Below are 56795 nucleotides of genomic sequence, written 5' to 3' on the forward strand. Positions count from 1 at the left end.
CTTAAACGCCAGCCGGAAAATAGCTGACTAAAAAATGTCCGACCCTCACACGGGGGGTGAAGATCGGAACCAAAATAAATATTTGGCACTGACATTCATCGACACACTATTGAGTTCTCAAAGAACACACGCACCAGCAATCTCGCGGGAAACTTCCCGGTCGATCGGTTGGGCAACTTTTACAGCTTAGCTCAGCCAGAAGCTCCCGACCAAATCGGGGTTCTTCCTACCGAACCAGTGTGATTGTCAGGCGCTCCTCGTCCGACCTCGTTGTCCCGGGCCTTTCGGCTCCGGGTCGGTGTCCGTGTCGCTCTGACCTGGAATAAGTTACGTGCCAACCGCATTCGAAGTCAAATCGCCTGGTCATCCGGCATAACGACGCACATCGGATGCGATCGCAACGGCTTTCACAACATCCGTTCCGAAATGCCGGAAGCCGGCCCGCTGTGGGTGCGGGACCGGCTTCCGATCGCAATTCGGGATACGCGTCGGGATACGCGACGAATTCGGCTTCGGGTCAGCCGTTGCAGCGGGAGACGGAGATGACCGCGGGTCCCGAGCCGTCCGAACTCAGGGTCGGCGGACGCCCGGGGCCGAGGGCGGCGATCGCATTGCGCTCGGCGTCTTGGAGGCTGGCCCCGGTGCCGCCGGTGTGGATGTCGTCGCGCCGGGCGATGGCACCGCAACCGTCGACGAAGCGCACGATGGTCGCGCACCCCTGCTCACCGTGCGAGGAGCACTGCTCCAGGGCGCCTGCGTCGGCTGTCGCCTGGTCGGGAGCATTGAGGGCGATTCCGATGGTCCAGCCGTCGTCGTTCGCGTCGGAAATGGCCATCGCGCCGTAGTAGTGGCCGTCCGCTCCACGCTCCGCGGCCGCGGAACCGGTCCCGGCGACGACGAAGACCGCCGCGGACGCCGCAACGAAACTCAGGGCAAGCTTGCCCGTTGAGAACATTCCTGTTTCCCCTATCGAAGGCTTCCGGATGAAGCCAACCGAAAAGAATGCGTTCCAGAATGCTGGTTGTCCAGCCCCGAGCATCGAAAGCCCTTGCGGCGGCGAGGGTTAGGGGAAATGTGACCGAAAAGCGCCAGCTGCATCGTGGCGCGTGACCGAGTTCCGACGACGGCAGGTCCGCCGAAAACGCCGGTAGCCGGCCCGCTCGAAGGCGGACCGGCTACCGGTTCGAAAGGTGTTGCCGGAAGGCAGGACTCAGAAGTCCATGCCGCCCATGCCACCGGTCGGGTCGCCGACGGGAGCGGCGGCCTTCTCCGGCTTGTCGGCCACGACGGCCTCGGTGGTGAGGAACAGCGCGGCGATCGACGCGGCGTTCTGCAGCGCCGAGCGGGTGACCTTGACCGGGTCGGCGACACCGGCGGCCAGCAGGTCCTCGTACTCGCCGGAGTCGGCGTTGAGGCCCTGGCCGGTCGGCAGGTTGGCGACCTTCTCGGCGACCACGCCGGGCTCGAGGCCGGCGTTGAAGGCGATCTGCTTCAGCGGCGCGGCCAGCGCCACCTTCACGATGTTCGCACCGGTGGCCTCGTCACCGGTCAGCTTCAGGTCGTCCAGCGCCGGGCCGGCCTGCAGCAGCGCCACACCACCACCAGGGACGATGCCCTCTTCGACGGCGGCCTTGGCGTTGCGCACCGCGTCCTCGATGCGGTGCTTGCGCTCCTTCAGCTCCACCTCGGTGGCGGCGCCGGCCTTGATCACCGCAACACCGCCGGCCAGCTTGGCCAGGCGCTCCTGCAGCTTCTCACGGTCGTAATCCGAGTCCGAGTTCTCGATCTCGGTGCGGATCTGGGCAACGCGACCCGCGATGGCGTCGGCATCACCGGCACCGTCGACGATGGTGGTCTCGTCCTTGGTCACCACGACCTTGCGGGCGGTGCCCAGCAGGTCGACGGTGGCGGTCTCCAGGTTCAGGCCGACCTCTTCGCTGATGACCTCGCCACCGGTCAGGATGGCGATGTCGGCCAGCTGCGCCTTGCGGCGGTCGCCGAAGCCCGGGGCCTTGACGGCGACGGACTTGAAGGTGCCGCGGATCTTGTTCACGACCAGGGTCGACAGGGCCTCGCCCTCGACGTCCTCGGCGATGATCAGCAGCGGCTTACCGGCCTGGATGACCTTCTCCAGCAGCGGCAGCAGGTCCTTGACGGTCGAGACCTTCGAACCGACGAGCAGGATGTACGGGTCCTCGAGGACCGCTTCCTGACGCTCGGCGTCGGTGACGAAGTAGCCCGAGATGTAGCCCTTGTCGAAGCGCATACCCTCGGTCAGCTCCAGCTGGAGGCCGAAGGTGTTGCTCTCCTCGACGGTGATGACGCCTTCCTTGCCGACCTTGTCCATGGCCTCGGCGATCAGCTCACCGATGGACGCGTCGCCGGCGGAGATGGCCGCGGTGGCAGCGATCTGCTCCTTGGTCTCGACCTCCTTGGCGGTGTCGAGCAGCTTGGCGGTGACGGCCTCGACGGCCTTCTCGATGCCGCGCTTCAGGCCCAGCGGGTTCGCACCGGCCGCGACGTTGCGCAGGCCCTCGCGCACCAGCGCCTGGGCGAGCACGGTTGCGGTGGTGGTGCCGTCACCGGCGACATCGTCGGTCTTCTTGGCGACCTCTTTGACCAGCTCGGCGCCGATCTTCTCGTAGGGGTCCTCCAGCTCGATCTCCTTGGCGATGGACACACCATCGTTGGTGATCGTGGGGGCGCCCCACTTCTTCTCCAGGACAACGTTGCGACCCTTGGGGCCCAGCGTCACCTTGACCGCGTCGGCGAGGCTGTTCAGTCCCCGCTCGAGACCGCGACGGGCCTCTTCGTCGTACGCAATTGTCTTGGCCATTGCGTTGAGATCCTCCACATGTATATGGGGCTGACACACAGAGCGACCGCAGGTTGGATCGCCCCATTACGCTGGCCAGGTACGGTGCCCGCGACGGACGACCGAGGGTGTCTGGGAACCCGGTCTCACCTGCCCGACCTAGCACTCACTGGTCGAGAGTGCCAGGACCTTTCTAGCACTCGACGGTACCGAGTGCAAGGTTACGGATCCGACGGCCGCCTCGTTCGCAATCGGCGATATCGGCTGGACGGCGCGGTATCGGGGTCGGCGCGCTCACGTATCGTCGGTGACTCTCAGCGCCAGGGCGACGAAGGCGTCGGTGCGCCGCTCCTCCGGACTGCGCGGCTCGCCGCGTTCCACGGTCACCTGTTCGGCGTCGTGAAGCAGCAGTTCCGCCTCGATTCGCATGATCGCCCGGATGAACGGGGGCGCCACCTCGGGCGGCAGATCGCCGTTGACGATGTAGCTGCCGTCCGGGCCGTCCTCGGTTTCGACATAGGACAGCGCGCGCAGCAGGTCTGCGCGTAGTTCCCCCGCGATCAGGTCGGAATCCGATCCATCCGCCATAGCAATATCGTATCCGGACCACCGATCACCTCATCAGCCCCACAACTACACATCTGTATCGGCGAGTGATCATGTCCGCCGCGACCGGCGCCCGAACCGGGCGCGGCCTGGGCGGATCGGCGAAACCGGCGAACCGGTCCGACACGACGAATCGTGTCGGACCCGTCTCCGACAACCGCGCCGGCGTGCCGAATCCGGATGCCGGCGAGCACCGATCAGGCAATCGGCGCGGCGGGCGGCTGCGGCGGAGCGGGCGGGCTCGGCGGAGTGGGTGGCGTGGGCGGCGTCGACGCGGCCGGCGGCTGCGGCGGAGCGGGCGGGCTCGGCGGCATGAACTGGGAGAGCTGGGCGACGAGATCGCGTTCGATATCCGCCTTGGTCAAGCCCAGCCCCGACAGCACACCGTTTCCGTCCTCCTGCTCGAGCAGTGCGAGCAGCAGATGTTCGGTGCCGATGTAGTTGTGGCCGAGCCGGAGCGCCTCCCGGAAGGTCAACTCCAGCGTCTTGCGGGCGGTCGCGGTGTACGGGATAAGGGCGGGGACCTCGTCCACCGCCGCCGGCAGCGCCGCCGTCGCGACCCGGCGCACCGCGTCCAGCGAGACCCCCTTGGCGACGATGGCATGCGCCGCCAGGCCGTCCGGCTCACTGAGCAGTCCCAGCACCAGGTGTTCGGGCTGAATCTCCGGATTGCCCGCGCGTCGGGCCTCCTCCATGGACGCCATCACGACATTGCGCGCGCGGGGCGTGAAGCGTGCGAATCCGGCATTCGGATCCATCGCGGGATCACCCGGCTTCGGCACGAAACGCTTCTGCGCGGCCTGTTTGGAGACGCCCATGCTCTGGCCGATATCGGTCCAGGAGGCGCCCGAACGGCGGGCCTGGTCGACGAAGTGGCCGATCAGGTGATCGGCCACCTCGCTCATGTGCCCGGCGACCAGCACGGCGTCGGAGAGTTGTTCCAGGACGTCGTCGGGCCGGGCGAGTTTGATGCCGTCGATCAGATCATCGAGACGGATACGTTCGGTCATGCGTCAACTTTAGGTTGACCCATTCGTTCTGGTCAACCATAAGTTGACGACATGTCATGGACGCGCCTGCATCGCCGCACCGCGCACGATCATCTCCTTCACCACCGCCGCCGGGCGGCCGGTCAGGGCGCGCGGGGTCGGGGCGTCGTCGGCGCGGACGAACTGCACCACCGCGTCGCGACGCCCGAGGCTGATGCATTGCAGGACGTAGCGGAAACGCAGCTCGTCCGGTTCCGCACCGCGCATCCGGGCCAGTGCCGACCGCGCGGCATGAGATCCGGTCGGCAGTGCCGTCGCACAGGCCATCCGCAGTTCGCGGCCGCCCGGTCCGGCGATCGCGGCGCAGTCGCCGGCGGCGTACACGTGCGGATCGGAGGTGCGCAGCGTGGCGTCCACCAGGACCCGGCCCCGTGCATCGATTGCCAAGCCGGCGCGAGCGGCAAGGTCGCTGGTGGTGAAACCCGTTGTCCACAAGACGGTTTCGGCCTCGATGCGCCCGCCACCGGCGAGCCGCACGCCGTCCGCCGCGACCTCGACCACCTTGGCGCCCGCGTGTACCTCGACACCGAGCCGCTCCAGGGTGGCGGCGATATGCCGCTGCGCGCGCTCGGAGAGCCAGAAGCCGGGCTGTTCCGAACTCACCAGCGCCACCGACAATTCCGGATGCGATTCGGCGAGTTCGGCCGCGGTCTCGATACCGGTCGCCCCGGCGCCGACCACCGCGACGCGGCCACGCAGCGGCGGCAGCGCGGCGATGTCCTCCAGGGTCGCCACCGGATGGGCGTAATCCCGCACGCCGGCAACGCTGTCGACATCCGCGGCACTGCCGAGCGTGTACACCAGCGTGTCGTAACCGAGCACCGAACCGTCGGACAGCGAAACCTCCTGTGCCGCAGTATCTATCGTCGTGACCCAGCCGCGGACGAAGTGGGCGCCCTTGCGTTCCAGCATGGTTCGCAGATCCCGGCGCGCGATCGTCTGCCCGGCGGCGAGCTGATGCAGTCGCACCCGCTCGACCATTTCCGCACGGCTGTCGACGACCGTGATCTGCGCGCCGCGGGACTTGCAGAGTCTGCCCGCCGCGGCCAGGCCGGCATAGCCGGCACCCAGCACGAGGATTCGATGGGATGCGGTGTGATGTGCGCTCATGGGTGACTCCTTCTCGAGGCCGACACCCTTCAGACCGGACAGCCCGCCGATCCCTGACAACGATCGGCCGTGTTCCGCGTCACTACCCCAGGCGTTCTGCTTCCGCCGGCGCCGGGAAGCGACCGAAGTACGCGAGTTTGTCGGGATTGACCAGGATCCGGATCGCCGAGATCCGCTCGTCGGCCACATCGGCCGCGCCGATCAACAGCAGCTCGCCGTGGACCCGGGCCACGGCGGCCGGTGCGCCGTTGACCTCCTCGATGCTCAGTTCGAGATCCTCGACCTCGCGGTGGAACAGACCGGCCAGATAGCGCGCCACCCGGCCCGCGCCGACGACGGGCCGGCGAGCCGCGCTCATCTTGCCGCCACCGTCGGCGACCGACACGATATCGGCGGTGAACATCTGTTCCAGGGCGGCGATATCGCCCGCCCGGGCGGCGACGAGGAAACGCTGGAACAGTTCCCGGGCACGGGCGGGTTCGGCGTCGAACCGGGTGTGTTCGCTACGGACGTGCAGGCGGGCGCGGCGATACAGCTGCTGCGAATTCGCCTCGGACAGCTCGAGCATGTCGGCGATCTCGCGATGCGAGTAACCGAACGCCTCGCGCAGGACGAAAACGGCGCGTTCGGCGGGCGACAACCGTTCCAGCAGCGTCAACACCGCCAGCGAGACCAGTTCACGCTGCTCCGCGGATTCCATCGGACCGAGTTCGCCGCCGCCGGTGGGCACCGGCTCCGGCAGCCACGGGCCGACATAGGTCTCACGGCGTGTGCGCGCGGACTCCAGCCAGCTCCGGCACAGATTCACCACGACCGTGGTCAGCCAGGCCTCGGCGGACCGGATCCCGGCACGCTCGGTGGCCTCCCAGCGCAGATAGGTCTCCTGGACGGCGTCCTCGGCCTCGCTCGCCGAGCCGAGCATGCGGTAGGCGAGTGCGAACAGGCGGGAGCGATGGCGTTGGAATTCGGCCAGACCCGTATCGTCCATCCGCTGCGCCCTCCAGTACAGGACCGGTAGTCGGGGGCGAGATTACTCGCCGCCGGCACCCGGGTCGCGTTTCGGCCAGGTGATGTGCGGCAGGGTGATGTGCGGCCGCGCAGACTCGCTGGTCGGCGGCGCCGCCGGACTCGGCGACGTATTGCGGCGCAGACCCGAGCCGTCGTCGGAGGGCGCCGGAGTCGCGGTGGCCGAACTCGTGGGCGCGGCACAGCAGGTCTTCTCCTGGTCGTGGGCGCAGGCCGTCAGGGCGACGGTGAGGGCGGCCGACGACAACGCGGCGACGACGAATTTCTTCACGAGATCTCCCCGGCTCGAGCGCCGCATCTGCCGCGGCGCATGCGAACACGCTGCGCCACAGCACTTGCCGATCTCGTATGGATCACCTAAAAGCCCAGCACACGCCGGGCGCGGGTGTTATTCCGTGACCATTCCGATGGCGACCGCGACCGGCTTGTCGGCCTCACTCTTGGACAGGCACACCAGCTTCGCGGTTCCCAGCGCCACATTCGGGCTGCCGTCGAACTTCGAGCCGGGGTTCTCCGCGAGAATGCGATCCATCAGGGACTTCTCACCCTCGATATCGAGTTTGCGGAACTCGTCGCAGGTGGTCGCCGAGGCCGGGCCCAGGCCGGAATTCTCCGGATGCGCCGTGGTGCCGGGCGCCTCGGTGGGCGGCGCCGGTGCGGGGGTCGTCGACGCGGGGGCGGGGGCCGAGGTCGCGACGGCCGAACCGTTTCTGCGCAGGCCGTTGGCATCGGCGGACGAATGGTCGTCGCCGCCGCAGCCGGTGAGGGCAACGGTCAGCGCGCCCAGGGCGACGGCCGTCACGGTCAGTCGTTTCATCTCGTGCGTAACCCCCGAGTGGTCCGGCAACGCCGAATCTCCTCCGGCGCGCGCCGGATGCCTCCGGCGCGGCTCGCAGCGTACCGGCCACATCGGCGATTGAAAACCCCGGCCTTACCGTGGAGTTCGGATCGAATTGCGGCCCTTACGATTCGGCGGCAGCGGTGGCCGAACCACGTCCGGAGGCCGCCTCCAGCGGCAACCGGACGATGAATCGGGTGTCGCCCGGCGTGGACTCGACCCGGATATCGCCGCCGTGTTTGTTCACCACGATGCGGAACGAGATGTCGAGGCCGAGTCCGGTGCCCTCACCGACGGGTTTCGTGGTGAAGAAGGGCTCGAAGATCCGATCCCGCAACGCTTCCGGGACACCCGGCCCGGTATCGCCGATCTCCACTGCGGCACAGTCGTTTTCGCGATAGGTCCGCACCGTGAGCGTGCCGGATCCGTTCATCGCCGCCACCGCGTTGTCGATGAGGTTGGTCCACACCTGGTTCAGTTCCGCTGCGTAGCAAGGGACTTCGGGCAGCGCCCGGTCGTACTCCTTGACCACGGCGATGTCGTCGCCGATCTTGCGGGCCAGCATCACCAGCGTGCTGTCGAGCAGTTCGTGGATGTCGACCACCTGGAACGGCGCCCGATCCATCTGCGAATACTGCTTGGCCGCATGCACGAGCGAGGAGATGCGCCCGGTCGAATCGGTGATCTCGTTCATCAGCAGTTCGGTTTCGACGGTGTAGTTCAACCACCGGATCGCACCTTCGAACACTCCGTCGTCGCAATGTTCGAGAGTGCCCGCGACCTTCTCCAGCCAATCGATGTCGAAGCCGGCCTGGACGAAATTCGGGGCCAGATCCCATCCGTTGGCGATGTTGTGATCGGCGAGCCAGTCGCCGAGTTCGTCCTCGCGGTCGGCGGCCTCCATCGCGGTCAGGGTCGGCGCCTTGGCCACCTGGGTGGCCGCCTCCTCCTGGAGCTGCACCAGCGCCTCGAGCGCGGCGGAGTCGAACTTGCCGTGCGCCATCATCTTCAGCTTGTGCCGCATTCCGGCGACCCGATCCCGCAGCGAGGAGGTGGCCCGCACCGCGGCGGCCGCGGGATTGTTCAACTCGTGGGTGAGTCCGGCCGACAGCGAACCCAAGGCCAGCAGTCGCTCCCGCCGGCCGATGATCTCGTTGGTATTGCGGTTGCCGAAGAACACGCCCTCCAGCAGATGCAGGGCCATCGGGAACCATTCCTGCATCATCCGGGCGAAGGTCCCGGCGTCCAGGACGAAGAATTTCGACGGCTTCGTCACCGTCAGCGAGCCGGTGTAGTTCTGGTCGGCCCGCTCGCCCATATACGCCGTCCACGCGCCGGCATACGAGCCGCGGTGATCGGTGCGAACGAGTTCGAGATCCTCGCCCGCGGACAGTTTCGAGAGCACCACCTCACCGTCCATCAGGACGTAGAAGCAGGTCGCGGGCTCACCCTCGCGATAGACCGGCCCCGGCTCGAAGTATTCGACCCGGCCCTCCCGGCAGAGCCAGGCCAGTTGCTCGTCGTCGAGCTTCTCGAACAGGAACAGGGTGCGCAATTCCGCCGGATCACACAGGGTCCGGGAGCCGGTGACGGCACGGCCGCTGTCGCTCACGGCGCCGTTCTGATCGCTGTCGCTCACGGTGCGCCTCCTATTGTTTCGCGAGGTATCGGTGGACCAGCATGACCGCCATCGCGCCCTCACCGACCGCGGACGCGACCCGCTTCGCCGATTCGGAACGCACATCGCCGGCGACGAAGACGCCCGGGATGCTGGTTTCGAGATGATGGGGCGGACGGGGCAGCTCCCAGCCCGCCGGCCGGGACCCCTCGACCATCAGGTCCGGTCCGGCCAGGACGTAGCCGAATTCGTCGCGGACGACCAGTCCGTCCAGCCAGTCCGTTTCGGGCGCCGCGCCGATGAACAAAAACAGCCGTTCGGCGTCGACCTTGTCCTCGGCGCCGGTCGCGTTGTTGCGCAACACGATTCGTTCCAGATGATCGCTGCCGTCGGCGGCCACCACCTCGGTGTTGGTGTGCACCTTGATATTCGGGACGGCCTCGATCTGCTGGATCAGATAGTGCGACATCGACTGGTCCAGCGAACTGCCGCGCACCAGGATGTGCACCGTGCAGGCGTGCCGGGACAGGAATACCGCCGCCTGCCCGGCCGAATTCGCCCCGCCGACGATGTAGACCTCGCGTTCGGCGCAGTCGGCCGCCTCGGTCATCGCGGAGCCGTAGTAGACGCCGCGGCCGGTGAAGTCGTCCACTCCGGGAGCGGGGTGGTGGCGGTAGTTGACGCCGGTGGCGATCAGCACGGAGTGGGCGCTGACGCAGGAGCCGTCGGAGAAGAGCACGCGCCGCGCGGAACCACACGCCTCGAGACCGACCACTTCCCGGGCGGTGATCAGTTCGGCGCCGAATTTCACCGCCTGCCGCCGCGCGCGATCGGCCAGCTGGGCGCCCGAAAGCCCGTCGGGGAAGCCCAGGTAGTTCTCGATCCGGGAACTCTGCCCGGCCTGCCCGCCGGTCGCGGTCCGCTCCACCAGCACCGTGCGCAGACCTTCGGAGGCGCCGTACACGGCCGCACCGAGCCCGGCGGGGCCGCCGCCGACCACGATCAGGTCGTAGAACTCACCACTCGGATCGGTACTCAGGCCCACGCAGCCGGCGAGTTCGCTGTCCGACGGGGACAGCAGCACGTTGCCGCTCGGATCGATCACCACCGGGCACTGCTCGGCGTCGGCCCCGGCGGCCTCGAGCAGGCGTTGGCCCTCGGGATCGTCGGCCAGATACCAGCGATACGGCAGCTGATTGCGGGCGAGGAATTCGCGCACCTCGGAACTGCGAGCCGACCAGCGGTGCCCGATCACCTTCGTCTCGTGCACCGGGCGGCGGTCGTCGCCACGCCACGATTCCAGCAGCGCGTCGACCACCGGATACAACTTCTCCTCCGGCGGATCCCACGGTTTGAGCAGATAGTGGTCGAGGTCGACCACATTGATGGCGTCGATGGCGGCGTTGGTGTCGGCATACGCGGTGAGCAGCACCCGGCGTGCATAGGGGTGCAGATCGATCGCGTGCTCCAGGAATTGGATGCCGTCCATTCCCGGCATTCGATAATCGGCGATCAGTACCGCGACCGGCTGGCCGCGCAATTTCAGTTCGCGCAGGACGTCCAGTGCCGAGGCACCGGATTCCGCGCGCATGATGCGATAGTCGGCTCCGTACCGCCGCCGCAGGTCGCGCACCACGGCCCGGGAGACGCCGGGGTCGTCGTCGACACTGAGGATTACCGGTTTGACGGCAGCTGGTGAAGTCACATCGAAAAGTATGAGCGCCCGGCGGGCGCATTGCCCAGAATGTTCGCTACGGGCACCACATCGATCACACCAGGCGGTGTTCGACGAGGTCGAGTTCGCTCGGCGTCAGCAAACGTTCGAGCCTTTCCTCCCGCTCGGCCAGGTTGCGGCGCGATCGCCGGCCGTGGTTGCGAAAGGCCGCGCCCAGCGGCCCGGATTCCGAATCGGGGAGTAACGGAACCGATTCCGCCTGCCGACGATGGAGGATGGTTCGAATATTCACGGCCGATCACCTCACAGGGACGTAGAAGCGTGCGCTCCGGTCTGTTGCTTCGTTGCCTGCCGTAGTTGTCTATCCGCCATTGTGCGTCGGTCATTACGGCCGGCGAAACGGATCACATCAGAATGTGACCTAGTTGATCTTCAACGGAAAAGTGGCCTCCCTCACAGGGTCGCGTGTCCGGTTGCCGTGTCTAGGATTACCGTTACCGACCGTCATAACCACGCCCGTCACGATCTCGGAGGCAGCGTTGCCGAACACCCTGGAAGCCACCATCGACATCTCCGCCACACCGGACAAGGTGTGGGCGGTCGTCTCCGATCTGGGACGGATGCCGGAATTCAGCCCCACCACGCTGAAGATGATTCCGCTGGGCACGCCCCGCGCCGGCACGTGGACGGTGAACCTCAACAAGGTCGGCCGCAAGTACTACCCGACCACCTCGCGCATCGTGCGGTACGAGCCCAATCAGGCCTTCGCGTTCCGGATGAACGAGAACGCCACCGTGTGGAGCTACACCCTCGAACCCACTGCGGCGGGCACCCGCGTGACCGAGCGTCGCGACGTTCCGAACGGGGTGCGCAAACCGGTGCGGCTGATGATCGACGCACTTCTCGGCGGCGAGCAGCAGTTCGAGGCCGATCTGGTCGCGGGGATGAACGAAACCCTCGGCAAGATCAAGGTCGCGGCCGAGCGCTGATTCGGCGCGCCCGCGAGCGGGGCCGGGTTCGGCCGCGTAGTTTGCCCGGTATGCGACGGGTTGCGAGCGTAATGGCGGTGCTCGCGGGGACCACCGTGCTGCTGAGTGGTTGTGGCAGTTCGGATTCGGGGACCTCGCGCGAGGTGACGGTGGTCGGCACCGGTCAGGTGCGCGGAGCGCCGGACACCCTGAACGCCGACGTGGGTGTCGAAGTCACCGCCCCCGACGTGTCCACCGCCATCGCGAACGCGAACGGCAAGGCGAAGGCGATCACCGACGCGATGGTGAACGCGGGCGCGAAACGCGAGGACATCCGCACGACCGATGTGTCGGTGCAGCCGCAGTACGGGCCCGACCACAACGTCACCGGCTACACCGCGACCAACACCGTGCACGTCGTGGTCCGCGATCTGCCCAAGGCCTCGGCCGTCCTGTCGTCCGCAGTGCAGGCCGGCGGTAACGACACCCGGATCCGCGGCGTCTCGTTCGCGCTCGACGACAATTCGAAACTGCTCGCCGACGCGCGAGCCGGCGCCTTCGCCGACGCCAAGGCCCGCGCCGACCAGTACGCGGTGCTGTCGGGCCTGAAGTTGAAGGACGTGAAGACCATCAACGAGACCAGCAGCGGGGAATCGACCCCGCCGCAGGCCAAGGCCCAATTCGCCAGTCCCGACGTACCTTTGGAACCCGGTCAGCAGACGGTGACCTTCACCGTGACGGTCACCTGGACCATGGGCTGACCCGCGCGGGCCGGACGCCTACTGCCAGTTGGGCAGTTTCGCCACCTGCGCGGCGTAGGACAGGCCCGCGCCGAAGGCGACCAGCAGCGCCGCCGCACCGGGTTTGCTCTCACCCGAACGCAGCATCGCCTCCATGGCCAGCGGAACCGAGGCGGCCGAGGTGTTGCCGGTCTCCTCGATGTCGTTGGCCAGTGCGCAATTGGCCGACAGCTTCAGCTCACGCGCCATGATCTCGATGATGCGGCCGTTGGCCTGGTGCGGAACCATCGCGTCGATATCGCCGGGGGTCAGGCCCGCGCGCTCGATCGCGTCCAGGCAGACCTTCTTCAGCGAGTGGGCGGCCCAGCGGAAGACCGCGGTGCCCTCCATCGCCAGATACGGGCGGACCGCGTCGGTGCCCTTCTCGTCGATCTCCCGGAAGAACTCCATCCAGTCCTTGTCCTGGCGGATGGCGTGATGCTGTTCGCCGTCGGAACCCCAGACGGTCGGGCCGATGCCGGGTTCGTCGGACGGGCCCACGATCACCGCGCCCGCGCCGTCGGCGAACAGGAAGGCGGTGCCGCGATCGGCCGGGTTGAACGTGTCCGTGAGCCGTTCGACGCCGATCACCAGCACATGGCCCGCGGTGCCGCCCTTGACCAGATCCGAGGCCAGGCCCAGCGCATGACAGAAGCCCGCGCACCCGGCGGAGATGTCGAAGGCGGCCGGATTGTTCATCCCGAGCTCGGTGGCGATCTGCGGAGCGGCCGCCGGAGTGAGCAGTAGCCAGGTCGAGGTCGCGACGATGACGCAGTCGACCTGCTCGGCGGTGATTCCCGCGGCTGCGATGGCATCGCGCGCCGCGGCGGCGCTCATGGCGATGATGGTTTCGGATTCGGAGGCGAACCGCCGGGTCCGGATGCCCGAGCGGGTGCGAATCCATTCGTCGCTGGACTCGATCGGTCCGGCGACTTCGTCGTTGGTCACGACCCGGGCGGGGCGGTACACACCGAGCCCGAGCATCGCCGTGTGCTCCACCCCGGTGACTTGGGCGAGTCGAGCAGCCATCGCGCATCTCCTATGTACCTGCCGGCGGGCCGGAGAACCGGAAGACGGTTCCGGTCCGGGCGCCACCCGCGTATCGAACATTCCTTCATCGGGCCCCGGGGCCGACGCGCTCGTGGTTCGTGAACCGACGCGTAGACATGAGGCCCCCTCATATTAGTAGGAATGCTAATCCCCAGGGTGGGTATTGTCACAATCGATTCGTGTAGAACCGGCTCGCAGACTGGTTCCGATACCGAACCGTGGCGAGGCGGAGACAGCAATTTCCGACGAGTTTCCCTGGAGGACATGATGCTCGGTCTCGGAATCATCGGCTGGATCATCATCGGCGGCCTGGCGGGCTGGATCGCCAGCAAGATCATGGGCACCGACGCCCAGCAGGGCATCCTGCTCAATATCGTCGTGGGCGTCGTCGGCGGCCTGATCGGTGGCTTCATCCTGCGACTGTTCGGCGTCGACGTGCACAGCGGCGGATTCTTTTTCAGTTTCCTCACCTGCCTGGCGGGAGCGGTCATCCTGTTGTGGCTGGTGCGACTGGTCACGGGTCGCAGAGCCGCCCACTGAGCCGCCCGCGGCGGCGGGTGCGCCCGATCGGGGCCACGCCACGGTGATGCAGTGTCCCGTAAGGTGTGAGCGCGGTCCCGGAGACTCTGCGGACCGAATGTCACCCGCGCACGAAAGAGGAGTCCGTGGCCCGCCGCCCCACCCCGCCCGGTACGCCCGAACGTACCGGGCTCGGTCATGTCGCCGACCTGGTCAAAGCAGCGATTCCGCCGCTGCATCCCGCCGGCCTGCCCTTCGTGGCCGCGCCGCTGGCGGTGGCGGTCCTCGGCGGGCGGCGCCGGCGCTGGCTGCGCCGCACCGGACTCACCGCGGCCGCGGCGTCGGCGGCCTTCTTCCGGCATCCGCACCGGGTGCCGCCGAATCGGGCGAATATCGTCGTCGCCCCGGCCGACGGTGAGATCGCGCTCGTCGACACCGCGGTGCCGCCGGCCGAACTGAATCTCGGCGACACCCCGCTGCCCCGGGTGAGCATCTTCCTGTCGGTGCTCGACGTGCACGTGCAGCGCACCCCGGTCTCGGGCACCGTGCGCACCATCGCCTACCAGCGCGGTCAGTTCCGCTCGGCGGATCTGCCGGAGGCCAGTTCGGTGAACGAGCGCAACAGCATGGTGCTCGAGACCGCCTCGGGTCAGCTGGTGACGGTCGTGCAGATCGCCGGACTGCTGGCCCGCCGCATCGTCTGCGACGCCAAGGTCGGCGACGCGTTGAGCATCGGCGAAACCTACGGTCTGATCCGGTTCGGCTCGCGGGTCGACACCTACTTCCCGGTCGGCACCCGGCTGCTGGTCGAGCCCGGGCAGCGCACGATCGGCGCGGAAACGGTGCTGGCCGAACTGCTGCCATGATCGAGAACACCGTGACCGAACCGGGTCGCCGCCGCCGCACGATCCGTCTGCTGCCGAGCATCGTGACGATCCTGGCGCTGTGTGCCGGACTGTCGGCGGTGAAATTCGCACTCGACGGCTCGCTCGACATCGCCCTGGCGATGATCGGCGCGGCCGCCGTCCTCGACACCCTCGACGGCCGGCTGGCCCGGATGCTGTCGGCCACCACCAAGATCGGCGCCGAACTGGATTCGCTGGCCGATGCCATCTCCTTCGGCGTCGCCCCGGCCTTGGTGCTGTATGTGACCTTCCTGCGCCAGGACAGCGCGGGCTGGATCATCGCGCTGATCTATACGGTGAGCCTCGTGCTGCGCCTGGCCCGGTTCAACACGATCATGGACGACGACACCCGGCCCGACTGGGAGCGCGAATACTTCACCGGCGTCCCCGCGCCGGCGGCGGCGTTGATCGCGCTGCTGCCGATCGCGCTGCACAGCCAGTTCGGCGAGGGATGGTGGAACAACTTCCCGGTGGTGGCGGCGTGGACTGTCTTCGCGGCCCTGCTCGCCGTCAGCACGATCCCGACGCTGGCGATGAAGTCGGTGTCGGTGGCGCCGCAGGCGGCGGCACTGCTGCTGGTGCTGGTCGCGCTGGCCGGGGCCGCGCTGATCACCTATCCGCTGATCCTGCTGATGGTGCTGGTCGGGCTGTACCTCGTGCACATTCCGTTCGCGTGGCGCTCGCAGCGCTGGGTGGCGGCCCGGCCGGAGACCTGGCATCACAAGCCGGCCGAACGCCGCGCACAGCGGCGTGCGGCCCGGCGGATTCCGCCGGTCGGCGAGGGCGCCCGGTTGCGGCTGCGGCGACCGCCGGGCATTCGCGAATCGTCGGCGCGGTTGCGGCTGCGCCGGCCGGGCGGACGCTGATCCGGCGAGCTCGATCCCTACGGCCGCTGCCGGGACCACGGGCACAGACGACTGCCGCCCGCCACGGGCAGAATGGCAGGCGTGCCTGAATTGTCGTTGACCGCCCGACTCAACCGCTCGGCCGCCGATGCCCGCCGGGGCGTGGTCCGCTTGCATTCCGAAGCGCTTGCGGCGCTCGGATTGCGGGAGTGGGACGGGATCAGCGTGATCGGTTCCCGGCGCACGGCCGCGGTGGTCGGGCGGGCTCCCGACGAGACACCCGCCGGAGTCGCCCTGCTCGACGATGTGACGCTGTCCAATGCCGGGGTGCGCGAGGACAGCGCGGTCGTCGTGGCCCCCGTGACGGTGTACGGGGCCCGGCACATCTCGGTGACCGGCTCGGCCGCGGCGATGGGCGCGATCGCGGAATCCACGCTGCGGCAGGCGCTGCTCGGCAAGGTCGTCACCGTGGGTGACGCGGTCTCGCTGCTGCCCCGCGATCTGGGTCCGGGAACCAGTTCCGCCGCTGCGACACAAGCGCTTTCGCGCACCTTCGCGATCGCGTGGACCTCCGAACTGCTGACCGTGACCACCACCGATCCCACCGGCGGGCCGGTCAGTGTGCAGCCCAACAGCGCGGTGGTGTGGGGCGCGGCGGCCCCGGCGGCGGATGCCTCGCACGATCCCCGGGGCGCGCTGGCGCCGAATCGTCCCGGCAGCCGGATGCTGGTACGGGAGCGTCCGTCGGCCGTTCCCGTCGCGGATCTGGCGGGGGTGCGCGCGCCGGCGGCGAAACTGTCGGAATGGCTGAGCCTGGCGCTCGACGAACCGGAACTCCTGCGGACCCTCGGGGCCCCGCCGCATCTGGGCGTGCTCATCACCGGGCCCGCGGGCGCCGGTAAGGCGACTCTGGCACGGGCGGTGTCGACACCGCGGCGCATCGTGGAACTGGACGGCCCTACGGTCGGCGCGTCCGAGAGTGGCACCCGGTTGCGCGAGGTCGGGCTCGCGGTTTCGGAAATATGTTCCGGCGCAGGCGGAGTCCTGTTGATCACCGATATCGACGCACTGCTTCCGGAGCAGCCGGAGCCGGTGGCGACGCTCATTCTCGATCAGTTGCGTGCCGCGGTGGCCACCGCCGGCGTGGCCTTCCTGGCCACCAGCTCCCGGCCCGCAGCGGTCGACAGCCGGCTGCGCGCACCGGATCTCTGCGACCGTGAGGTGGCGCTGACACTGCCGACCGCGGCGGTCCGGGCGGAACTGCTCCAGCAACTGCTGCGCAAGGTACCCACCGAAGATCTCGATCTCGACGTGATCGCTTCTCGCACACCGGGTTTCGTCGTCTCCGACCTCGCGGCGCTGTGCCGGGAGGCGGCATTGCGAGCGGCCTCACGGGCCAGCCACGATCACACCGACCCCGTGCTGACCCAGGCGGATCTGGTCGGCGCGCTGAAGGTGATCCGGCCGCTCTCACGGTCGGGGACCGAAGAACTCGCGATCGGCAGCCTGAGCCTCGACGACGTCGGCGACATGACCGAAACCAAACAGGCGCTCACCGAGGCGGTGCTGTGGCCGCTGCGGCATCCGGATTCGTTCGCGCGCCTGGGCATCGACCCGCCGCGCGGAGTGCTGCTGTACGGACCACCCGGCTGCGGTAAGACCTTCCTGGTGCGCGCGCTGGCCGGAAGTGGGCAGCTCAGCGTGCATGCGGTGAAGGGCGCCGAATTGATGGACAAATGGGTCGGCTCCTCCGAACGCGCGGTGCGCGAACTGTTCCAGCGGGCCCGCGACTCCGCCCCTTCGCTGATCTTCCTCGACGAGATCGACGCCCTCGCCCCGCGGCGCGGGCAGAGCACCGACTCCGGCGTCGGCGACCGCGTGGTCGCGGCCCTGCTCACCGAGCTGGACGGCGTGGAGCCGCTGCGCGATGTGGTGGTCGTCGGCGCCACCAACCGGCCCGAGTTGATCGACCCCGCGCTGCTGCGGCCGGGACGGCTGGAGCGGTTGGTCTTCGTCCCGCCGCCGGACGCCGCCGCGCGCACCGACATCCTGCGCACCGCGAGTCGCTCGGTACCGCTGGGCGACGACGTGGATCTCGCCGCGTTGGCCGCCGACCTGGACGGCTATTCCGCGGCCGACTGCGCGGCACTGCTGCGCGAGGCCGCGATGGCCGCGATGCGCCGCGATGTCGATGCCGCCGCCATCGGCGCGGAGGATCTGGCGACCGCCCGCGGCAGTGTGCGGCCCTCACTCGACGCCGATCAGGTCGAATCACTGCGGCAGTACGCCGGCAAGCGCGCGACCACCTGATCCGTCGCGCGCCGGTCTGCCCACCGGCGCGCCCGATCCGGCAGGTCTGCCCCGGTTCGACCCGGTTCGCAGGTATTTTCGGCTGGTGCGCACGCACCACGCGGTTCTGGAGATGATCACGGCGGCCCTGGCCACCCTGGTCGCCGGGCTGTCGTTGATGCTCCCCAACGGCTTTCGCTGGGCCTCGCAGACCTCGGTGCTGCAACTGGATATGCTCGCCGCCAGCCAGCCGCGGGCGATCGCCGTCGGCGCCATCGTGGCGCTGATCGTGGCGGTCTTCGCCACCACCGTCAACCACGCCCTGGTCGCCTGGGGCACGGCGCTGTGCGGCGTGGTGACCATGTTCCTCGCCCACCTGCTGGCCGAAACCGGCGATCAGAGCATCGCACCGGCCACATTGAATTATCTGGAAGCGCTCGCGGGCGGAATTCTGCTCGGCGGTATCGCGGTGGCGGTGCTGCGCGGCTGGTTCCAGGTGTTCGGCTGGACCCTGGGCGCGCTCGCCGCGGTGGTCTTCGGCCAGCTGGGCTCGACCTCGACGGGCACCGTGCGGCGCGGGGCGATGACCGCGCCGGGCTGGTCGACGCGGACGCTGCCGCCTATGTGGCTGATCGTGGTCACGCTCGTGCTCGTGATCGTCGGCATGGTCGTCAATCGCAAGCAGGACACGGTCGAGCGCCGCTCGGTCGAATTGCCCATGGCGCCGATCATCGCGGGACTGATCTTCGTGATCGGCCGGCTGTTCAGCGCGGAATGGCTTTCCCGGCATGCCGACAGCGCCGGAGGTGTCGCCTTCGCCGCGACACTGACGGTGGCCGCGGCCGTGCTGGCGGCGGTGCTGCTGCCACGGCGCGACGGTGTGTTGATCTTGCTGGCGGTCGCATTGTCGGCGGTCGGCGGAGCGCTGATACCGGCCCGGCTGCCGATGTGGTCGGTGGCCCCGCTGGTGGCGTTGATCGCACTGGGGCTGGTCGCGGGATTCCGGCGACCGATGCCGATGCTCGCCATGTCGACGTTGGCGGCGATGGCGCTGTACTGCGCGCTGGTCTCCGGGCATCGGATCCACGGTGGCGTGCAGGCCGCGGTGCTGAGCGGGCTGCTGGCGGCGGTGGCCGGCTACAGCTTCGGCAGTGCCGCACCGCGATACAATCCGACCCGGGTGCTCGGTGTGTCGATCATCTTCGTGCCGTCGGTGGTCACCGCCCTGCGCGATCACCTCGACCGGCCGCAATGCGTCTCCGATCCCGGGCAGTGGTACCTGTGCCCGGCCCCGGCGATGAGTTCGGCAGCGCCCTATTGGACCGCGCTGGGAATCACCGTCGTCTGCGCGGCAGGCCTGGCGGCGTTGCGCTCGTGGCGCAAACCGACCACCACGGAATCGGTAGCCGATATATAGCCATCGTCTCTGGAAGGTGGCGTTCCGGGCCGCGTCGGATCCGGCCGTGGCCACTGAAGTCCGGAGTCAGCAGTAGGATCGGGGCGCCACCACCCCGCCGCCGACCGACGGAGTGACGTTTGCTCGCCATCCTGCTAGCCCATGCTTCGGCCGCCCTGCTCGCACCGCCCGCTGTGCGCGTATGGGGAAGGCGCGGGTTCTACCCGATCGCGCTGGCGCCGCTCGCCGGGCTGGTGTGGGTGATCGCGAACTGGAACAGCGAAGCCGAGGTCCGGATCGCCTGGGCCCCGGAGATCCACATGAATTGGGATCTGCGGCTGGACAGCCTCGCCTCCATCATGTCGGTGCTGGTCCTCGGCGTGGGCGCGCTGGTATTGGCCTATTGCGCCGAATATTTCGACGACGACGACCGATCGCGCCTGGGTATCTTCGCCGCCTATCTGGTGGCCTTCGCCGGGGCCATGTTCGGGCTGGTGATCAGCGACAACATGCTGGTGCTGTTCACCTTCTGGGAACTCACCACGGTGCTGTCGTTCCTGCTGGTGGGCCATCACGCCGAGCAGAGCACCGGCCGCCGCGCGGCATTGCAGGCGCTGCTGGTCACGGCCGCGGGCGGGTTGGCGATGCTGGTCGGCCTGGTGCTGCTCGCACAGCGCTGTGACAGCTATCTGCTGTCCGATGTGGTGGCGCGGGCCGATCCGCACGACTGGTCGACCAATGTCGCGGTGGTGCTGATCCTGATCGGCGCGTTGAGCAAATCGGCGATCGTGCCGCTGCACTTCTGGCTGCCCGGCGCGATGATCGCGCCCACCCCGGTGAGCGCCTATCTGCACGCCGCCGCGATGGTGAAGGCCGGTATCTACCTGGTCGCGCGTCTCGCCCCGGGTCTGTCCGAGGCCCCGGTGTGGCATCCGATCGTGCTCACGCTCGGCATCCTGTCGATGCTGCTGGCCGGTCTCCGATCACTGCAGGTCTACGACCTGAAACTGGTGCTCGCGTTCGGCACGGTGAGCCAGCTCGGATTCCTGCTGGTCCTGGTCGGCACCGGAACCCCGGAGGCGGCGCTGGCCGGTGCGGCGTTGCTGGTCGCGCATGCGCTGTTCAAGGGTTGTCTGTTCATGGTGGTCGGCATCATCGATCACAGCGCGGGCACCCGTGATCTGCGCCGGCTCTCCGGCGTCGGCCGGCGCGCGCCGGTTCTGTGCGCGGTCGCGACGGTCGCCGCGCTGAGTATGGCCGCGATTCCGCCGCTGTTCGGCTTCGTCGGCAAGGAAAGCGCCTTCGCCGCGGAACTGGACGCGGGCAATCTGAGCGCGCCGGTTCGGATCGCCGTCGCGATCGGCATCGTGCTCGGCTCGATGTTCACCGTCGGCTACAGCGCGCGCATGGTCTGGGGTGCGTTCGGTACGAAACGCGCCGTCGAGGGCGTGCCCGAGCCGGAGCGCTCCTGGCATCGCCCGAGTGCGCTGTTCGTCGTGCCACCGGCCGTACTGGCCGCGGCCTCGCTGGCCGCGGGTCTCGCCTCGCCCTGGATGGACCGGCTGCTCTCGCCTTATGCCCGCACACTCGGACCGCTGGAGGCGCATCTGGCGCTGTGGCACGGCTGGGGCACCCCGCTGACCCTCACCCTGATCGCCATCGCCTGCGGTCTGGTGCTGTTCGAGATCCGCGACCGGATCGGCGAATCGGTGAATCCGCGCCTCGGCAATGCCGACCGGGTCTACGACGCCGTGCTGCGCGCGATGGATCAACTGTCCCTGCGCATGACCGGTGCCACCCAGCGTGGTTCGCTGCCGCTGAATCAGGGGCTGATCCTCACCACGGTCGTGGCGCTGCCGTTGGCCGTGTTGTTCATCGGCGCGCGTTCGCGCATCTCGGTGCGGGCGTGGGATTCGTCACTGCAGCTGGTGATCGCGTTGGTGATGGCGGCAATGGCTCTGGGCGCCACCGTGATGCGCAACCGGCTTGCCAGCGTGCTGCTCGTCGGTGTCACCGGCTACGGCTGCGGTGTGATCTTCGCCCTGCACGGCGCGCCGGACCTCGCCCTCACCCAATTCCTGGTCGAGACACTGACTTTGGTGATCTTCGTGCTGGTGCTGCGGAAGTTCTCCGCCGAGATCGAACCCAGCCGCACCGCCGCGTTCAAAGTGCGCCGCGCCATCCTGTCCGTCGCCGTCGGAGCCGCGGTGGTGACCGTGGCGGCGTTCGCCACCGCGGCCCGCAGCACCGAACCGATCTGGCATCGAATCCCTTCCGCGGCATACAGTTTCGGCGGCGGAAAGAACGCGGTGAACGTTCTGCTGGTCGACATCCGGGCGTGGGACACCCTCGGGGAGATCTCGGTACTGGTGGTCGCGGCCACCGGTGTCGCCTCGCTGATGTTCCGCAGCCGCCGGTTCGGCACCCTGCCGCGCGTCTCCGAGGCACCCGGCTACACCCCCGATCCGGAGCGGTCCTACTGGTTGCGGGCCAGTCCGCTGGTCGCGCCGCGGGACCGGTCGATGGTGATGGCGATGACCACCCGGATGCTGTTCCCGACCATCATGGTGCTGTCGGCGTATTTCTTCTTCGCCGGGCACAACGCCCCGGGCGGCGGTTTCGCGGGCGGTCTCACCGCCGGATTGGCGCTGGTCCTGCGGTATCTGGCCGGCGGCCGCTACGAACTGGCCGAGGCGCTGCCCGTCGACGCCGGACATGTGCTGGGCGCCGGGCTGGTGCTGTCGGCCGGCACCGCGACCGGATCGCTGCTGCTGGGCGCGCCACCGCTGTCCTCGGCCATCATCGAGGTCACGCTGCCGGTACTCGGGCACATCAAATTCGTCACCGCGATGCTGTTCGACCTGGGCGTGTATCTGATCGTGGTGGGTCTGGTGCTGGATGTGCTGCGCAGTCTGGGCGCGCGCCTCGATATCGAATTCCTGGACGGCACGACGTCTTCGACGAAGGGAGGGATGCGATGAGCGCGAACATCACCATGCTGGCCCTGATCGGGATCATGGTCGCCTGCGGGGTGTATCTGGTGCTCGAACGCGCGGTGTCGAAGATGCTGCTGGGATTGATCCTGTTCGGCAATGCGGTGAACCTGCTGATCCTCACCATGAGCGGTGCGGACGGGCGGCCACCGATACTCGGCGAATCGGATCGGCGACATCACGATCCGGCCGATCCGCTCGCGCAGGCGATGATCCTCACTTCGATCGTCATCACCATGGGTTTGGCGGCATTCGTTCTCGCCCTGGCCTATCGGGCCTTCGCGCTGACCACCACGGAACAGGTCGAGGACGACCCCGAGGACGTGAAGGTCGCGGCGAAGCGCGAGGGCGAGGACCCCGAGCGATGAGCCCGTCTCCCGGTCTGCTCCCCGCGCTCTGCCCCCTCCCAGTGCTTATTCCGCTGCTCACCGCGGCCGCGACCCTGATCGTGGGCCGTAAAGCGCGCGTGCAGCAGGCGATTTCGGTGGCGGCGCTGACGACGATGGTCGCGATCTCCGGGGTGCTGCTGTACCTGGCCGACCGCGACGGCATGGGCGCGGTGCAGGTCGGCGGCTGGGAGACGCCGATCGGCATCACGCTGGTGGTCGACCGGCTGTCGGCGGGCATGCTGCTGGTGTCGTCGATCGTGCTGCTCGCGGTGTTGATCTTCGCGGTCGGGCAGGGTATCAGCGACGGCACCGAACGCCAGCCGACCTCGATCTTCCAGCCGACGTATCTGATTCTGAGCGCGGGCGTTTCGCTCGCCTTCCTGGCCGGTGACCTGTTCAATCTGTTCGTCGGATTCGAGGTGCTGCTGGCCGCCTCGTTCGTTCTGCTCACGCTGGGCGCGAGCGCCGACCGGGTCCGCGCCGGGGTGTCGTATGTGATGGTGTCGATGGTGTCGTCGCTGATCTTCCTCACCGGCATCGCAGTGGCGTACGCGGCGACGGGCACGCTGAATCTGGCCGATATGTCGGTGCGGATGGGCACGGTGCCGCTGGGTGTGCGCGGCGCGATCTGCGCGGTGCTGCTGGTGGCTTTCGGCATCAAGGCCGCGGTGTTCCCGCTGTCGAACTGGTTGCCGGATTCGTATCCGACCGCGCCCGCACCCGTGACGGCGGTCTTCGCGGGTCTGCTGACGAAAGTCGGTGTGTACGCGATCATCCGGGTGCATTCGCTGTTGCTGCCGGCCGGCACCTTCGACAATGTGCTGCTGGTGTGCGGTCTGCTCACCATGGTGATCGGCATCCTGGGCGCGATCGCGCAGAGCGATATCAAGCGTCTGCTCTCGTTCACCCTGGTCAGCCATATCGGCTATCTGATGTTCGGGGTGGGGCTGAATTCCGTCGGCGGCACCACCGGCACGGTGTTCTACGTGGTGCATCACATTCTGGTCCAGACCACGCTGTTCCTCGTGGTGGGCCTGATCGAGCGGCAGGCCGGATCGGCGTCGCTGAGCCGGTTGGGCGGTTTGCTGGCGGCGAGCCCGGCGCTGGCCCTGCTGTTCGGTATTCCGGCGCTGAATCTCGGTGGTATTCCGCCGTTTTCCGGATATATCGGCAAGGTGCGGCTGTTGCAGGCGGGAGCCGCCGACGGGAGCGTGCTGGCCTGGATGCTGATCGCCGGCGCGGTGACGACCAGCCTGCTCACGCTGTACGTCATGGCGCGGGTGTGGAGCAAGGCGTTCTGGCGGCCGCGCGTCCAGGCCCCGGAGGGTGAGCTGGCCGATGCCGCTCCCTCGGCGCTCATCGACGAATCCACCGATGTGCTGTTCGACGACCGCGTCGACCCCGGTCGCATGCCCCGGCTGATGGTGGCTCCGACGGCGGCGTTGATCGTGGTCGCGCTCGCGCTCACGGTGTTCGCCGGGCCGATCCTGGGCATCTGCCGGCGCGCGGCCGAGGATCTCAACGATCCGCACCGGTATCTGGGCACCGTGCTCGGCCCTCCGGAGACGTGGCAGTCGGGAGGAACCCGATGACGCGGGATCGACTGGTTCGCATCGGCGTGCTGATCTGGCTGGCCGTCGTCTACACCGCGCTGTGGGGTAATGCCAGCGTCGCCAATCTGCTCGCCGGGCTGGTGGTCGGCATCCTGATCATGGTGCTGCTGCCGCTGCCACGGGTTCCGGTGACCGGCGGGCTGCGGGTGCTGCCGCTGCTCGAATTGGTCACGCTCACCGCCTATTACGCGATCGAATCCAGTTTGCAGATCGCGTGGTTCGCGGTGCGCCCCGCCGGTGCGCCGGTTTCGGGCGTGCTGCGGGTGCGGCTCGCGATCGACTCGGATCTGGTGCTGGTGCTGTGCGCCGACGTACTCAATCTGATCCCCGGCACGATGGTGCTCGAGCTGGACCGGGTGGCCGGGGTCGCGTGGGTGCACGTACTCGATGTCGGCAGCGACGACGCGGTCGAGAAGTTCTACTACATCACCCGCCGGTTGGAAGGCCTGCTGATCAGGGCCTTCGAAGGCAGACCACAGGAGGCAAATCCATGACCTTTGTCGCGATCGTGGCGGGCATACTCCTGGCGACCGCCGCGGCTTTCACGTCCTTCCGGGTGCTGGCCGGTCCCGGCACCCTGGACCGGGTCGTCGGCATCGATTCGCTGGTCGGCATCGCCGCGGCCGGATTGGCGGTGTGGGCCGCCTACAGCGACGACACCACAGTGGTGCCGGGCATCGTCGCGCTGTCGCTGGTCGGCTTCCTGGGATCGGCCGCGGTCACGCGTTTCCGGGTGCGGGACGACAAATGAGCGGCATGTTCCATACCGCGCTGATCTGGTTGTCGTACGCGACCATCCTGCTCGGGGCGTTCCTCGCCGCCACCGCGGCGATCGCCATCGTGCGCTTCCCCGACACCCTCTCGCGCATGCACGCCGCGACGAAACCTCAAGTCGTCGGCCTGGTTCTGATGCTGATCGGTTCGGCGATCCAGTTGCGCGGCCATCCCAACGTCTGGATGTTGGTGCTCGTCGGCCTGTTCACCCTCGTCACCGCACCGGCCATCGCCCACCTGGTCGGCCGGACGGCCTATCGGGAGCAACGTCATCGCGACGGGCTGCTGCTGATCAACGAGATGGGCGACGAGGACCTGCCCGACGACTGAATCCCCTACGCCGAGTCCCTATGCCGCGACCGGTTCTGCCACATCCGCGGTCGTGCGCGCGAACCAGGTGCGGTAGAACGCCGCCACGAATCCAGCGAACGACCCGAGCGCGATGATCCCAGCGGGCAGCGGATATTCGGCCATCCACACCGCCAGATACCGGTAGGCGAGCAGCAACCCGATCAGCAGCGTGAATCCGGCGGCGACCAGCAGTGCGCGCGCCCGATCCCAGCCGCGCTCGGGTGCGCGCAACACCGATTCGACGGTCAGGGCCAGCACGGCCCCGGCCAGCAGGTCGGCGCCGTAGTGATAGCCGAAACCGAGAGTGGCCGACAACGTCGCGAGCAACCAGAACGTGCCGGGCCAGCGCACCCAGCGGGGCGCCGGGGCACCGTCGTTGTCGCGGCGGGTGTGCAGGAAAACCGCGGTCGCCCAGGCGGTGTGCATCGAGGGCATGCAGTTGCGCGGCGTATACCGGTCGAACGGCATCGGCTTCGGGTGGTAGTCGGTGGGGGGAACCAGATGTGGCCAGTAGTTGCCGACCTGCAGGCCGTGGCCGTCCGGTCCGAAGGCGAACATCGGCCCGACCACCGGGAAGATCAGGTAGATCACCGGGCCGACCAGTCCCAGTACCAGGAAGGTGCGCACCAGAAAGTGCCGGGGCCATGTCCCGGTGCGCACCACCTTGCGCAACTGCCAGACCGCCACCACCATCGCGGCCACCGGCAATTCGATGTAGACCCAGTGCAATACGCCGTAGACCACCGGACCCAGGGCGTCGATCACCCGGCCCATCACCCAGGCGGGTTCACCGAAGGCGTGATCGGCCAGCACCAGATAGCGGTCACGGACGTCCGGGCCGGCCACCACCGTGAAGTGCAACCACACATCACCGACCTTGGTGGCGATGATCAGCAGCGCTCCCAGCGCCGCCGCCCGCAGGGCGTTGCGTTTGCGCGTACCGTCCCAGCCGAGCCAGGCGATCAGCGCCACCGCGGTGAGGGCGATGACCGCACCGTTGCCGACGGTCAGCGGACCGCCGAGCAGCACGCGGATCGTCGCGCAGACGGCATCGACGATCACCGCCGCGCCCACGGCGAGAAACCGCCACCGCCACGACAATCCGACCAGTGCCAGGGCCAGTCCCGCCCACGGTACGGAGACCGATTTGGGCGTCCCGGCGAAGTCCTCCCAGAGGCTGTGCAGCGGGCCCTCGAAGTTGTTGCGCACGGCCAGGATCTGCAACACGATCAGCAGCGCCGGGACCGCGATGAGCAGCACCCGGACCCCGATGTGCGGCGACCACTTCCGGAACCGTCCACGGCGAGCGTCACCGAAGTCGGAACGCGGATCATCGAGCAGCACCCGATCATCGTAAACAGGTGATGAACGCCGCCCCTCGCACAGCGGAAACGTCGGCGACGGATGTGATCTGCGCCATTGTCGCGACGGGCGCTCGCCGCGACAACTTTTCCGTAAGCGATTACCAGGGCCGCGCTGCCACAGTTCGAGCCATGTTCACTTGGTATGTCGCTCTGCTCGCGATCAGCGGGATCGTCATGATCGCCATGGCGTCGGTGCAGCAGGGTCAGAGCAACGCGACACGATCCTTCAACGGCATCTTCGGCGGCATCTTCCTGGGCTACGCCTTCTACCTCGCCTTCCTCTTCGACGGCGGCTCGTACCTGATCTTCTTTCACGCATTCATCGTTCCGGTGACGATGGTGGTGAACTTCTTCCGCAACCGGACTCCCCGCCCGAAACTCACCGAAACCCAGAAGGCCTGGCGCGAATTCCAACGCGCCGGCGAACACCGATAGTCAGCGCCGCCCGGTCGCCCCCGTCGTCACGGCGCCATTGCACGGCCGAAACCTGGTGTCGCCGCGGTGAACCCGCGATATGGGCCACATGTCAGTGGTCCGCGCGACGGATGCGACGCCTTCGGACCAGACTGCACGCATGGGTGAATACATCGACGCGGGCGGGTTGCGGACCTACTACGAGGTGCACGGGGACGGTGCGCCGGTGGTGTTGTTGCACGGCGGGCTGGGGACGGCCGAGTCGTGGGGACAGCAGGTGAGCGAGCTGGCCCGGCACTATCGGGTATACGTCCCCGAGCGACGCGGACACGGCAGGACCGCCGATGTGCCCGGCCCGATCACCTATGCGGCGATGGCCGAGGATACGGCCGCCTGGCTGGATGCCATGGCGTTGCGCGGCGCCCATCTGATCGGGTGGAGCGACGGGGGCGCGGTGGCGGCACTGGTGGCCATCACGCGGCCGGAGCTCGTCGGCAAACTCGTTGTGATCGGCCAGTATCTGTCGCTGGACGGTGAGTGGGCGTCGTCGCGGGCGGCACTGGACGGATTCGCCGAGGACGCCGGCACCCGCGCCATGTTCGAAGGGTTGCACGCGCCGCTGTCGCCGGACGGCCCGGACCACTTCCCGGTCGTCTACGACAAGATCATGCGCATGTGGCGCGAGGAGCCCGAGATTCCGCTCGACGACATCGCTCGCATCACCGCACCGACGCTGTTCATGCAGGGTGACGGTGACTGGGTGCGGGTCGAGCACAGCGCGCTGCTCGCCCGTACCGTCACCGATGCGCAACTGGCCGTTGTTCCCGGGACTTCGCACGCGCTGCCCCTGGAAAAGCCCGAGCTCGTGAACCGGTTGCTGCTGGACTTCCTCGCCTACGAGCAGGTCGCCCGATTCCTACCGGTCGGGCACGAGTAGCGGCGGGTCGAAACGATTCAGCGCAGCGCCGCCCCGCTGAGTGGGCCACAGCCCGCCGACTCAGCTGTTCAGTTCTTTGACCAGCGCGTCCACCACTGCCACCAGATCGCCCTGCGCGGCCGCCGCCACTCGCCGCTGCCGTTGATACGACGCCCCGCGTTCGACGATATCGGGCACTCGCGCGAGTTCGTTCTCGCACTGCAGCAGCTTCGCGGTGGGCTGCAATCGGTCCAGCAGATCCATCAGATCATCGGTGACCAGCCGCTCGTTGCTGTCGGAGTCGGTGATGATGATCGCGTCCAGCCCGTAACGCGCTGCGCGCCACTTGTTCTCCTGCACATGCCACGGCGGCAGGGTGGGCATGGTCTCGCCGGCCTCCACCCGGCGATCCAGATCCACGATCAGGCAGTGGATCAGCGCGACGAGTGCGGAAAGTTCGAAGCGACTGGGGATTCCGTCACACACACGGACCTCGATGGTCCCCCACTTCGGCGCGGGGCGGATATCCCAGTGCATGCCGCCGAGCTGTTCGAACACACCGGTTTTCATCTGGTCGTGCACGAAGGACTCGAACTGCGACCAGTTCTCGAACTGGAACGGCAATCCGGCGGTCGGCAGCTGCTGGAACATCAGGGCGCGATTGCTCGCGTACCCGGTGTCGATGCCGGCCCACATCGGCGAGGACGCCGACAGCGCCAGCAGATGCGGATAGGAGAGCAGCAGCGTGTTGAGAATCGGAAAGACCTTCTCCGGGTGCGAGACTCCCACGTGCACGTGCACGCCCCAGATCAGCATCTGCCGCCCCCACCACTGGGTGCGGCTGATCAGTTCGTCGTAATGCTCGGAGCGGGTCAGCTGTTGCGTCGACCACTGGGCGAACGGATGGGTGCCCGCGCAGAACAGATCCACACCGACCCGGTCGGCGGCCGCGCGCACGGTGTCCATCGTGGTGTGCATCTCGTCGACCACCTCGCCGACGGTGTCGTGAACACCGCTGACGAGTTCGACCGTGTTCTTCAGCAGCTCCTTGGTGACGTGCGGCGGGCCGTTGGGCGCTCGCAGATCGCCGACCTGGTCGAAGACCGCGGCGGCCGTATTGGAGAGATTGCGCGTCTGTTTGTCGACGAGCGCGATCTCCCATTCGACGCCCAGCGTCGGGCGGGGCGAGCCGTTCCAGGGAACCGTTCGAGAGCCAGCCCCACCCATGACGAATCCGCTCTTACCCGATGACGCCGCAGGCGACCCGGCCGCCCGCGTCGCCGGTTGCCAGAGTTTCGGCATCGGGCCCGGGCGCGCCACCGTTGGCCTGCAGGTAGCGGTTCGGGATGTTGCCGAAGTTGTCGGCGCCGGCGTGGATCATCAGCGCCTTGCCCTTGATCTGGTCCAGCGTCACGGAGTCGGTGGTGGTCACCAGCTTCGCGGTGCCGTCCTTGCCGACCTCGAGCGAGGTCAGATCGCCGCTGGCCGGGTGGCTGTTCGCCTCGCCCACCTGGAGATGACCACCGGCCGAGAGGAAGTTGCCCGGCGCGCCGCCGGACGGGGCGGTGGAGTTCGGCTCGCACTTGCCGTTCTGGTGGATGTGCAGGCCGTGGAAGCCCGGCTGCAGGCCGTGCGCGTCGACGGTGATCTGCAGTTTGTCGCCCGACTTGGCGATGGTGGCGGTGCCGACCTGCGCGCCCGAGGGATCCTTCAACTGCACCGACACCGAATCGCCGGAGGGCGGGTTCTGCTCGGCGCCGGTGCCGGAGTTCTCCGCCGGACCGGCGCTACCGGTCCACACCGCGGGGGTGGTCCCCTTGACGTCGCTCGACTCCTGGCTGTTGCTGCAGGCGACCAGGCCGAAAGCCGCGATCGCCAGCATCGGTGTCACAGTCCGCCAGGAGGGGCGACGGGTTGCGGAGGGGGCCATCGGAGAACTCCTTTACGAGTACCGAGTTTACGAGTAGTGCTGGTTGAACAGATTCCTTACCGGACAAGATGATGCCAGAGCCGTTGTGCACCGCACTGGTGGGGCTCGGTTGGGTCCTAGTTACCCGTGACGATGACGATGATGCCCGGCGGCGAGTCCGCGATTCCGGCGAAACGCGGCTCGGCCGATACGCCCAGCTCATTCGCGATCGCCTGGGCCGTCTCCCGTTCGTGCGGGGAATTTCCGTAGTAGACAGTTGTTTTCGCGATCACACCGCCGGGGTAGTTGCCGGTCTCGGTGACGTCGAAGCCCGCCGCGGTGAGCTGGCTCCCGGTCTTGGAGGCCAGGCCGGCGACGGTGCTGTTGTTCAGCACCCGGACCGGGACGGTCTTGTCCACACCGGCCGCGGTGCTGGTCGGCGCCGCGGTGGTCGTCGTGAGCGTGGTCGCCGGCGCCGCGGTGGTCGTGGCCGCCGTCGTCGAGGGCGTCGTGGCGGCAGCGCGGGTGGTGGTGACCGGGGCGGCCGTCGTCTCGGTATCCGACGAGGTCTCCGCGGCAGCGGAATCGGACGTCGAATTCGACAGCGACATCGCGCCGAGGCCCGCGAAGACGATGGCCAGCGCGATCAGCACCATCGCGAGTGCTCGCAGCGGCGGTCCACCGGTGGGCGGATTCGGGTTGCTCACGGTGTCGACCCTAGTCGCAGGGATGAGCGAGCGCGCGCATCGGACATCCGCCGGTCAGACCTGGAAGCCCAGCCGCCGCGCCGCCCGCGATTTCTGCCGGCTGGCCCGCAACCGGCGCAGCCGTTTCACCAGCATCGGATCGACGGCCAGCGCCTCGGGCTTGTCGACGACGGCGTTGAGGACCTGGTAGTAGCGGGTGGCCGACATCGCGAACAGATCCCGGATGGCTTCTTCCTTGGCGCCCGCGTACTTCCACCACTTGCGCTCGAAATCGAGGATTTCCAGTTCGCGGCGGGTGAGACCGTCGACCACGCCACCCTCGGGGGCTGCCCCGACCGCTGCCGCGATCTCTCCGCTCGCGGAGCTGTCCTCGCTTGCGGATAGATTCCGGGCCGCTGCGCTGTCCATATCGCTCCCTCGCCGAATCAACAACGGACGACAGTCGTCGTCATTCAACCACGCGGCACACCCCTTCACCGAGGCGTCGTACGGCGTGTCGGGCCGCACACGCGGCGCCGCGTAAAGTGTGCCACCATGGCGATTCTCCCGATCCGCATCGTCGGCGATCCGGTTCTGCACAACCCGACAGCGCAGGTGTCGCAGTCGCCGGCCGAACTCGCCGGCCTGATCGCGGACATGTACGAAACCCTCGACGCCGCCAACGGAGTCGGGCTCGCCGCCAATCAGGTCGGTGAATCGCTGCGGTTGTTCGTCTACGACTGCCCCGACGTGCAGCCCGACGGTTCGGTGCGGCGGCGGCGCGGCGCGGTGATCAATCCGGTGCTGGAAACCTCCGAGATCCCCGAAACCATGCCCGATCCCGACGACGACGAGGAGGGCTGCCTCTCCGTTCCGGGCGAGCAGTTCCCCACCGGCCGCGCGGACTGGGCGCGGGTCACCGGCACCGATGAACACGGCGAGCCGGTGACGATCGAGGGTGAGGGGTTCTTCGCCCGCATGCTCCAGCACGAGGTCGGCCACCTCGACGGGTTCCTCTATGTGGACGTGCTGATCGGCCGCAACGCCCGCGCCGCGAAGAAGGCGATCAAGCGCAACGGCTGGGGCACACCGGGTTTGAGCTGGGTACCGGGCGAGGTACCGGATCCGTTCGGGCATGACGACTGACCGTCCCGATATCCCGATCGGGCGCCGGGTGGTGGTGCGGTACCGCCTGCCCGAGGGTTATCCACAGCAGTTCACGGATGTGATCGGCGAGCTCGTGGCACCGGATCCGGTGCAGGTCCGCACCGCCGACGGCACCGTGGTGACCGTCGCCACCGATCGGGTGGTGGCGGTGAAAGCACTGGGCCCGCGGCCGATTCGGATCGGTGACATCCGCGCGCTGGAAGCGGCGGCCATCGACGGCTGGCCCGGACTCGAACAGGCCTGGTTCGACGGCTGGCTGTGCAGCATCGGCAACGGGTACACCCATCGCGCGAATTCCGCTGTGCCGCTGGGTGAATCGGGGCACAACGCCGCCCTCGACATGCGTACGCTGCACCGCATCGGCGAGTGGTACACCGAACACGGCCTGCCGCTGCAACTTCGGCTCCCCGATCGCCTGGCACCGGTGCCGCCGGGCTGGCTCACCTGGGGCGAGACGATGGTGCTCGGCATCGATATCTCCACGTTCGTCCTGCCGCAGGGGCCGTCGATGGTCCGCATCGACGAGGGCCCGCATCCGGCGTGGCTGGAATTGCACCGGCACCGCGGCGAGGACACCGTCGACGTGGCCGCGCCGCTGCCGGACACCGGCGTGCTCACCGCGGTCCGCGACGGTGAACTCGGTTTCGCCGCGTTGGGCCTGCCGACCCCGCTGGCGATCGGCCGCGGCGCCCTCACCACCGCCCCCGACGGCCGCCGCTGGATCGGGCTGAGCTGCCTCGCGGTCGCCGCACCACACCGCCGCCACGGCCTGGGCACCCTCGTCTGCGCCGAGCTGATCAATTGGGGCTACAAACGCGGCGCCACCCACGCCTACGTCCAGGTGGAGGCGGACAACGCCGCCGCCCTCGCGATGTACCGGGAGATGGGCTTCGTGGACCACCACAACTACCGCTACGCCGCCCCCGACCCCGACGCGGGCCGCCACCGGCGGGAGTGAATCGGGCGACTAATCTCGCTTCATGCGGTTGGCCACCTGGAATGTGAATTCGATTCGATCTCGCGTGGATCGGGTGGTGTCGTGGCTGGACCGCGCGGATATCGATGTGCTGGCCATCCAGGAAACCAAATGCCGCGACGACCAGTTCCCGGCCGAGCGGTTCGAAGAGGCCGGCTACGAGATCGTGCACACCGGCTTCAGTCAGTGGAACGGGGTGGCGATCGCCTCCCGGGTGGGCATCGACGACGTCGAGGTCACCTTCCCGGGCCAGCCCGGATTCGACAAGGACGCCGAGGCCTCGCTGCTGAGCGCGCCGGTGGTGGAGGCCCGGGCGATCGGCGCCACCTGCGGTGGCGTCCGGGTGTGGAGCCTGTACGTACCCAACGGGCGCACGCTGACCGATCCGCACTACACCTACAAGCTGGAATGGCTTGCGGCTCTACGTGATTCCGGGGAAGCGTGGCTGCGGGCCGATCCGTCGGCGCAGATCGCACTGTGCGGCGACTGGAATATCGCCCCCACCGACGACGACGTGTGGTCGCCGGAATTCTTCGCGCACAAGACGCACACCTCGGCGCCGGAGCGCGCCGCGTTCGATGCCGTCGTGGCGGCGGGATTCACCGATGTGATGCGCCCGTTCGCGCCCGGCCCGGGTGTCTACACCTACTGGGACTACACCCAGCTGCGCTTTCCGCGCAAGGAGGGTATGCGCATCGATTTCGTCCTCGCCTCACCCGCGCTGAGCGCCCGCGCCGTCGACGCCGGCGTCGACCGTGAGGAGCGAAAAGGGAAGGGCGCCAGCGATCACGCACCCGTGGTGGTCGAATTCTCGGAGCGGCAGCCGGCGCCGGGGGTCAGCTCTGCCGGGTCTTGATGGCGTCGTGGGAGATGTAGACGTCGTAGCTGCCGGGCATCGCGATCACCGCGTTGCCGTATGCCGAGCGGATGAACGGTTCGGTGTACCAGCTGTGATCGCGCATATCGGTGAAGAAGTCACCGTCGCCGCCGTTGAGCATGGTCTGGTGCTGACTCACCGCGGTGCCGTCGAGGCGCTGCCCGTAGAGCCGGGTCACCTTGTAGCCGGAATGGAAGCCGAGCGCGTTGACCCACGGCTCCAATTCCACGATATCGGCCTGTAGCGCCCACAGATCGCCCTCGATCCGATAGGTCTGACGGGTCTCGTCGTGATGACCGTCGCCGTAGAGCGTCAGCTCCACATCGAGGGTATGGTCGCTGCCCGCAACGCTTTTCACGACGACGTGCGCGGCCTTCACCTCTCCGGTCAGCCCGAGGTAGGTCTGCAGCAGCGTCACCGCCCACAGCAGGACGACCGCCACCAGTAACACGACGAGCCCGCTCGCGCCGCGCCCGATATGCCTGCGCCAGCCCGCTTTCCGAGCGCGGAGCACGGCCGTGACCAGCATCGCGATCGCGACGACGAAGAGCACCGCCAGCAATGCCTGGATCCAGCCGAAGGCCATCGGGAACACCATGCCGACAGTTGTACCCGCATTCGGGTACCACACGCGGGCAAGTCGGACACGAATATGCCACGGCCGGCCGGGATTTCCCGGCCGGCCGTGTGCGCGGTGAGAGCTCTTCGGCCTAGAAGGCGCCCTCCTCCATCTGCATGATGTCGGTGTCGAGGTTCTCCACCACGGCCCGCACACCGCTCAGCAGCGGCAGCTGGTTCTTGGCGAACCACGATGCGACACCGATCTTTCCGGTGTAGAACAGCCGATCCTTCTCCGACGGCTGACCGGCCAGCGCGGCCTGCGCGACCTGGGCCTGCGCGAGCAGCCGCCAGCCGATGACGAGATCGCCCACGGCATGCAGGAAACGCACCGAACCCAGGCCGACCTTGTAGATCTCCTCCGGCGTCTGCGCGGCGGCCACCAGATAACCGGTGAGCGCGGTCGCCATCGCCTGCACATCCGCGAGCGCGGCGCCCAGCAGGGTCTTCTCCGCCTTCAGGGTGTCGGGCTCGCTCTCGGCGAACTGCTGGATCAGCCCGGCGACGTGTGCCAATGCCACGCCCTTGTCGCGAACGATCTTGCGGAAGAAGAAGTCCTGCGCCTGGATCGCGGTCGTACCCTCGTACAGCGAGTCGATCTTCACGTCGCGGATGTACTGCTCGATCGGGTAGTCCTGCAGATATCCCGATCCACCGAAGGTCTGCAGCGTCTCGGTGAGGGTTTCGTACGCCCGTTCCGAGCCGACGCCCTTGACGATCGGCAGCAGCAGGTCGTTGACCCGCGCGGCGGTGTCGGGGTCGGCGCCGAAATTCGCCTGTGCCACATCGTCGTTCTGGTACGCCGCGGTGTACAGGTACAGCGCCCGCAGGCCCTCCGCATAGGACTTCTGCAGCGCCAGGCTGCGCCGGACGTCCGGGTGGTGGGTGATGGTGACGCGCGGGGCGGTCTTGTCGGCCATCTGGGTCAGGTCGGCGCCCTGGACGCGGGACTTCGCGTACTCCAGCGCGTTCAGGTATCCGGTGGACAGCGTTCCCGCCGACAGCACGCCGACCATCATGCGCGCGTTCTCGATGACCTTGAACATCTGCGCGATGCCGTTGTGCACATCGCCGACCAGATAACCGACCGCGGGCTTGTCGCCGCCGTAGGTCAGCTCGCAGGTGGGCGAGGACTTGATGCCCATCTTGTGTTCGAGATTGGTCACCAGCACGCCGTTGCGCTCGCCCAATTCCATTGTCTGCGAGTCGAACAGGTACTTCGGCACCACGAACAGCGACAGGCCCTTGGTACCCGGGCCGGCGCCCTCGGGCCGCGCCAGGGTGAGGTGGAGGATGTTGTCGGCGGTATCGCCGACGTCACCGCCGGAGATGAAACGCTTCACGCCTTCGATGTGCCAGGTGCCGTCGGGCTGCTGGACGGCCTTGGTGCGGCCCATACCGACATCGGATCCGGCATCGGGTTCGGTGAGCACCATCGTTCCGCCCCAGCGGTTCTCCCAGGCGTGCTCGGCCCACCGGCGCTGTTCCTCGGTGCCCTCGCGATAGAGCACCTGGTGCATGAGCGGGCCCATATTGAAGAAGCTGGCCGAATTGTTCGCCGCGACGAGCATTTCCTGAGTCGCCCAGATCAGCGGCGACGGGGCGTCGACGCCGCCCATCTCCTCGGGCATGCCCAGCCCGGACCAGCCGGCCTCGTTGACCGCCGCGACCGTCTTGCGCAGCGGGTCGGGCACCACGACCTCGTGCTCGGTGGCATCGAACGAGATCGGATTGCGATCGGCGTCGACGAACGATTCGGCTACCGGCCCCTCGGCCAACCGCTGCACCTCGGTGAGCATTCCGCGTGCGGTTTCGGTATCCAGATCGCCGTACGCGCCGGCGTCCAGCAGCGCACCGATCCCCAGCACCTCGAACAAGTTGAACTCGATATCCCGAATGTTCGCCTTGTAGTGCGACACGCTCAGGGCCTCCTCGCCGTCGTGGGATGTTCTCCGTCGGAGGTTGCCGTACCCGGGTTCACTTACGCAACCGTAACCGGCCGAGACTAGAGAATTCGCGGTAACTTACGCGGGCGGACCAGTCCATCCGCGATTCACTTTTCCCAATCGTGCGCCGCCTCGCGGCGATTTGCTCGGAATATGCTCGCATTCGATATCCGCGATCGGCCGCGTCCCGCCCGCACACCTGCCCGGCAGCGGCGCGATGCGACCGGCATAATCGGCCTCTACCACTGCTATCTTGTTCGCCATGGCTTCGGAATCCGCGGTGCGACCGCGTCAACGGGCCCAGCATCTCGGCCCCGAACGCCGACGCCCGCAGGTTCTGGACGCGGCGCTGCGCATCGCGGCGGACGAGGGCATCGCGGCCGTCACCATCGCCGCCGTGGCCGAACGCCTGACCGTGACCCGGCCGGTGGTCTACGCCTGCTTCGCCGACCGCGTCGAACTCATCAACGCCCTGATTCAGCGCGAGGAGGGGCTGCTGCTGGCCGGCATCATGGACGCCCTGCCACCGCGCCGGGTCGAGGCCGACGAAGAGGTCTTCATCGAGGGCTTCCGCGCCCTGCTGGAGACCGTCTCCAAGCGTCCCGACACCTGGAAACTGTTGCACGGCAATCCCGATCCGGCGGTGGCGAGTTCGTTCGGGCGCGGGCGCAGTTTCGCGGTCGAGCGGTGCACCCGCCGGCTGCGGCCCACACTGGAGGCCTGGGGAACGGTCGACGCGGAGCGCAAACTGCCCGCGCTGGTGGAGCTGTGGGTATCCGCCGGTGAGGGCGCGGTGCGCACACTGGTGACCGAGGGCGACACGTGGACGCCGCAGGATCTGGGCGCCTTCGTCGGCGCGGCGGTCTACCGCGCGCTGCGCTCGGCCTGAGCGGATGCCGCGAAACCGCGGCTCGACTGGTAGATCTGCCGACCAAACTGCGCACTCTCCGGCAATAGCGCTAGCTAAAATGGAAATCGGCGTCCATTCGACCAGCGACCCGGCGGGAGAGCGGTATGGCGTTCTATCGGCAACTGGGTTCCCTACCGCCGAAGCGGCACACCCAGCATCGTGACGACCGGGGGCAGCTGCTCTACGAGGAGCTGATGGGCGAGGAAGGCTTCACCGGGGACTCGTCACTGCTGTATCACCGCGGCCTGCCGCCGGCCATCGTCGACTCCTCCGCGTGGCGGCCGCCGAATTCGCGGACCGTGCCGAACCATCCGCTGCGGCACCGGCACCTGCGGCTGCACGAACTGTTCCCCGAGTCCGTGCTCGCGCAGACCGATGTCGTGACCGGCCGCCGCCTGATCCTCGGCAACGACGACGTGCGTATCTCCTATGTGGCGGCGCTGCGCGAATCGCCCCTGTACCGCAACGCGATCGGTGACGAACTCGTCTACGTCGAGGCCGGTTCGGGTGTGGTGGACACCGTCTTCGGGCGGCTGCCGGTGCGCGCCGGCGATCATGTGCTGCTGCCGCGGGCGACCACGCATCGCTGGCGTCCGGACGGACCGGAACCGCTGCGCGGCTATATCGTCGAGGCGACCGGACATATCACCGCGCCGAAGCGCTATCTGTCCGCATTCGGCCAGTTCCTGGAGAATGCGCCGTACTGCGAGCGGGATCTGCACGGTCCGGCCGAACCGCTGCAGGAGTCCGGTGCCGAGGTCGAGGTTCTGGTGAAACATCGGCCCGGCGCCGAAATACTCGGCACCCGCATGGTGTACGCCGATCACCCGTTCGACGTGGTGGGCTGGGACGGCTGCCTGTACCCGTACCGGTTCAACATCGCCGATTTCGAGCCGATCACCGGTCGTATCCATCAGCCACCCCCGGTGCATCAGGCCTTCGCGGGCACCAACTTCGTGATCTGCGATTTCGTTCCCCGCAAGGTCGACTATCACCCGCTGTCGATTCCGGTGCCCTATTACCACTCCAATGTCGACTCCGACGAGATCCTGTTCTACTGCGGCGGAAACTACGAAGCCCGCCGCGGTTCCGGTATCGGACCGGGTTCGGTCTCGGTGCACCCGGGCGGATATGCGCACGGTCCACAACCGGGCGCCTACGAACGCAGTATCGGCGTGGAATTCTTCGACGAACTGGCGGTGATGGTCGACACCTTCCGCCCGCTGGGTCTCGGCGAGGGCGCGCTGGCCTGCGAGGATCCGGACTATGCGTGGACCTGGTCGGGGCGCGGGCCGAGTTCGGAGCGGGCGTGACCGCGAGGGTGCGGCCCCCGGTGGCCGACGACGACCCCTTCGGACCGGACCACCTGCCGTACGGAGTCTTCGCACCACCCGGCCGGCCGTTCCGCGTGGGCGTCCGGCTCGGCGCATACGTGCTGGATATCGCTGCGCTACTGGATGATTCGTGCTTCGCGCAACCGACGGTGAACGACTTTCTCGCTCGAGGCCCGGTCCACTGGCACAGCGTGCGCGAACGATTACGGGAAGCCGCGCGCGGTCCGCTGCCCGCGGAAGCGATTCATTCGCTGGATTCGGTGCGGCTGAAGTTGCCGATATCCATCGGCGACTACGTGGACTTCTACGCCAGTATCGACCACGCCACCCGGCTCGGCGGGTTTCTGCGGCCGAACGGTGAAGCGCTGCTGCCGAATTGGCGTCATCTGCCGGTCGGTTATCACGGGCGCGCGGGCAGCGTGGTGGTCTCGGGTACGCCGGTGCGACGGCCGTGCGGGCAGCGCCGGACCGGGTCGGGCGCACCGGAATTCGCGCCCACCGCGCGGTTGGACATCGAAGCGGAACTCGGCTTCGTCGTCGGCGTCGGTTCCGAGGTCGGCACATCGATCGCGGTGGACGACTTCGCCGATCACGTCTTCGGCGTGGCGCTGGTCAACGACTGGTCGGCCCGCGACATCCAGGCGTGGGAGGGACAGCCGCTCGGCCCCTTTCTCGGCAAATCGTTCGCCACCTCGATGGCGGCGTGGATCACTCCACTCGCCGCGCTGGAATTCGCCCGGATCGCGGTGCCGGAACAAACACCCGAACCGCTTTCCTATTTACGGGGACAACAGGATTGGGGGTTCGACATCGACGTGCGAGTGCACTGGAACGGCGTCCCGGTGAGTGCGCCACCCTATCGCGCGATGTACTGGTCCGCGGCGCAGATGCTGGCCCATCTGACCGTCAACGGCGCCGGCACCCGGTCCGGCGATCTGTTCGCCTCCGGCACCATCTCGGGACCCCGGCAGGACCAGAGCGGATCGTTCATCGAACTGTCCGGCAACGGCGCCTGCCCTGTCGACGTCGGCGGCTGCGAGCGGACGTTCCTCGCCGACGGGGATACGGTCCGTCTCACCGCGACGGCCCCTGGCCCGGGCGGCGCGCGTATTGCGTTGGGCGAGGTCAGCGGCGAGATCCTGCCCGCTCGCCGCTGATCGGCGGTGTGCACCGCCTCGACGAGACTATAATGTGATAGGGATCACAGCACGCAGAACGCGGCTTTCCCATCCCGTTCAGTGCGGTGAACATCATCGGCAGCGTGGCTTGTGAGGAGCAGCTATGCGCGAATACAGCCTGCCGGCCCTGCACGAAGTTCCCCCCGGCACCACACTCGGCGACCTCGTTCACCGCAACGCCGAACAGTATCCCGACGTCGCGGTCATCGCTCGAAAACGCGACTCCCGATGGGAGGATCTGACCGCGGTCGAATTCCTCGCCGAGGTGCGAGCGGCGGCCAAAGGCCTGATCGCCACCGGTATCGAACCCGGCGACCGAGTGGCGATCATGTCCCGCACCCGGTACGAGTGGACACTGCTCGATTTCGCCATCTGGTGTGCCGCGGCCGTCACCGTTCCGGTGTACGAGACGTCCTCCGCCGAACAGGTGCAATGGATACTCTCCGATTCGGGAGCCGTCGCGGTGATCACGGAAACCGCCGCGCACACGGCCGTCGTGGGCAAGGTGCAAGAGCAGGTGCCCGATCTCGCGCACATCTGGGAGATCGAGGCGGACGCGGTCGCCACCCTCGCGCGCACCGGCGCCGAGGTCACCGACGCGGCACTGGACGAACGGCGGTCCGCGATCGCAACGGACTCTCTCGCGACCGTCGTCTACACGTCCGGCACCACCGGCCGGCCCAAAGGATGCCGGATCACCCACGGCAACTTCCTCGGCGAACTGAGCAATGCGACCGCACGCCTGCCGCAGCTGTTCCGCACGGGAGAGTCGTCGGTCCTGCTGTTTCTGCCGCTGGCCCATGTGTTCGGGCGGATCGTCGAGGTGGCCGCCGCGCTCGTACCGATCAAGATCGGTCATGTCGGCGACGTCAAGAACATCACCGAAGAGCTGGGAACCTTCCGGCCGACGTTGATCCTCGGCGTACCGAGGGTTTTCGAGAAGGTCTTCAACGCGGCACGCACGCAGGCGCAGTTGACGCACCGGGGCCGGATCTTCGACCTCGCGGCCGATACGGCGATCGCCTACAGCCGCGCCCTGGACAACGACCACATCCCGCTGGGGCTGCGCTTACGCCATCAGCTGTTCGACCGTCTGGTGTACCGCAAGCTGCGAGCCGCGCTCGGTGGCCGGGCCACGCACGCCCTCTCCGGTGGTGCGCCACTCGGCGAACGGCTGGGGCACTTCTTCCGCGGCGTCGGTTTCACGGTGCTGGAGGGTTACGGACTGACCGAAACCTCCGGAATCGCCACCTTCAATCCCGACGACCGGCCGAAGATCGGAACCGTCGGCCAGCCGGTGCCGGGCACCACGGTTCGCATCGACGACGACGGCGAAATCCTGCTGCGGGGCCCCCAGATGTTCCCCGGCTATTGGAACAACCCCGTGGCCACCGCACACACCTTCCGCGACGACTGGTTCGCCACCGGCGACATCGGCTCACTCGACGACGAGGGCTACCTCACCATCACCGGCCGCAAGAAAGAACTCATCGTCACCGCCGGCGGCAAGAACGTCGCCCCGGCGGTGATCGAAGACCGCATTCGAGCCCACGCCATCATCGGGGAAGTCGTGGTCGTCGGCGACGCCAGACCTTTCGTCACCTGTCTGGTGACCGTCGACAGCGAGCACTTCCCGATCTGGAAGCAGTTGCACGGCAAATCCTCCGAGGCCACCCTCGCCGACCTCAGCTCCGACCCGGAGCTGCTGGACGCGATCCAGGCCGCCGTCGACGACGGCAACGCGGCCGTATCCCGAGCCGAGGCGGTCCGCAAGTTCAGGCTGCTGCGCACCGAATTCACCGAGGCCAACGGCTATCTCACCCCCTCGCTCAAACTCAAGCGCAACGTGGTGCTGCGCGACTTCGCCGACGAGATCGACGCCCTGTATTCGGCGTGATGCGGCCGGTCGAATCACCGAGTCCGATCCAGGGTCCGATCGCAGGGGCAGTGACGCGCCCCACGGTCGCGCGGTACCCTCGGCCGGGTACCACATCGTGCCAACGGGGGCTCGCACCAGCGGGCTGAGAGGACGGCTAGCCCATTCGGGCGGTTCAGGGCCGTCGACCGTACGAACCTGACCGGGTAATGCCGGCGTAGGGAGGATTGAGCTCACATGTCGTCGAACCATGTCACCACGGGCCCCATCGCGGGCAGCGCAAAGCACTACGAGCAGATCGACACCGACGGGACGACGTTGCGCATCCCGGTCCGCCGGATCAACCTGACCAACGGCGAACACTTCGACGTCTACGACACCTCCGGCCCGTACACCGACGATTCGGCCACGATCGACCTGGAGGCCGGACTGCCGAAGCTCCGCGCCGGCTGGGCCCAGCCGGACGTGCCGGGACCACGTACTCAGCTGGCCTGGGCCAGAGCCGGGGCGATCACCGCCGAGATGCGGTATATCGCTGCGCGCGAAGGTGTTTCGCCGGAATTGGTTCGCGACGAGGTGGCCGCCGGCCGGGCCGTGATCCCCGCCAACCACAACCACCCCGAATGCGAGCCGATGATCATCGGCAAGAAGTTCGCGGTGAAGATCAACGCCAATATCGGCAATTCCGCGGTCACCTCCTCGATCGCCGAAGAGGTGGAGAAGATGGTGTGGGCCACCCGCTGGGGCGCCGACACCATCATGGACCTGTCCACCGGTAAGAACATCCACGAGACCCGCGAATGGATCCTGCGGAATTCGCCGGTACCGGTCGGCACCGTGCCGATCTACCAGGCACTGGAGAAGGTGAACGGCGATCCGACCCAGCTGACCTGGGAGATCTATCGCGACACCGTGATCGAGCAGGCCGAGCAGGGCGTGGACTACATGACCGTGCACGCGGGGGTGCTGCTGCGGTACGTTCCGCTGACCGCCAAGCGCGTCACCGGCATCGTCTCGCGCGGCGGTTCGATCATGGCGGCATGGTGTCTGGCCCACCACCAGGAATCGTTCCTGTACACCAACTTCGCGGAACTGTGCGAGATCCTGGCGAAATACGACATCACCTTCTCGCTCGGCGACGGGTTGCGGCCCGGTTCCATCGCCGATGCCAACGACGAGGCGCAGTTCGCCGAACTGCGCACGCTCGGCGAGCTGACCAAGATCGCGAAATCGCATGGCGTGCAGGTGATGATCGAGGGCCCGGGCCACGTTCCGATGCACAAGATCGTGGAGAACGTGCGGCTCGAGGAGGAGCTGTGCGAGGAGGCGCCGTTCTACACGCTGGGCCCGCTCGCCACCGATATCGCCCCGGCCTACGACCACATCACCTCGGCGATCGGCGCGGCGATCATCGCGCAGGCCGGCACCGCGATGCTCTGCTACGTCACCCCGAAGGAACATCTGGGGCTGCCCAATCGCGACGATGTGAAGACCGGCGTCATCACCTACAAGATCGCCGCGCATTCGGCCGATCTCGCCAAGGGGCATCCGCGGGCACAGGAACGCGACGACGCACTGTCCAAGGCGCGCTTCGAATTCCGCTGGCACGACCAGTTCGCGCTGTCGCTGGATCCCGACACCGCGCGGGAGTACCACGACGAGACGCTGCCCGCCGAACCCGCCAAGACGGCCCACTTCTGCTCGATGTGCGGTCCGAAGTTCTGTTCGATGCGCATCTCCGCCGATGTGCGCGAGTACGCGGAGAAGCAGGGGCTCACCGACGTGGAGGCCATCGAGGCCGGTATGGCCGAGAAGTCGGCCGAATTCGCCGAGGCCGGCGGAAAGGTCTACCTGCCCGTCGTGTCGTGACAGCGAAAGCTGTTGTACCGTAACGGCACTGCCGTTGCGCTGCGTGCGCCGACGCTTGCCCGCCGCCAGGGTGCGCGTCGGCGCCGCAGATGCGCCGCCGGCCCGCGGACGTCAGCTCATCGCTCGATGTTCGCGAGCGTCCGGATGCCGGTGAGGATCACGCGGACGCCGTGGTCGAATTCGTCGTTCGGATCCATGGCGGACAGCTTCGTGACCAGATTCGCCGTGCGCGGATAACGATCGCGGTCGACCGCCTGGTCGATATGCGAATAGGGGTTGTCGGCGCCGTAATCCGCACCGGTGCGCGCCTGCTCCTCGATCACGAATCCGACCGTGTAGTGCAGGACGATCGGGAAGACCCACCCCGCCTCGTCCGCGGAAAACCCCGCGTCCTCCAGTGTGCGTAGGGTCAATTCCATGGTGCGCCACATGGATTCGTCGCTGACGTAGGTACCGGCGAGCAGTCTGCCGCCGTCGCGATGCCGCAGCATCGAACTGCGCAGGCGCCCGGCCAGTTCGGCGATCCAGTCCTGCCAGGTCTCGCCCCGGCGCGGCCCCTCCACGCGGTCGACCGCGGCGGCGAAGACCGCGCGCGCCATCACATCGAGCAGTTCCTGCTTGTTCTTGACATGCCAGTAGAGCGCCGGCGCCTGCACATCGAGCGCCGACGCCACCTTGCGCATGGTCAGTCCGTCGAGCCCGGTCTCGTCCAGCAGCTCCAGCGCGGCCGCGCCGATGGCGTTGGCGTCGAGTTTCATCGCACCTCCAGTCGATTGCTTGACAGCTTAACAATGTTCTGGTGTCCTTAACAGCGTTAAGGGTTTAACAATGTTAAGGAGTGGGTTGTGCATACAACGGATGTAGTCGTCGCAGGTGGCGGTCCTACCGGGCTGATGCTGGCGTACGAATTGCGACTGGCCGGGGTCGCGGTGGAAGTGCTGGACGCGCTGCCGGCGCGCACCGGCGAATCCCGGGCCGGAGGTATCCACGCGCGCACCATGGAGATCCTCGACCAGCGCGGGCTGCTCGACGACCTGCTGCGACAGGGGCGCACACTGCCGCGGGGCCACTTCGGCGGACTCCCGCTCGACTTCGGCGATTTCCACACCCGCTTCCCGTACACCCTCGCGGTGTTGCAGTCGGTGATCGAGCGCGAATTGGACCGCGACGCGACGGCGGCCGGCGCGCCCGTGCAATGGGATTCGCCCGTCACCGGATTCCGCCAGGACGATTCCGGGGTCGAGGTCGAGGTCGGCGGGAGCCGTCCGCGCCGGATCCGCGCGGCCTACCTGGTCGGCTGCGACGGCGGGCGCAGTTCGGTGCGCAAGCTCGCGGGCATCGGCTTCGACGGCACGGACGCGACGGTGACGGGCATGATCGCCGACGTCGAACTCGCCGCTCCCCCCGCCGAGCTGTTCTTCGGGGCCCGCGGTGCGACCGGCGACTATTCGGTGATCCAGTTCGAGCCCGGGTGGTACCGGTTGATCGCCCAGTGCCACGACCGGGTGCGCGAGCGCGGCAACGCCTTGACCTTCGACGAATTCCGCAGCGCGTTCACCGAACTCGCGGGCACCGATTTCGGCATGCACAGCCCGCGGTGGGTCACCCACTACGGCGATGCCGCCCGGCAGGCCGGCCGCTACCGCGTCGGCCGGGTGTTCCTGGCGGGCGACGCAGCGCACATCCATTTCCCGGCCGGTGGCCAGGGCCAGAATCTGGGGTTGCAGGATGCGGTCAATCTGGGCTGGAAGATCGCGGCCGTGCTGCGCGGCAACGCCTCCGACGCACTGCTGGACACTTACGAATCCGAACGCCATCCGATCGCCGCGCGCGTACTGCGGAACACGCGCGCTCAGACGGCGCTGTCACGGCCCGGTGCGCATGTGGACGCGTTGCGCGCCAGCATGTCCGATCTTCTCGACATCGACGAGGTGCGCCACCGCCTCGGGCTCATGATCACCGCCCTGGACATCCGCTACGACTGCGGGAACGAGCACCCGCTGTGCGGCCGGCGCGTACCGGATGCCGATCTCGCGACCGCCGACGGGCCCACCCGCGTGCACGAGCTGATGCGTTCGGGACGTCCGATTCTGCTGGTGCGCAACGCGGCCGAGATTCCCGATATCAGCGAGTGGAAGGACCGGGTCGACATCGTATGCGCGACCGATCCGGCCACCGAATGGATCGTCCCCGGATTCGGCCCGGTTCCGGCGCCCGTGTACACGCTCATTCGACCGGACGGGTATATCGCTTGGGCCGCAGGCAATTCCACTACCGACGGACTGAAGACCGCACTTACCGCCTGGGTCGGCCGCGCTTCGGCCGACCGGTGATCCCGGCGGCTACCCAGGCCTCTCCCTCGGCACCCGCCGCGGTTTCGCTGCTACTTCCGGGGCTGCCAGCGGGCAACGAAATCGTCGGGTTGTGGTGCGGGGCCGGGAAGTTCGCCGGTGGTGCGCAGTCCGTCGAGCAGCAGAGCGAGTATGCGGTGGCGCAACTGTGCGGTTCGAGTGGCATCGGGGAGGATGATCGCGGCGCAGGCCTCCAGAACGAGGCTGAGATCGGCGATCGTCACTCCGTCGCGCACAGCGCCGGAAACCTGTGCCCGGCGCAGTATTTCCTCGTTCAGCTCCGCCGAGCGTTGCACCTGAGGCGCGAACGATTCGTCCGGGGTGAACGTGCCGGCCAGTCGCACGGTCAGCGAATGCACATCGGCGTCGACCACCCGGCGCAGGAATTCGGCGAGCACGTCGGCGTCGGCCGCCGACTCCAGCGCGGCCTCGGCCTCGGCGTTGTAGCGGCACAGACCCTGGTAGCAGAGGGTGCGCAGCAGTGCCTCCTTACTCGGATAGCGGCGATACAGCGCGCTGATCCCCACTCCGGCCCGCTCGGCGACGGCCGAGATCGGGGCGGTCGCATCGGCGAGGAAAACCGCGCGAGCGGCGTCGAGGATGATCCCGTCGTTGCGCGCGGCCTGCGCCTTGCGACCGGGAAGCGCCTGGTGAGCTGGGGCGTCGGCTGATTTCGGCATGGTTTCAGCCTAACACTTGAAACGGAATGATCCGTTCTGATACTGTTCTGACAGAACGAAGCATTCCGTTCCAAAAAGGGAGACGATCATGACCATCCGCCCGTTCCACATCGACATCCCGCAGGACCGCCTCGACGACCTCGCCGATCGGCTGCGCCGGGCACTGTGGCCGGACGAACTGCCCGGCGTCGGCGACGCCTACGGCGTGCCGGGCGATCGGGTGCGCGCGCTGGCGAAGTACTGGTTGAACGACTTCGATTGGCGCGCAACGGAAGCGCGACTGAATGCGCATCCGCAGTTCCGCACGGAGATCGACGGCGAGGATATTCACTTCCTGCACGTCCGCTCGTCGCGGCCGGATGCGCTGCCGGTCATCCTCACCCATGGCTGGCCCGGATCGGTGCTGGAGTACCTGGACGTGATCGAGGCGCTGACCGAACCGGAATCCCCCGACCATCCGGCCTTCCACGTGGTCCTGCCGTCACTGCCGGGCTTCGGGTTCTCCGGCCCGACCCGCAGCACCGGCTGGGACACCCAGCGCACCGCGCGCGCCTGGGTCGAGTTGATGGATCGGCTCGGTTACGAGCGCTTCGGCGCGATCGGCAACGACGGCGGGTCGATGATCTCCCCGGAGATCGGCCGGCTGGCCGGCGATCGCGTGGTGGGCGTCCACGTGACGCAGTTGTTCTCCTTCCCCTCCGGCGACCCGGCCGAATTCGACGGACTGTCCGAAGAGGATCTGGGGGCGCTCGCGCACCTGCAGTGGTTCCAGGACAACAAGATGGCGTTCAACATTCTGTGCAGCCAGCAGCCGCAGACGCTGGCCTACGCGTTGAGCGACTCTCCGCTCGGGCTGCTGGGCTGGAACGCACAGCTTTTCGGCGAAGGTCTCGATCCGGAATTCGTGATCGGCAATATCGCGCTGTACTGGCTCACCGGCACCGCGGCCTCCTCGATCCGGTTCTACTACGAGAACGCCCACGCCACCGAGCGTCCGTCCGGACCGACCACCACCCCGACCGCGCTGGCCATGTTCGCGGGGGATTTCCGATCGATCCGCCGGTTCGCCGAGCGCGACCACGAGAACATCGTCAGCTGGAATTCCTACGACGTGGGATCGGTGACCGGCGGACCCAACGACGCGGCCGGACACTATGCCGCGCACGAGGCGCCGGAGGTGCTGGTCGGCGACATCCGGACGTTCTTCGCCCGGGTCCGGTGAATCCCCCGGCGGCTGAGCAGTCGTGCCGACTGCTCAGCCGGGGCGCCCTATCGCTGCTTCTTCCCCTCGACGGTGGTCTCGACACCCGAGGGGGTAACGCTTTTGGTCTTCTTCTCCGCTCGCTTCTCCTTCAGCGACTTGCCGGACTTCTTGGACATGGTGCTGCGCGGAGATTTATCGGACATGAGGGTCCTTTGGTTGGCAGGATCCGAATGATCCTGTTGGCTCGACCGTACGCGTCCGGACTCCCGTATCGGCGGAACGCGCGATCGGCACGGCCGCGTGGACGACCACGCTGCGGTCGCGGGCCGGTGCGTCGTAGGGTCTGTCTCGTGAAACTGCTGCCGTTGCCGGAACCGGGTACTACGCCGGTCCGGGTGCTGACGATCGCCGGAACCGACTCCGGGGGAGGGGCCGGAATTCAGGCCGATTCGCGGACCATGGCACTGCTCGGCGTCCATGCCTGCGTGGCGGTGGCCGCGGTGACCGTGCAGAACTCGGTCGGGGTCAGCGGTTTCCACGAGATTCCACCGCAGACCGTCGCCGATCAGGTGCGGGTGGTGACCGGCGATATCGGGGTCGCGGCGGCCAAGACCGGCATGCTGGCCTCGACCGCGATCATCGAGGCGGTGGCCCAGGTCTGCGAGGAGGTCGGTATCGGACGCGACGGCACAGTGCCGTTGGTGGTCGACCCGGTGGCGGCCTCGATGCACGGCGACCCGCTGCTGCACGCGGAAGCCCTGGACGCACTGCGCTCGGTTCTCATTCCGCGCGCCACGCTGGTGACCCCGAATCTGGACGAGGTACGGCTGCTCACCGGCATCGCCGTAACCGACGACCGCAGCGCCCGCAAGGCCGCCGAGGCGCTGATCGCACTCGGCCCGCGCTGGGCCGTCGTCAAGGGCGGTCATCTGCGCTCCTCCGAATTCAGCACCGATCTGCTGTTCGACGGCGACCGCTTCCACGAACTCACCGCACCCCGCATCACGACCGGCAACGATCACGGCGGCGGCGACACCCTGGCCGCCGCCTCCGCCTGCGCCCTGGCACACGGCTACCCGGTGCCCGAGGCGGTGGCCTTCGCCAAGGAATGGACCACGCGCTGCTTGGAGGCGTCCTACGATCTCGGCGCCGGGCACGGACCGGTGTCGCCGCTGTGGCGTTTGCGCGGAAGCTGAATCGGCACAACGGTTTTCCCGGGCGGGCCGATCTGTCGGACCCCTCGGGCATACTGCCGGTATGAGCGAACCCGAGGCGGCCACCCAGCGCGACATCAGCTCCTACGACGATCCGGACGCACCCTGGAATCAAGCCTTCAGCGAGGGCGATATCAAGGACTGGAACCGTCCGGTGATCGACGAGTTCCGGGCCAACGGCGGCAAGGTAGGCGGCTCCTATGCCGACGCCACGCTGCTGTTGCTCACCACCACGGGCGCTCGCAGCGGCAAGCAGCATGTGGTGCCGCTGGGGGTGCTGTACCGGGGCGACATCCCTTATCTGAGTTCGTTCATCGAGGACAAGTACCCGGCTTGGTATCACAACATCAAGGCGAATCCGCAGGTCACGGTCGAACTGGGCGGGCAGACCTACGCCGCCCGGGGGCGCGCGCTCGAGGGCGCGGAATACGACGAATTCGCCGCGTGGGTGCTGGCGAACAATCCGCTGCTCGCCGATTTCCAGGCTCGGTCGCAGCGCCCGGTTCCGCTGGTCGTCCTGGAGCTCGGCGACCCGGTCTGACCTCGCGGGCGCTCCCAGGAAGCTCACAGGTCGGGCGCAGCGCTGCCCAAGGCTGATACCCGAAATTGGGATCATGACCGAGACAGCGATGGCGTTCCAGGCGGCCACCACCTCCGACTCGACGCGCACACCGGTGCTCGAGGTCGTGATCCCTGTGTACAACGAGGAGCGCGATCTGGCCGGATGTGTCCGCCGGCTGCACGCATTCCTGCGTGACGGTTTTCCGTTCTCTACCCGAATTACGGTGGCGGACAACGCATCCACCGACTCCACCCTCGCCGTGGCGCACGAACTCGCCGCCGAGCTGCCCGAGGTCGAGGTCGTCCACCTCGACCGCAAGGGCCGCGGACGCGCGCTGCGTGCGGTGTGGGAGGCCTCCGACGCACAGGTCGTCGCGTATATGGACGTCGACCTGTCCACCGACCTCAACGCCCTGCTGCCGCTGGTGGCCCCGCTGGTCTCCGGACATTCCGATCTGGCGATCGGCACCCGGCTGGCGAAGTCCTCGCGCGTGGTGCGCGGCCCCAAACGCGAGATCATCTCCCGCTGCTACAACCTGATCCTGCGAGCCTCGCTGCAGGCCCGGTTCTCCGACGCCCAGTGCGGATTCAAGGCGATGCGCACCGATGTGGCGCGCCGGATCCTGCCGCTGGTCCAGGACGGGGAATGGTTCTTCGACACCGAACTGCTGGTGATCGCCGAACGCGCCGGACTGCGCATCCACGAGGTTCCGGTGGACTGGATCGACGATCCGGACAGCCGCGTGGACATCATCGACACCGCCCGCAAGGATCTGCTCGGCGTGTGGCGGGTGGGCCGCGGGCTGGCCACCGGCGCCCTGCCGATCAACGACCTGCGCGCCGCAATCGGGCGGGAACCACTGGTGGACGGGGTGCCGCTGGGCATGGTCGGGCAGCTGGTGCGCTTCGGCATCATCGGCGTGCTCTCCACGCTGGCCTACATGCTCCTGTATGTGATGTTGCAGTCGGTGGTCGGCGCCCAACCCGCGAACTTCGCCGCCCTGCTGATCACCGCGGTCGCCAACACCGCGGCGAACCGCGCCTTCACCTTCGGCGTGCGCGGTTCGGGCAACGCGGTCTCCCACCACTTCCAGGGCTTGCTGATCTTCGCCTTCGCCTGGCTGGTGACCAGTGGTTCGCTGTTCGCGCTGCACCGGTGGGCGCCGGACGCGTCCGTGCACGTGGAACTGCTCGTTCTGGTGGTCGCGAATCTGGTGGCCACACTGACCCGATTCGTGGGGTTGCGCTGGGTCTTTCGCAACGCGGTCGCCGGCAGCGGCGTCGAGGACATCGCGACGGCACCGGCCTCGGCGGAAACGCGGTGACCGAAACGACAATGCCCGCCCTGAAGAGGGCGGGCATTGTGTGTTGTAGCCCCGACGGGATTTGAACCCGCGCTACCGCCTTGAGAGGGCGGCGTCCTAGGCCGCTAGACGACGGGGCCGAGAACTGCGCTCCGGCAACCGGAGCCCGGTCAGCTTATCGGTCGCGGGCGACGGCACCAAATCGGGTGCTCACATTCGCGGTCTCAGAAAGGCCGCCCCTGGATGAGGCCGAAGATTCCGGCGATGAAGAACAGTGGGATGAACAGCGCGGTCGCCACCGGATCGCCGTTGAGATATCCCTGCCGGATACCTTCCAGAGCTGCCGCAGAACCCGAATCCATGATCGATTCCCCTCGCTCGATATGTGATGCATGTGCCCGATCACGCTAGCGCAGCCCAGCACCCTTCTCATCAGCGCTGTTCCCACCAGCGGGCGTGATGTCAGTGCGGCGTGTGCAGCCCCATGTGCAGGGTCACCGCCCACTGGTGCACGATCTGCTTGCGGCGGACCGAGTCGTCGGTCAGGACGTCGGCCAGCCCCAGGCCGCGGGCCATGTCGAGGGTGGCCTGCACCAGGTGATGGGCGACCGGGTCGGAGTCGTCGACGCCGAGCGCCTCGACGGCCAGGCGATGGGAGACCCGGCCGAAGTGTGCCTCGAGCGGCACGATGCGTTCACGCAACACCGGATCGGCCGCGGCGTGGGTCCACACCTGCAGCGCGGCCTTGAACAGCGGAGTCGTATAGGACTCGACCAGCTGCGCCACCACCGCCTCGGTGCGGCCGACACCCTGCGCCACTCCGGTCACGGCCGCCGCCTCGGCCTTGGACTGGGCCATCCGGGCGTCGAACATGTACTCGAGGGCGGCGGTGATCAGATCCTCCCGGGTGGGAAAATGATGCTGAGCCGCCCCGCGCGAGACCCCGGCCCGTTCGGCGACCACCGCGACAGTGGCCGCCGCCCAGCCCATATCGGCCAGACAGTCGATGGTGGCCTCGAGCAATCGCTGTCGGGTGGCCCGGCTGCGGTCCTGCTTGGGTTCGTGCGATGCGGTCATGATCGGTTCATTCTGCCCAGCTGGGTGGGCGGCGCTGGAAGAAGGCCGTCATCCCCTCGATCACCTCGGGCGTGCCGAAGAAACTGCCGGAGCGTTTGGCCAGCTCATCGGCGGTGCGATCGAATTCGGCGACGAGGGACGCATTCACCAGCCGCTTACTTTCTGCCAGCCCCTGCGGTGAGCCCTTGCGCAGTTCGCCGCACAGCCGGGCGACCTCGGCGGCGGCATCGTCGGCGGCGACGGTGATCAACCCGATGCGCTCGGCCTCGGCCGCGTCGAAGGTCTCGCCGGTCTGGTAGTAGCGGGCGGCGGCCCGGGAGGTCAGTCGCGGCAGCAGCGTGAGCGAGATCATGAACGGCGCCAGGCCCAGCCGCGCCTCGGTGAGCGCGAAACTGCTCGACGGTCCGGCGACCGCGATATCGCAGGCGCCGACGATGCCCATTCCGCCCGCGCGCACATTGCCGTCGATCTGCGCGAGCACCGGTTTGTGCAGTTCCACGATGCCGCGCAGCACGTCGATCATCCACCGGGTGCGGATATCGGCGGCCGCGGCCGGATCGGCGTCGAGCGCTTCCTTGAGGTCCGCGCCGGCGCAGAACGTGTTACCGGTGTGGGTGAGGATCACCCCGCGGACCCGTTCGTCGGCCCCGGCCTTGCGCAGTCCGTCGAGCAGTTCGCGAACCAGCTTCGAGGACAACGCATTCCGATTGTGCGGTGAATCCAGCGTGAGGACCGCGAAGCCGTCGCGCAGGTCGTACCGCACGAAAGGAGATTCGGCCCCGGTGGTTTCGGTGCCCGTGGTTTCGGTGGTGTCGCTCACGTGTGCATTCCTCCTCGTCCGGTTCGGGTGGTGTCCTCCGGCCGGGCCACGCACGGGCGGCCCGGCCGGTCGCCGCTCAGTACGACTTCGGCAGTCCCAGCGAGTGCTGGGAGACGAAGTTCAGGATCATTTCCCGGCTCACCGGAGCCACTCGCGCGATCCGCGCCGCGCCGAGCATGCCCGCCAGGCCGATGTCCGCGGTCAGGCCCGAACCACCGTGGGTCTGGATGGACTGATCCAGGGCCTTGATACTCGCCTCCGCCGCAGCGTATTTCGCCATATTGGCGGCCTCCGCGGCACCGAAGTCATCGCCGGAATCGTAGAGAACGGCGGCCTTCTGCATCATCAGCTTGGCCAGTTCGAGTTCGATCTTCACCTGGGCCAGCGGATGCGAGATGCCCTGGTGCGCCGCGATCGGCGTCTTCCAGACCTGCCGTTCCCGGGCGTATTCGACCGCCCGGTCGATGGCGTAGCGGCCCATGCCGACCGCCATCGCCGCACCCATGATGCGCTCGGGATTGAGGCCGGCGAACAGCTGCGCGATCGCGGCGTCCTCCTGGCCCACCAGCGCGCTGCCGGGCAGGCGCACATCGTCGAGGAACAGCGTGAACTGGTTGTCCGGTTCGATGATGTCCATCTCCTGGCGGTTCTTCTCGAAGCCGGGAGTATCGGTCGGGACGATGAACAGAGCCGGCTTCAACTTGCCGGTCTTGGAATCCTCGGTGCGCGAGACGATCAGGACCGCCTCGGCCTGATCCACACCGGAGATGAAGATCTTGCGGCCGTTGAGGATCCAGTCGCCACCGTCGCGGCGCGCGGTGGTGGTGATGTTGTGCGAGTTGGAGCCGGCGTCGGGTTCGGTGATGCCGAACACCATCTTCGACGAGCCGTCGGCCAGCCGGGTCAGCCAGTACTGCTTCTGCTCCTCGGTGCCGTACTTGGTGATGATGGTGCCGCAGATCGCGGGCGAGACCACCATCAGCAGCAGACCCGCACCCTGGGCGGCCAGTTCCTCCATCACCAGCGCCAGTTCGTAGATTCCGGCGCCACCGCCGCCGTACTCTTCCGGCAGGTTCACGCCGAGGAAGCCGAGTTTGCCCGCCTCGTCCCACAATTCGTCCAGCGGCTCGTTGCGGCGCGCCTTCGCGGATACGTAGTCGCGGTAGTTGTACTTCGCGGCGAGCTTGGCGACGGCCGCCCGCAGCTGCTTCTGTTCGTCGGTTTCGATGAAACTCATGGACATTCTCCTGTAGTGGGTCGCTATTCGGCGGCGGCTTCGGCCGGTGCCGCGGTCGCTTCGGCATGGACGACCGCCAGCACGGCGCCGACGTCGACCTGTTGTCCCGCAACCACATTCAGTTCGGTCAGCACCCCGGCCGCCGGAGCGGCGATGGTGTGCTCCATCTTCATGGCCTCGAGCCAGAGAATCGGCTGGCCCTTCTCGACGGCGGTGCCGACCTCGGCGCCCAGCCGGATCACCGAACCCGGCATCGGCGCCAGCAACGACCCCTCCGCGACCTGGTCGGCCGGGTCCGAGAAACGCGGAAGCCTGCGCACCGCGACCGGACCCAGCGGCGAATCGACCGCCACCAGATCGCCGTAGCGCGCGACCTCGAACCGCCGCCGCACCGAGCCACGCGCGCCGGGCACCCCGAGTACCACGACATCCGGTGTGGCCTCGATCAGCTCGAGCCCCTCGTGCCCCTCGACCTCGAGTCCGGAGCGGGTGAGGCGGTAACGCACCTCGTGCGTCCCCGACACCCGGCTCTCGTAGGACTTGCTCTGCGCCTGTGAGGGCAGGTTGCGCCAGCCGCTGGGCAGCGCCGCGCCGACGCGCGCTCGCGCTCGATTGGCGGCCGCGTCCGCCAGTGCCGCGGCGACGATGGACAGCGCCTCGTCGTCGGGTGACACCAGCGGCGCGGCAAGGTTTTCCAGGCCGTGGGTGGCGAAGAACGCGGTATCGGTGTCACCGGCGAGGAAGGCCGGATGCCGCAGCACCCGCACCAGCAGATCGCGGTTGGTGACCAGGCCGTGGATGCGGGCACGTTGCAACGCCGTCGCCAGCAGATGCGCCGCTTCCTCGCGGGTGTCGGCGTAGGAGATGACCTTGGCCAGCATCGGGTCGTAGAACACCCCGACCGCCGAACCGTCCACCACACCGGAGTCCAGCCGCAGACCGGCCTCGGCGAGGACGGTGAATTCGGCTGTGCCCGAGCCGAATTCGATGCGATGTACCGCACCGCTCTGCGGCTGCCAGTCGTGTGCCGGATCCTCCGCGTACAACCGCACCTCGATGGAGTGGCCGCGCATCGGCGGCGGCTCCGGCGGCAGCCGGTAGCCCTGCGCCACCTGCAGTTGCAGCCGGACCAGATCCAGACCGGTGGTGCATTCGGTGACCGGATGTTCCACCTGCAGGCGGGTGTTCATCTCCAGGAAGAAGAAATCGCCCTGTTCGTCGGCGAGGAATTCGACCGTGCCCGCGCCCTCGTAGCCGATCGCCTCGGCGGCGAGCCGGGCCGCCTCGAACAACCGCGCCCGCATGGGGGCGATCCGCTCGACCAGCGGCGACGGCGCTTCCTCGACCACCTTCTGATGCCGGCGCTGAATCGAACATTCGCGCTCGCCGACCGCCCACACCCGGCCGTGGGTATCGGCCATCACCTGGACCTCGATGTGGCGGCCGGTTTCCAGGTAGCGCTCACAGAACACCGTCGGATCGCCGAAGGCCGATTCCGCCTCGCGCCGGGCCGCCTCGAGCTGATCCGGCAGCTCCGCCAGCGAGCGCACCACCCGCATACCACGCCCGCCCCCACCGGCGGAGGCCTTGATCAGCACGGGTAGCAGGGCCTCGGTGACCTCGGCGGGATCGAGTTCGGCCAGCACCGGGACGCCCGCGGCGTCCATCATCTTCTTGGATTCGACCTTCGAACCCATCTGCTCGATGGCCGCGACCGGCGGGCCCACCCACGCCAAGCCCGCAGCGATCACCTGACGGGCGAATTCCGCGTTCTCGGACAGGAATCCGTACCCCGGATGAATCGCGTCGGCGCCCGCGGCGTGGGCGGCCTCGATGATCAGATCGCCGCGCAGATAGGTCTCGCCGGGAGTGTTGCCGGGCAGCCGGATCGCCGCATCGGCCTCGGCCACATGCGGTGCGTGCGCATCCGCGTCGGAATACACCGCGGTCGTGGCGACGCCCATGCGCCGGCAGGTCGCGAACACGCGCCGGGCGATCTCCCCACGGTTCGCGACCAGAACGTTCGTGATCGGCCCTACTGTCATCTCAGACCTCACATCCGGAAGACGCCGAAGCCCTCGGCGCCCTTGATCGGGGCATTGTGGATGGCCGACAACGCCATTCCCAATACCGTGCGGGTGTCGCGGGGGTCGATCACACCGTCGTCGTAGAGCCGGCCCGACATGAACATGGGCAGCGATTCGGCCTCGATCTGGGCCTCGATCATCGCGCGCATGCCCTTGTCGGCTTCCTCGTCGAACGCCTGGCCGCGCGCCTCGGCGGCGGCCCGGCCCACGATCGAGATCACGCCCGCCAGCTGCGCACCGCCCATCACCGCGGATTTCGCACTGGGCCAGGCGAAGACGAAGCGCGGATCGTAGGCGCGCCCGCACATGCCGTAGTGCCCGGCCCCGTAGGAGGCGCCCATCAGCAGCGAGATGTGCGGCACCTTCGAATTGGAGACGGCGTTGATCATCATCGCGCCGTGCTTGATGATGCCCTTCTGCTCGTACTCCTTACCGACCATGTAGCCGGTGGTGTTGTGCAGGAACAGCAGTGGGGTGTTCGACTGGTTGGCCAGCTGGATGAACTGCGCGGCCTTCTGCGCCTCCTCGGAGAACAACACTCCGCGAGCGTTGGCGAGGATGCCGACCGGATAGCCGTGCAGCTCCGCCCATCCGGTCACCAGACTGGAACCG

56 protein-coding genes, 1 tRNA gene and 1 riboswitch (1 of these 58 running past the window's edge) are annotated in these 56795 nt (G+C 67.8%); of the genes, 28 read left to right on the plus strand and 29 right to left on the minus strand.

Going from position 1 to position 56795, the window contains the following annotated elements:
* Positions 1-517: 517 nt before the first annotated feature.
* From C8258_RS28640 to C8258_RS28690, 11 genes are all read right to left on the minus strand, one after another.
* Positions 518-955, minus strand: coding sequence for a DUF4189 domain-containing protein (locus C8258_RS28640; RefSeq protein WP_158271326.1), 438 nt, complete (start codon positions 953-955; stop codon positions 518-520).
* Between the two features lie 255 nt (positions 956-1210).
* Positions 1211-2836 carry a chaperonin GroEL gene (gene groL / locus C8258_RS28645; RefSeq protein ID WP_036506233.1) on the minus strand — a complete coding sequence of 542 codons (1626 nt, stop codon included), beginning with the start codon at positions 2834-2836 and terminating at the stop codon, positions 1211-1213.
* Between the two features lie 273 nt (positions 2837-3109).
* The gene (locus C8258_RS28650) at positions 3110-3403 is read right to left on the minus strand and encodes a hypothetical protein (RefSeq protein ID WP_030516558.1); all 294 of its coding nucleotides are present in this window, start codon (positions 3401-3403) and stop codon (positions 3110-3112) included.
* A gap of 215 nt (positions 3404-3618) precedes the next feature.
* The gene (locus C8258_RS28655) at positions 3619-4431 is read right to left on the minus strand and encodes a Clp protease N-terminal domain-containing protein (RefSeq protein ID WP_106957820.1); all 813 of its coding nucleotides are present in this window, start codon (positions 4429-4431) and stop codon (positions 3619-3621) included.
* Between the two features lie 54 nt (positions 4432-4485).
* Complete coding sequence (locus C8258_RS28660) at positions 4486-5580, minus strand: NAD(P)/FAD-dependent oxidoreductase (protein ID WP_106957821.1); 1095 nt, start codon at positions 5578-5580, stop codon at positions 4486-4488.
* Positions 5581-5662: 82 nt separating this feature from the next.
* Positions 5663-6568, minus strand: coding sequence for an RNA polymerase sigma-70 factor (locus C8258_RS28665; protein WP_106957822.1), 906 nt, complete (start codon positions 6566-6568; stop codon positions 5663-5665).
* 42 nt (positions 6569-6610) lie between these two features.
* Positions 6611-6877 (minus strand): hypothetical protein, encoded by a 267-nt coding sequence (locus C8258_RS28670; RefSeq protein WP_146161358.1) that lies wholly within the window; start codon positions 6875-6877, stop codon positions 6611-6613.
* 117 nt (positions 6878-6994) lie between these two features.
* A complete protein-coding gene (locus tag C8258_RS28675) occupies positions 6995-7423 on the minus strand; it encodes a hypothetical protein (RefSeq protein ID WP_233225405.1) in 429 nt (142 codons plus the stop codon).
* A gap of 145 nt (positions 7424-7568) precedes the next feature.
* Positions 7569-9056 (minus strand): ATP-binding protein, encoded by a 1488-nt coding sequence (locus C8258_RS28680; protein ID WP_233225412.1) that lies wholly within the window; start codon positions 9054-9056, stop codon positions 7569-7571.
* 37 nt (positions 9057-9093) lie between these two features.
* Positions 9094-10767 (minus strand): FAD-dependent oxidoreductase, encoded by a 1674-nt coding sequence (locus tag C8258_RS28685; RefSeq protein WP_106957825.1) that lies wholly within the window; start codon positions 10765-10767, stop codon positions 9094-9096.
* 64 nt (positions 10768-10831) lie between these two features.
* Entirely contained in the window at positions 10832-11029 is a 198-nt protein-coding gene (locus tag C8258_RS28690) for a hypothetical protein (protein ID WP_106957826.1), read from the minus strand.
* A gap of 247 nt (positions 11030-11276) precedes the next feature.
* Here C8258_RS28690 and C8258_RS28695 point away from each other — a divergent pair, with 247 nt between their 5' ends.
* Both C8258_RS28695 and C8258_RS28700 read left to right on the plus strand, forming a co-directional pair.
* Positions 11277-11726: an SRPBCC family protein gene (locus tag C8258_RS28695; RefSeq protein ID WP_036506221.1), complete on the plus strand. Its 450-nt coding sequence runs from the start codon at positions 11277-11279 to the stop codon at positions 11724-11726.
* Between the two features lie 50 nt (positions 11727-11776).
* The gene (locus tag C8258_RS28700; protein WP_106957827.1) at positions 11777-12466 is read left to right on the plus strand and encodes an SIMPL domain-containing protein; all 690 of its coding nucleotides are present in this window, start codon (positions 11777-11779) and stop codon (positions 12464-12466) included.
* Positions 12467-12484: 18 nt separating this feature from the next.
* On the opposite strand, the gene C8258_RS28705 is transcribed toward C8258_RS28700, so the two are convergent.
* Entirely contained in the window at positions 12485-13513 is a 1029-nt protein-coding gene (locus tag C8258_RS28705) for a beta-ketoacyl-ACP synthase III (protein WP_036506225.1), read from the minus strand.
* A gap of 288 nt (positions 13514-13801) precedes the next feature.
* On the opposite strand from C8258_RS28705, the gene C8258_RS28710 reads away from it, so the two are divergent.
* The 11 genes from C8258_RS28710 (at position 13802) to mnhG (ending at position 25587) form a co-directional block, all read left to right on the plus strand.
* The gene (locus C8258_RS28710; protein ID WP_036506240.1) at positions 13802-14074 is read left to right on the plus strand and encodes a GlsB/YeaQ/YmgE family stress response membrane protein; all 273 of its coding nucleotides are present in this window, start codon (positions 13802-13804) and stop codon (positions 14072-14074) included.
* Between the two features lie 125 nt (positions 14075-14199).
* Complete coding sequence (locus C8258_RS28715; protein ID WP_106957864.1) at positions 14200-14919, plus strand: phosphatidylserine decarboxylase; 720 nt, start codon at positions 14200-14202, stop codon at positions 14917-14919.
* Positions 14916-15824, plus strand: a complete 909-nt coding sequence (locus tag C8258_RS28720) for a phosphatidylcholine/phosphatidylserine synthase (protein WP_106957828.1) — start codon at positions 14916-14918, stop codon at positions 15822-15824. Before C8258_RS28715 ends, C8258_RS28720 begins: the two co-directional genes overlap by 4 nt.
* Before the next feature lie 81 nt (positions 15825-15905).
* Complete coding sequence (locus tag C8258_RS28725) at positions 15906-18113, plus strand: AAA family ATPase (protein ID WP_233225406.1); 2208 nt, start codon at positions 15906-15908, stop codon at positions 18111-18113.
* A gap of 85 nt (positions 18114-18198) precedes the next feature.
* Entirely contained in the window at positions 18199-19509 is a 1311-nt protein-coding gene (locus C8258_RS28730; protein WP_106957830.1) for a hypothetical protein, read from the plus strand.
* 119 nt (positions 19510-19628) lie between these two features.
* Positions 19629-22469 carry a Na+/H+ antiporter subunit A gene (locus C8258_RS28735; RefSeq protein ID WP_106957831.1) on the plus strand — a complete coding sequence of 947 codons (2841 nt, stop codon included), beginning with the start codon at positions 19629-19631 and terminating at the stop codon, positions 22467-22469.
* Entirely contained in the window at positions 22466-22849 is a 384-nt protein-coding gene (locus C8258_RS28740) for a Na(+)/H(+) antiporter subunit C (protein ID WP_036506385.1), read from the plus strand. Before C8258_RS28735 ends, C8258_RS28740 begins: the two co-directional genes overlap by 4 nt.
* Positions 22846-24462, plus strand: coding sequence for a Na+/H+ antiporter subunit D (locus tag C8258_RS28745; RefSeq protein WP_106957832.1), 1617 nt, complete (start codon positions 22846-22848; stop codon positions 24460-24462). The genes C8258_RS28740 and C8258_RS28745 overlap by 4 nt, the downstream gene beginning before the upstream one ends.
* Positions 24459-24977, plus strand: a complete 519-nt coding sequence (locus C8258_RS28750) for a Na+/H+ antiporter subunit E (RefSeq protein WP_106957833.1) — start codon at positions 24459-24461, stop codon at positions 24975-24977. The genes C8258_RS28745 and C8258_RS28750 overlap by 4 nt, the downstream gene beginning before the upstream one ends.
* The gene (locus C8258_RS28755) at positions 24974-25234 is read left to right on the plus strand and encodes a monovalent cation/H+ antiporter complex subunit F (RefSeq protein WP_063015226.1); all 261 of its coding nucleotides are present in this window, start codon (positions 24974-24976) and stop codon (positions 25232-25234) included. Before C8258_RS28750 ends, C8258_RS28755 begins: the two co-directional genes overlap by 4 nt.
* Complete coding sequence (mnhG, locus tag C8258_RS28760) at positions 25231-25587, plus strand: monovalent cation/H(+) antiporter subunit G (RefSeq protein ID WP_233225407.1); 357 nt, start codon at positions 25231-25233, stop codon at positions 25585-25587. Before C8258_RS28755 ends, mnhG begins: the two co-directional genes overlap by 4 nt.
* An 18-nt stretch (positions 25588-25605) precedes the next feature.
* On the opposite strand, the gene C8258_RS28765 is transcribed toward mnhG, so the two are convergent.
* Positions 25606-26880 (minus strand): phosphatase PAP2 family protein, encoded by a 1275-nt coding sequence (locus tag C8258_RS28765; protein ID WP_106957866.1) that lies wholly within the window; start codon positions 26878-26880, stop codon positions 25606-25608.
* Between the two features lie 89 nt (positions 26881-26969).
* Here C8258_RS28765 and C8258_RS28770 point away from each other — a divergent pair, with 89 nt between their 5' ends.
* Together C8258_RS28770 and C8258_RS28775 are read left to right on the plus strand one after the other, a co-directional pair.
* Positions 26970-27407: a hypothetical protein gene (locus tag C8258_RS28770; RefSeq protein ID WP_233225408.1), complete on the plus strand. Its 438-nt coding sequence runs from the start codon at positions 26970-26972 to the stop codon at positions 27405-27407.
* Positions 27408-27546: 139 nt separating this feature from the next.
* Entirely contained in the window at positions 27547-28323 is a 777-nt protein-coding gene (locus C8258_RS28775) for an alpha/beta fold hydrolase (RefSeq protein WP_106957835.1), read from the plus strand.
* 60 nt (positions 28324-28383) lie between these two features.
* Here the strand turns inward: C8258_RS28775 and C8258_RS28780 are convergent, their stop codons facing one another.
* The 4 genes from C8258_RS28780 to C8258_RS28795 form a co-directional block, all read right to left on the minus strand.
* Positions 28384-29529 (minus strand): glutamate--cysteine ligase, encoded by a 1146-nt coding sequence (locus tag C8258_RS28780; RefSeq protein WP_036506306.1) that lies wholly within the window; start codon positions 29527-29529, stop codon positions 28384-28386.
* 13 nt (positions 29530-29542) lie between these two features.
* Positions 29543-30232 (minus strand): superoxide dismutase family protein, encoded by a 690-nt coding sequence (locus tag C8258_RS28785; protein WP_106957836.1) that lies wholly within the window; start codon positions 30230-30232, stop codon positions 29543-29545.
* A gap of 116 nt (positions 30233-30348) precedes the next feature.
* On the minus strand, positions 30349-30918 hold the full coding sequence (locus tag C8258_RS28790) for a LytR C-terminal domain-containing protein (protein ID WP_036506311.1): 570 nt from the start codon (positions 30916-30918) through the stop codon (positions 30349-30351).
* A gap of 54 nt (positions 30919-30972) precedes the next feature.
* Positions 30973-31326: a DUF3263 domain-containing protein gene (locus tag C8258_RS28795; RefSeq protein WP_106957837.1), complete on the minus strand. Its 354-nt coding sequence runs from the start codon at positions 31324-31326 to the stop codon at positions 30973-30975.
* 126 nt (positions 31327-31452) lie between these two features.
* Between C8258_RS28795 and C8258_RS28800 the strand changes: the two genes are divergently transcribed.
* The 3 genes from C8258_RS28800 to C8258_RS28810 are packed head-to-tail and all read left to right on the plus strand — an operon-like array spanning position 31453 to position 33896.
* Positions 31453-32043: a peptide deformylase gene (locus C8258_RS28800; RefSeq protein ID WP_036506316.1), complete on the plus strand. Its 591-nt coding sequence runs from the start codon at positions 31453-31455 to the stop codon at positions 32041-32043.
* A complete protein-coding gene (locus C8258_RS28805) occupies positions 32033-33022 on the plus strand; it encodes a GNAT family N-acetyltransferase (RefSeq protein ID WP_106957838.1) in 990 nt (329 codons plus the stop codon). Before C8258_RS28800 ends, C8258_RS28805 begins: the two co-directional genes overlap by 11 nt.
* 22 nt (positions 33023-33044) lie before the next feature.
* On the plus strand, positions 33045-33896 hold the full coding sequence (locus tag C8258_RS28810; RefSeq protein ID WP_106957839.1) for an exodeoxyribonuclease III: 852 nt from the start codon (positions 33045-33047) through the stop codon (positions 33894-33896).
* Here C8258_RS28810 and C8258_RS28815 read toward each other — a convergent pair.
* Together C8258_RS28815 and C8258_RS28820 are read right to left on the minus strand one after the other, a co-directional pair.
* Positions 33877-34515, minus strand: a complete 639-nt coding sequence (locus C8258_RS28815; protein WP_063001136.1) for a hypothetical protein — start codon at positions 34513-34515, stop codon at positions 33877-33879. The genes C8258_RS28810 and C8258_RS28815 overlap by 20 nt on opposite strands.
* A 112-nt stretch (positions 34516-34627) precedes the next feature.
* Positions 34628-36454, minus strand: coding sequence for an acyl-CoA dehydrogenase (locus C8258_RS28820; RefSeq protein WP_106957840.1), 1827 nt, complete (start codon positions 36452-36454; stop codon positions 34628-34630).
* A 289-nt stretch (positions 36455-36743) separates the two neighbouring features.
* Between C8258_RS28820 and C8258_RS28825 the strand changes: the two genes are divergently transcribed.
* The 5 genes from C8258_RS28825 (at position 36744) to thiC (ending at position 43648) form a co-directional block, all read left to right on the plus strand.
* Complete coding sequence (locus C8258_RS28825; RefSeq protein ID WP_063001144.1) at positions 36744-37370, plus strand: TetR/AcrR family transcriptional regulator; 627 nt, start codon at positions 36744-36746, stop codon at positions 37368-37370.
* A gap of 125 nt (positions 37371-37495) precedes the next feature.
* On the plus strand, positions 37496-38704 hold the full coding sequence (locus C8258_RS28830) for a homogentisate 1,2-dioxygenase (protein ID WP_106957841.1): 1209 nt from the start codon (positions 37496-37498) through the stop codon (positions 38702-38704).
* Entirely contained in the window at positions 38701-39882 is a 1182-nt protein-coding gene (locus tag C8258_RS28835) for a fumarylacetoacetate hydrolase family protein (RefSeq protein ID WP_233225409.1), read from the plus strand. The genes C8258_RS28830 and C8258_RS28835 overlap by 4 nt, the downstream gene beginning before the upstream one ends.
* 124 nt (positions 39883-40006) lie before the next feature.
* Complete coding sequence (locus tag C8258_RS28840; protein ID WP_106957843.1) at positions 40007-41800, plus strand: long-chain fatty acid--CoA ligase; 1794 nt, start codon at positions 40007-40009, stop codon at positions 41798-41800.
* A 93-nt stretch (positions 41801-41893) separates the two neighbouring features.
* A riboswitch (TPP riboswitch) is annotated at positions 41894-42020 on the plus strand.
* A complete protein-coding gene (gene thiC, locus C8258_RS28845) occupies positions 42017-43648 on the plus strand; it encodes a phosphomethylpyrimidine synthase ThiC (RefSeq protein WP_106957844.1) in 1632 nt (543 codons plus the stop codon). Its footprint overlaps the riboswitch before it by 4 nt.
* A gap of 116 nt (positions 43649-43764) precedes the next feature.
* On the opposite strand, the gene C8258_RS28850 is transcribed toward thiC, so the two are convergent.
* A complete protein-coding gene (locus C8258_RS28850) occupies positions 43765-44406 on the minus strand; it encodes a TetR/AcrR family transcriptional regulator C-terminal domain-containing protein (protein WP_106957845.1) in 642 nt (213 codons plus the stop codon).
* An 87-nt stretch (positions 44407-44493) separates the two neighbouring features.
* Between C8258_RS28850 and C8258_RS28855 the strand changes: the two genes are divergently transcribed.
* Positions 44494-45981: an FAD-dependent monooxygenase gene (locus C8258_RS28855; RefSeq protein ID WP_106957846.1), complete on the plus strand. Its 1488-nt coding sequence runs from the start codon at positions 44494-44496 to the stop codon at positions 45979-45981.
* A 50-nt stretch (positions 45982-46031) separates the two neighbouring features.
* Here the strand turns inward: C8258_RS28855 and C8258_RS28860 are convergent, their stop codons facing one another.
* Positions 46032-46679: a TetR/AcrR family transcriptional regulator gene (locus C8258_RS28860; protein ID WP_106957847.1), complete on the minus strand. Its 648-nt coding sequence runs from the start codon at positions 46677-46679 to the stop codon at positions 46032-46034.
* An 88-nt stretch (positions 46680-46767) separates the two neighbouring features.
* Here C8258_RS28860 and C8258_RS28865 point away from each other — a divergent pair, with 88 nt between their 5' ends.
* Positions 46768-47901, plus strand: a complete 1134-nt coding sequence (locus tag C8258_RS28865; protein WP_106957848.1) for an epoxide hydrolase family protein — start codon at positions 46768-46770, stop codon at positions 47899-47901.
* Positions 47902-47948: 47 nt separating this feature from the next.
* On the opposite strand, the gene C8258_RS33005 is transcribed toward C8258_RS28865, so the two are convergent.
* Positions 47949-48086 (minus strand): hypothetical protein, encoded by a 138-nt coding sequence (locus tag C8258_RS33005; RefSeq protein ID WP_199195887.1) that lies wholly within the window; start codon positions 48084-48086, stop codon positions 47949-47951.
* 147 nt (positions 48087-48233) lie between these two features.
* Here C8258_RS33005 and thiD point away from each other — a divergent pair, with 147 nt between their 5' ends.
* From thiD to C8258_RS28880, 3 genes are all read left to right on the plus strand, one after another.
* A complete protein-coding gene (gene thiD / locus C8258_RS28870; RefSeq protein WP_106957849.1) occupies positions 48234-49079 on the plus strand; it encodes a bifunctional hydroxymethylpyrimidine kinase/phosphomethylpyrimidine kinase in 846 nt (281 codons plus the stop codon).
* A 61-nt stretch (positions 49080-49140) separates the two neighbouring features.
* Entirely contained in the window at positions 49141-49638 is a 498-nt protein-coding gene (locus C8258_RS28875) for a nitroreductase/quinone reductase family protein (RefSeq protein ID WP_106957850.1), read from the plus strand.
* Positions 49639-49726: 88 nt separating this feature from the next.
* On the plus strand, positions 49727-50983 hold the full coding sequence (locus C8258_RS28880) for a bifunctional glycosyltransferase family 2/GtrA family protein (RefSeq protein WP_233225414.1): 1257 nt from the start codon (positions 49727-49729) through the stop codon (positions 50981-50983).
* Between the two features lie 46 nt (positions 50984-51029).
* Here C8258_RS28880 and C8258_RS28885 read toward each other — a convergent pair.
* The 7 genes from C8258_RS28885 to C8258_RS28910 all read right to left on the minus strand — a co-directional run.
* Positions 51030-51102 (minus strand) — tRNA-Glu (locus C8258_RS28885).
* Between the two features lie 84 nt (positions 51103-51186).
* Positions 51187-51324, minus strand: a complete 138-nt coding sequence (locus C8258_RS33010) for a hypothetical protein (protein WP_157104452.1) — start codon at positions 51322-51324, stop codon at positions 51187-51189.
* A 100-nt stretch (positions 51325-51424) separates the two neighbouring features.
* A complete protein-coding gene (locus C8258_RS28890) occupies positions 51425-52039 on the minus strand; it encodes a TetR/AcrR family transcriptional regulator (RefSeq protein ID WP_036506355.1) in 615 nt (204 codons plus the stop codon).
* A gap of 7 nt (positions 52040-52046) precedes the next feature.
* Positions 52047-52859 carry an enoyl-CoA hydratase family protein gene (locus C8258_RS28895; RefSeq protein WP_106957852.1) on the minus strand — a complete coding sequence of 271 codons (813 nt, stop codon included), beginning with the start codon at positions 52857-52859 and terminating at the stop codon, positions 52047-52049.
* Positions 52860-52935: 76 nt separating this feature from the next.
* On the minus strand, positions 52936-54096 hold the full coding sequence (locus C8258_RS28900) for an acyl-CoA dehydrogenase family protein (protein ID WP_063001166.1): 1161 nt from the start codon (positions 54094-54096) through the stop codon (positions 52936-52938).
* Positions 54097-54119: 23 nt separating this feature from the next.
* Positions 54120-56141: a biotin carboxylase N-terminal domain-containing protein gene (locus C8258_RS28905; protein ID WP_106957853.1), complete on the minus strand. Its 2022-nt coding sequence runs from the start codon at positions 56139-56141 to the stop codon at positions 54120-54122.
* A gap of 8 nt (positions 56142-56149) precedes the next feature.
* On the minus strand, positions 56150-56795 hold the end of the coding sequence (locus C8258_RS28910) for an acyl-CoA carboxylase subunit beta (RefSeq protein ID WP_369974827.1). Its footprint extends 896 nt past the window's final position; the window shows 646 of its 1542 coding nt (coding positions 897-1542); its start codon lies beyond the right edge, outside the window; its stop codon occupies positions 56150-56152.

Source organism: Nocardia sp. MDA0666, assembly GCF_003023875.1.
Classification (GTDB): domain Bacteria; phylum Actinomycetota; class Actinomycetes; order Mycobacteriales; family Mycobacteriaceae; genus Nocardia; species Nocardia aobensis.

What these genes read in the sequence shown, in the direction of transcription:
- C8258_RS28640 (WP_158271326.1), bottom strand. Translation starts at nt 955, where the DNA reads ATGTTCTCAACGGGCAAGCTTGCCCTGAGTTTCGTTGCGGCGTCCGCG.
- groL (WP_036506233.1), bottom strand. Translation starts at nt 2,836, where the DNA reads ATGGCCAAGACAATTGCGTACGACGAAGAGGCCCGTCGCGGTCTCGAG.
- C8258_RS28650 (WP_030516558.1), bottom strand. Translation starts at nt 3,403, where the DNA reads ATGGCGGATGGATCGGATTCCGACCTGATCGCGGGGGAACTACGCGCA.
- C8258_RS28655 (WP_106957820.1), bottom strand. Translation starts at nt 4,431, where the DNA reads ATGACCGAACGTATCCGTCTCGATGATCTGATCGACGGCATCAAACTC.
- C8258_RS28660 (WP_106957821.1), bottom strand. Translation starts at nt 5,580, where the DNA reads ATGAGCGCACATCACACCGCATCCCATCGAATCCTCGTGCTGGGTGCC.
- C8258_RS28665 (WP_106957822.1), bottom strand. Translation starts at nt 6,568, where the DNA reads ATGGACGATACGGGTCTGGCCGAATTCCAACGCCATCGCTCCCGCCTG.
- C8258_RS28675 (WP_233225405.1), bottom strand. Translation starts at nt 7,423, where the DNA reads ATGAAACGACTGACCGTGACGGCCGTCGCCCTGGGCGCGCTGACCGTT.
- C8258_RS28700 (WP_106957827.1), top strand. Translation starts at nt 11,777, where the DNA reads ATGCGACGGGTTGCGAGCGTAATGGCGGTGCTCGCGGGGACCACCGTG.
- C8258_RS28705 (WP_036506225.1), bottom strand. Translation starts at nt 13,513, where the DNA reads ATGGCTGCTCGACTCGCCCAAGTCACCGGGGTGGAGCACACGGCGATG.
- C8258_RS28710 (WP_036506240.1), top strand. Translation starts at nt 13,802, where the DNA reads ATGCTCGGTCTCGGAATCATCGGCTGGATCATCATCGGCGGCCTGGCG.
- C8258_RS28720 (WP_106957828.1), top strand. Translation starts at nt 14,916, where the DNA reads ATGATCGAGAACACCGTGACCGAACCGGGTCGCCGCCGCCGCACGATC.
- C8258_RS28740 (WP_036506385.1), top strand. Translation starts at nt 22,466, where the DNA reads ATGAGCGCGAACATCACCATGCTGGCCCTGATCGGGATCATGGTCGCC.
- C8258_RS28745 (WP_106957832.1), top strand. Translation starts at nt 22,846, where the DNA reads ATGAGCCCGTCTCCCGGTCTGCTCCCCGCGCTCTGCCCCCTCCCAGTG.
- C8258_RS28750 (WP_106957833.1), top strand. Translation starts at nt 24,459, where the DNA reads ATGACGCGGGATCGACTGGTTCGCATCGGCGTGCTGATCTGGCTGGCC.
- C8258_RS28755 (WP_063015226.1), top strand. Translation starts at nt 24,974, where the DNA reads ATGACCTTTGTCGCGATCGTGGCGGGCATACTCCTGGCGACCGCCGCG.
- mnhG (WP_233225407.1), top strand. Translation starts at nt 25,231, where the DNA reads ATGAGCGGCATGTTCCATACCGCGCTGATCTGGTTGTCGTACGCGACC.
- C8258_RS28775 (WP_106957835.1), top strand. Translation starts at nt 27,547, where the DNA reads ATGGGTGAATACATCGACGCGGGCGGGTTGCGGACCTACTACGAGGTG.
- C8258_RS28780 (WP_036506306.1), bottom strand. Translation starts at nt 29,529, where the DNA reads ATGGGTGGGGCTGGCTCTCGAACGGTTCCCTGGAACGGCTCGCCCCGC.
- C8258_RS28785 (WP_106957836.1), bottom strand. Translation starts at nt 30,232, where the DNA reads ATGGCCCCCTCCGCAACCCGTCGCCCCTCCTGGCGGACTGTGACACCG.
- C8258_RS28795 (WP_106957837.1), bottom strand. Translation starts at nt 31,326, where the DNA reads ATGGACAGCGCAGCGGCCCGGAATCTATCCGCAAGCGAGGACAGCTCC.
- C8258_RS28800 (WP_036506316.1), top strand. Translation starts at nt 31,453, where the DNA reads ATGGCGATTCTCCCGATCCGCATCGTCGGCGATCCGGTTCTGCACAAC.
- C8258_RS28805 (WP_106957838.1), top strand. Translation starts at nt 32,033, where the DNA reads ATGACGACTGACCGTCCCGATATCCCGATCGGGCGCCGGGTGGTGGTG.
- C8258_RS28810 (WP_106957839.1), top strand. Translation starts at nt 33,045, where the DNA reads ATGCGGTTGGCCACCTGGAATGTGAATTCGATTCGATCTCGCGTGGAT.
- C8258_RS28815 (WP_063001136.1), bottom strand. Translation starts at nt 34,515, where the DNA reads ATGGTGTTCCCGATGGCCTTCGGCTGGATCCAGGCATTGCTGGCGGTG.
- C8258_RS28825 (WP_063001144.1), top strand. Translation starts at nt 36,744, where the DNA reads ATGGCTTCGGAATCCGCGGTGCGACCGCGTCAACGGGCCCAGCATCTC.
- C8258_RS28830 (WP_106957841.1), top strand. Translation starts at nt 37,496, where the DNA reads ATGGCGTTCTATCGGCAACTGGGTTCCCTACCGCCGAAGCGGCACACC.
- C8258_RS28840 (WP_106957843.1), top strand. Translation starts at nt 40,007, where the DNA reads ATGCGCGAATACAGCCTGCCGGCCCTGCACGAAGTTCCCCCCGGCACC.
- thiC (WP_106957844.1), top strand. Translation starts at nt 42,017, where the DNA reads ATGTCGTCGAACCATGTCACCACGGGCCCCATCGCGGGCAGCGCAAAG.
- C8258_RS28850 (WP_106957845.1), bottom strand. Translation starts at nt 44,406, where the DNA reads ATGAAACTCGACGCCAACGCCATCGGCGCGGCCGCGCTGGAGCTGCTG.
- C8258_RS28860 (WP_106957847.1), bottom strand. Translation starts at nt 46,679, where the DNA reads ATGCCGAAATCAGCCGACGCCCCAGCTCACCAGGCGCTTCCCGGTCGC.
- C8258_RS28865 (WP_106957848.1), top strand. Translation starts at nt 46,768, where the DNA reads ATGACCATCCGCCCGTTCCACATCGACATCCCGCAGGACCGCCTCGAC.
- C8258_RS33005 (WP_199195887.1), bottom strand. Translation starts at nt 48,086, where the DNA reads ATGTCCGATAAATCTCCGCGCAGCACCATGTCCAAGAAGTCCGGCAAG.
- C8258_RS28875 (WP_106957850.1), top strand. Translation starts at nt 49,141, where the DNA reads ATGAGCGAACCCGAGGCGGCCACCCAGCGCGACATCAGCTCCTACGAC.
- C8258_RS28880 (WP_233225414.1), top strand. Translation starts at nt 49,727, where the DNA reads ATGGCGTTCCAGGCGGCCACCACCTCCGACTCGACGCGCACACCGGTG.
- C8258_RS33010 (WP_157104452.1), bottom strand. Translation starts at nt 51,324, where the DNA reads ATGGATTCGGGTTCTGCGGCAGCTCTGGAAGGTATCCGGCAGGGATAT.
- C8258_RS28890 (WP_036506355.1), bottom strand. Translation starts at nt 52,039, where the DNA reads ATGACCGCATCGCACGAACCCAAGCAGGACCGCAGCCGGGCCACCCGA.
- C8258_RS28900 (WP_063001166.1), bottom strand. Translation starts at nt 54,096, where the DNA reads ATGAGTTTCATCGAAACCGACGAACAGAAGCAGCTGCGGGCGGCCGTC.
- C8258_RS28905 (WP_106957853.1), bottom strand. Translation starts at nt 56,141, where the DNA reads ATGACAGTAGGGCCGATCACGAACGTTCTGGTCGCGAACCGTGGGGAG.